Here is a 55,719-nt window from a genome sequence, read left to right on the forward strand (position 1 = left end):
GCTGCGGGAGACGTGCAGTTCGTCGGGAAATAACACCGTGCGTGGGTCTGGCGACCACCAGAGGATCGGTTGCCCCTCGGAAAACCATGGGAAGCAGCCGTGGCGATAGGCCTGGATCAGCCTGTCGGCGGATAGATCACCACCAGCGGCCAATAACCCATTGGGTTCGCGCATGGCTTTTGCCAGTGGCGGGAACTCGAAGGTGTTGCGTTGTAACCAGGTCAGCATGGGTATCCGGCTTAAGTAGAAGGGGAGGGCGGCAGGTGGCGGGCCTCGTCCATCGGCGAGCGCCCGCCTGGAAGGTTAACCGTCAAGCGGCAGGGATGTCATCGAGATACTTCTCTGCGTCGAGAGCGGCCATGCAGCCGGCACCGGCGGAGGTGATCGCCTGGCGATAGACGTGGTCGGCCACATCGCCAGCGGCGAACACGCCTGCGATATCGGTCGCGGTGGCGTTGCCTTCGCTGCCGCCGCGTACGAGCAGGTAGCCGTCACGCATCTTCAACTGGCCTTGGAACAGCTCGGTATTGGGTTTATGGCCGATAGCAATGAACACCCCGGCCAGGGACAGGGTGCTGGTTTGGCCGGTCTCGCTGTGCCGCAGGCGCGCGCCCGTCACGCCGCTGGCGTCGCCCAGGACTTCATCCAGGTTCTGGTTCCAGTGCAGCTTGATATTGCCGCTGGCGGCCTTTTCGAAGAGTTTGTCCTGCAGGATCTTCTCTGAACGCAGCTTGTCGCGACGGTGGATCAGGTGTACTTCCCGGGCGATATTCGACAGATACAGGGCTTCCTCGACCGCGGTATTGCCGCCGCCGACCACGGCCACCACCTGGTTGCGATAGAAGAATCCGTCGCAGGTCGCACACGCCGAAACCCCTTTGCCGGCGAAGCTGTCTTCCGAAGGCAGCCCCAAGTACTGGGCCGAGGCGCCGGTGGCAATGATCAGCGCATCGCAAGTGTAGGTGCCGCTGTCGCCAATCAATTCGAACGGGCGCTGTTGCAACTTGGCGGTGTGGACGTGGTCGTAGACGATCTGCGTGTCGAAGCGCTCGGCGTGCCGTTGCATGCGCTCCATCAGTACCGGGCCCGTCAGGCCTTCGACATCGCCGGGCCAGTTGTCGACTTCCACCGTGGTGGTGAGCTGGCCACCGGCCTGCAGTCCGGTAATGACAACGGGTTTGAGGTTGGCACGGGCGGCATAGACGGCAGCGCTGTACCCTGCTGGGCCGGAACCGAGAATGATCAGGCGTGAATGCTTCACTTCACTCATAAAAACACCTCATAAGCCTTTGTCACAAAAGAGAATGCATGGTCCAATTAGCGCGTGTGCACCCTGTATCCGGCTATGCTGTCAGGCAATGCCTTGGCGCGGACAAACCCGTACAATGCTTGAGTTTTGAACGCGGGATGGGCTAAAGATCAAATCTTCGGCGATCCCTACGGTTTTCTGGATGCGCCCCACAGTGGTAAAAGTAGTACCGGTTGTGCACATTCACTTTTTTACCTGCTCGTCATGAGCAGTTTTTTATAGTCATTCAACAGATGGACGCGCCGTTGGCGCAGGAAAAGAAGCGTTTTGAAGAAATCCACCGCAGCACCCAAACCAGTCGTTCCGCTCTGGCGCCAGCAATTGCACTACCGGCTCAAGGAAGGTGCGTTGATCGCCATCGGTGCCCTGTGCCTGTTCCTGATGATGGCCCTGCTGACCTACGGCAGGGACGACCCGGGCTGGAGCCATAACAGCAAAATCGACGACGTGCAGAATTTTGGCGGACCGGCCGGCTCCTACAGCGCCGACATCCTGTTCATGGTGCTGGGTTATTTCGCCTACATCTTCCCACTGTTGCTGGCGATCAAGGCCTACCAGATCTTCCGCCAGCGTCACGAGCCGTGGCAGTGGAGCGGCTGGCTGTTCTCCTGGCGCCTGATCGGTCTGGTGTTCCTGGTGTTGTCGGGGGCCGCGCTGGCCCATATCCATTTCCATGCGCCCACCGGTTTGCCGGCCGGGGCGGGCGGTGCGCTGGGCGAAAGCCTCGGCGACCTGGCCAGGAACGCCCTGAACATCCAGGGCAGCACGCTGCTGTTCATCGCCCTGTTCCTGTTCGGCCTGACAGTGTTCACCGACCTGTCCTGGTTCAAAGTCATGGACATCACCGGCAAAATCACCCTCGACCTGATCGAACTGATCCAGGGCGCCATGAATCGCTGGTGGGCGGCACGCACCGAGCGCAAGCAACTGGTGGCGCAACTGCGCGACGTCGACGACCGGGTCCATGACGTGGTAGCCCCGACGACGCCAGACAAGCGCGAGCAGGCCAAGGTCAAGGAGCGCCTGATCGAGCGTGAGCAGGCGTTGAGCAAGCACATGTCCGATCGCGAGAAGCTGGTGCCGCCGGTTATCACCATGGCCCCGGCTAAGCCACCCGAGCAAAGCAAGCGCGTACAGAAAGAGAAACAGGCGCCGCTGTTCGTCGACAGCGCGGTGGAAGGCACCTTGCCGCCAATCTCGATCCTGGACCCGGCCGAGAAGAAACAACTCAACTATTCCCCTGAATCCCTGGCGGCCGTCGGCCATTTGCTGGAGATCAAGCTCAAGGAATTCGGCGTCGAGGTCTCGGTGGACTCGATCCACCCGGGCCCGGTCATTACCCGCTACGAAATCCAGCCGGCCGCCGGCGTGAAGGTCAGCCGCATCGCCAACCTCGCGAAGGACCTGGCGCGTTCCCTGGCCGTGACCAGCGTGCGGGTGGTGGAAGTGATTCCTGGCAAGACCACCGTGGGCATCGAGATCCCCAACGAAGACCGGCAGATCGTGCGCTTCTCCGAAGTGCTTTCGACGCCTGAGTATGACAACCACAAGTCGCCGGTCACTCTGGCCCTGGGCCACGACATCGGCGGCAAGCCGGTCATTACTGACCTGGCGAAAATGCCCCACCTGCTGGTGGCCGGTACCACCGGTTCCGGTAAGTCGGTGGGCGTGAACGCGATGATCCTGTCGATCCTGTTCAAGTCCGGCCCGGAAGACGCCAAGCTGATCATGATCGACCCGAAAATGCTCGAGCTGTCGATCTACGAGGGCATTCCGCACCTGCTGTGCCCGGTGGTCACCGACATGAAGGACGCCGCCAACGCCTTGCGCTGGAGCGTCGCCGAGATGGAGCGCCGCTACAAGCTGATGGCGAAGATGGGCGTGCGCAACCTGTCGGGCTTCAATGCCAAGGTCAAGGAAGCCGAAGAAGCCGGTACGCCGTTGAGCGACCCGCTGTATCACCGCGAAAATATCCATGACGAAGCGCCGCTGCTGCACAAGCTGCCGACCATCGTGGTGGTGGTGGACGAATTCGCCGACATGATGATGATCGTTGGCAAGAAGGTCGAAGAGCTGATCGCCCGTATTGCCCAGAAGGCCCGTGCGGCTGGTATTCACCTGATCCTCGCCACACAGCGGCCGTCGGTGGATGTGATCACCGGCCTGATCAAGGCGAACATCCCGACCCGCATGGCGTTCCAGGTGTCGAGCAAGATCGATTCGCGGACCATCATCGACCAGGGTGGCGCCGAGCAGTTGCTTGGCCACGGTGACATGCTCTACATGCCGCCGGGCACGAGCCTGCCGATTCGTGTGCACGGCGCGTTCGTCTCCGACGACGAAGTGCACCGCGTGGTGGAAGCCTGGAAGCTGCGCGGCGCCCCTGAATACAACGACGACATCCTCAACGGTGTCGAAGAAGCTGGCAGCGGTTTCGAGGGTAGCAGTGGCGGCGGTGACGACGATGCTGAAACCGATGCGCTCTATGACGAAGCGGTGCAGTTCGTCCTGGAGAGCCGTCGGGCCTCGATTTCCGCCGTTCAGCGCAAGCTGAAGATTGGCTACAACCGCGCCGCCCGCATGATCGAAGCCATGGAAATGGCCGGGGTGGTGACGGCCATGAACACCAACGGCTCGCGCGAAGTACTGGCGCCGGGCCCGATGCGCGACTAACGACCCGGGCGGCCTGCTGAAGCGCCGCTCGACCCCCACGACTTCATGAGGACTCCCATGCGCCTGATTCGCATGTTGCTGTTGCCCGTACTGGCCCTGACCACCTTGTCGGCCCACGCCGATGAAAAGGACGTGGCCCGCCTGACCCAGTTGCTGGAGCGCTCCCAGACCCTGACCGCACGTTTCTCCCAACTGACCCTCGATGGCGGCGGCACCCAGTTGCAGGAAACCGCCGGCGACATGGCCCTGCAGCGTCCGGGCCTGTTCTACTGGCACACCGATGCGCCAGCCGAACAACTGATGGTCTCCGATGGCAAGAAAGTCTCCCTGTGGGACCCGGACCTGGAGCAGGTCACCATCAAGACCCTCGACCAGCGCCTGACCCAGACGCCGGCGCTGCTGCTCTCGGGCGACATCTCCAAGATTGGCCAGAGCTTCGACATCAGTGCCAAGGAAGCCGGTGGCGTGATTGACTTCACCCTCAAGCCCAAGACCAAGGACAGCCTGTTCGACAGCCTGCGCCTGTCGTTCCGTAACGGCCTGGTCAACGACATGCAACTGATCGACAGTGTCGGCCAGCGCACCAATATCCTGTTCACCGGGGTCAAGGCCAACGAGCCGATCGCCGCGTCCAAGTTCAAGTTCGAAATCCCCAAGGGGGCGGATGTGATCCAGGAGTAACCCAAGGCCCCTGTGGGAAAAGGTCTGTGGGAGCAAGGCTTGCCCGCGATTGCATCGCCTCGGTCCGCCAGATGCACCGAGGTGCCTGTATCGCGGGCAAACCTTGCCCCCACAGATCTGCTCCGGCAGAGATCATCGGCACCAGGATTCAGCGGAGGTTGCATAAGTTGTGATGGACCTGTTTCGAAGCGCCCCGATTGCCCAGCCATTGGCCGCCCGCCTGCGTGCGACCAACCTGGATGAGTACGTCGGCCAGGAACATGTGCTCGCCCGCGGCAAACCTCTGCGCGAGGCCTTGGAGCAGGGTGCGTTGCATTCGATGATCTTCTGGGGGCCGCCGGGCGTGGGCAAGACCACCCTGGCGCGACTGCTGGCGGAAGTCTCGGATGCCCACTTCGAAACGGTGTCGGCGGTGCTGGCCGGGGTCAAGGAAATCCGCCAAGCGGTGGAAGTGGCCAAGCAGCAGGCCGGGCAATACGGCAAGCGCACGATCCTGTTCGTCGACGAAGTCCACCGCTTCAACAAGTCCCAACAGGACGCATTCCTGCCCTACGTCGAAGACGGCACGCTGATTTTCATCGGTGCGACCACCGAAAACCCCTCGTTCGAACTCAACAACGCCTTGCTGTCACGGGCGCGGGTCTATGTGCTCAAGAGCCTCGACGAGGCGGCGATGCGCAAGCTGGTGCATCGCGCGCTGACTGAGGAACGTGGCCTGGGCAAGCGGCATTTGAGCCTCAGCGATGAAGGCTTCCAGATCCTGTTCTCAGCCGCCGATGGTGATGGTCGACGCTTGCTCAACCTGCTGGAAAACGCCTCGGACCTGGCCGAAGACAACAGCGAGATCGACGTCGAGCTGCTGCAAAGCCTGTTGGGCGACACCCGCCGACGCTTCGACAAGGGCGGCGAGGCCTTCTACGACCAGATTTCGGCGCTGCACAAATCCATCCGCGGCTCCAACCCTGACGCGGCCTTGTATTGGTTCGCGCGCATGATCGACGGCGGTTGTGATCCGTTGTACCTGGCGCGGCGGGTGGTGCGCATGGCCAGCGAAGACATCGGCAATGCCGACCCGCGGGCCCTGAGCCTGTGCCTGGCGGCCTGGGACGTGCAGGAGCGCCTCGGCAGCCCGGAGGGCGAGCTTGCCGTGGCCCAGGCGATCACGTATCTGGCGTGCGCGCCGAAAAGCAATGCCGTGTACATGGGCTTTAAGGCGGCGATGCGCAGCGCCGCCGAGCACGGGTCCCTCGAGGTGCCGCTGCACCTGCGCAACGCGCCGACCAAGCTCATGAAGCAGCTGGGCTACGGCGAAGAATACCGTTACGCCCATGACGAGCCGGACGCCTATGCCGCCGGTGAAGACTATTTTCCTGATGCGCTCGAACCCCAGCGCTTCTATCAGCCGGTGCCCCGTGGCCTGGAGCTGAAGATCGGCGAGAAGCTCAACCACTTGGCGCAACTGGACCGCTTGAGTCCACGGCAACGGAGAATACCTTGATCCCCTTGATTCTTGCAGTTTGCGCCGGTGGCGTTGCGGGTACGTTGGTGCGCTTCGCGACCGGCAACTGGATCAACGCAAATTGGCCGCGGCACTTCTATACCGCGACGCTGACCGTTAATATCGTGGGCTGTCTGCTGATCGGTGTTCTATACGGTCTGTTTTTGATGCGCCCGGAAGCGCCGATCGAGGTGCGTGCGGGCCTGATCGTCGGCTTTCTTGGCAGCCTGACGACCTTTTCATCCTTTTCACTGGATACGGTGCGCCTGCTGGAAAGCGGGCAAGTGCCGCTGGCCCTGGGCTATGCGGCCATCAGCGTATTCGGCGGGCTGCTCGCTACCTGGGCTGGCCTGTCCTTGACCAAACTTTGATAACGAGAGACCGACATGCTCGATTCCAAACTGTTACGTAGCAACCTTCAGGACGTAGCGGACCGCCTGGCTTCCCGTGGCTTTGCCCTGGACGTCGCGCGCATCGAAGCGCTGGAAGAACAGCGCAAGACCGTCCAGACCCGCACCGAAGCCCTGCAGGCTGAACGTAACGCGCGCTCCAAGTCCATCGGCCAGGCCAAGCAACGCGGTGAAGACATCGCGCCGCTGATGGCCGATGTCGAGCGCATGGCGGGCGAATTGAGCGCCGGCAAGGTCGAGCTGGACGCGATCCAGACCGAATTGGATTCGATCCTGCTGGGCATCCCGAACCTGCCTCACGAGTCGGTACCCGTCGGTGAAGACGAAGAGGGCAACGTCGAAGTACGCCGGTGGGGCACGCCGAAAGCCTTCGATTTCCCCGTGCAGGACCACGTGGCCCTGGGTGAGAAATTCGGCTGGCTGGACTTTGAAACCGCCGCCAAGCTGTCGGGTGCCCGTTTTGCCTTGCTGCGCGGGCCGATTGCCCGTCTGCACCGGGCCCTGGCGCAGTTCATGATCAACCTGCACGTCACCGAGCACGGCTACGAAGAGGCCTACACACCGTACCTGGTCCAGGCCCCGGCCCTGCAAGGCACTGGCCAGTTGCCGAAGTTCGAGGAAGACCTGTTCAAGATCAGCCGCGAAGGCGAGGCCGACCTGTACCTGATCCCAACTGCCGAAGTGTCGCTGACCAACATCGTGGCCGGCGAAATCATCGATGCCAAGCAACTGCCGATCAAATTCGTCGCCCACACGCCGTGCTTCCGCAGTGAAGCCGGGGCGTCGGGCCGTGACACCCGTGGCATGATCCGCCAACACCAGTTCGACAAGGTCGAGATGGTGCAGATCGTCGAGCCGTCGGTGTCCATGGAAGCATTGGAAGGCCTGACCGCCAACGCCGAGAAAGTCCTGCAAATGCTGGAGCTGCCGTATCGCACCCTGGCGCTGTGCACCGGTGACATGGGCTTTAGTGCGGTCAAGACCTACGACCTGGAAGTCTGGATCCCGAGCCAGGACAAGTACCGCGAGATTTCCTCGTGCTCCAACTGTGGCGACTTCCAGGCGCGGCGCATGCAGGCGCGTTTCCGCAACCCGGAAACCGGCAAGCCGGAACTGGTCCACACCCTCAATGGCTCCGGCCTGGCGGTGGGTCGTACCCTGGTGGCCGTGCTGGAAAACTACCAGCAGGCCGACGGTTCGATCCGTGTGCCCGAGGTGTTGAAGCCCTACATGGGCGGCATCGAGGTCATCGGCTAAATGGACTATTTGCCACTGTTCCACAACCTGCGCGGCAGCCGCGTGCTGGTGGTCGGCGGCGGGGAGATTGCCTTGCGCAAGTCCCGCCTGCTGGCCGATGCCGGCGCGTTGCTGCGGGTGGTCGCACCCGACATCGAACCGCAGTTGCGGGAACTGGTCAGTGGCAGCGGCGGTGAATGCATCCTGCGTGGTTACGTCGAAGCGGACCTGGACGGCTGCGGTTTGGTCATCGCCGCCACCGACGACGAACCGCTCAATGCCCAGGTCTCGGCCGATGCTCATAAGCGTTGCGTGCCGGTCAACGTGGTGGACGCGCCAGCCCTGTGCAGCGTGATCTTCCCAGCGATTGTCGACCGCTCACCCTTGGTGATCGCGGTGTCCAGCGGTGGCGACGCGCCGGTGCTGGCGCGGCTGATCCGGGCCAAGCTGGAAACCTGGATTCCGTCGACCTACGGGCAACTGGCCGGGCTGGCGGCGCGTTTTCGCGGCCAGGTCAAAGGTTTGTTTCCCGACGTGCAGCAACGACGGGCGTTCTGGGAGGACGTGTTCCAGGGCCCTATCGCCGATCGGCAACTGGCCGGGCAGGGGGCTGAAGCCGAGCGCCTGCTGCGGGACAAGATCGACGGCCAGGCGCCGAACGCGTCGGGTGAAGTTTATCTGGTGGGGGCCGGGCCGGGTGATCCGGACCTGCTGACCTTCCGCGCCTTGCGCTTGATGCAGCAGGCGGACGTGGTGTTGTACGACCGCCTGGTGGCACCGGCAATCCTGGAACTGTGCCGGCGCGACGCCGAACGGATCTACGTCGGCAAGCGCCGCTCCGAACACGCGGTCCCCCAGGATCAGATCAATCAGCAATTGGTCGACCTGGCCCGTCAGGGCAAGCGCGTGGTGCGGTTGAAAGGCGGCGACCCGTTCATCTTTGGTCGTGGCGGCGAAGAGATTGAGGAACTGGCAGCCCATGGCATCCCGTTCCAGGTCGTCCCAGGCATCACCGCGGCCAGTGGTTGCGCGGCCTACGCCGGGATCCCGCTGACCCATCGCGATTACGCTCAATCGGTGCGTTTCATCACCGGCCATCTCAAGGACGGCACCAGCGACTTGCCATGGGCCGACCTGGTGTCCCCGGCCCAGACGCTGGTGTTCTACATGGGCTTGGTCGGCCTGCCGATGATCTGCAGCGAGCTGATCAGGCATGGCCGTGCGGCGGATACGCCAGCGGCGTTGATCCAGCAGGGCACGACGTCCAATCAGCGGGTCTTTACCGGCACTTTGGCGGACTTGCCACGGCTGGTGGCCGAGCACGAAGTGCATGCGCCGACCCTGGTGATTGTCGGGGAAGTGGTGCAACTGCGCGAGAAACTGGCATGGTTTGAAGGGGCTCAGGGGCAGGTCTGAAGACCGCGTCGCCTCCAAACGCGAGCAGGTTCGCTCCCACAATGGACCGTGTACAACCGCAGATCCATGGTTGAACAACCATCAAATGTGGGAGCTAGCCTGCTCGCGATTAGCCTTCTGAGGCAATAAAGATCTCAGATCAGCTCTCAGCCCCACGCCAAATCCCTTTCCCACTCAACCTTCCCCGATCATGGGCGACTGTAAAGTCCTGCTTCGGCCCCTTGGGCACAATCCCATTGGGGTTGATGGTCTTGTGGCTGGCGTAGTAATGGCCCTGGATATGGGGGAAGTCCACGGTCTCGCCAATGCCCGGCCACTGGTACAACTCTGGCAGCCAGTTCGACAGGTTCGGATAATCGGCGATGCGCCGCAGGTTGCACTTGAAGTGACCGAAATACACCGCGTCGAAGCGGATGATCGTAGTGAACAGACGGATGTCGGCCTCGGTCAGGTATTCGCCAGCCAGATAACGGCGGGTTGCCAGCAATGCCTCCAGCCAATCCAGTTCGGCAAATAACCGGTCGAAGGCTTCTTCATAGGCCGCTTGGGTCGTGGCGAATCCGGCACGGTACACACCGTTGTTCACCGCCGGGTAGATCCGTTCGTTCAGGGCGTCGATATCGCGGCGCAAGTGTTCGGGATACAGGTCCAGGTCGTTGCCGGTCACGCCGTCGAAGGCGCTGTTGAACATGCGGATGATTTCCGCCGATTCATTGTTGACGATGCGCTGTTGGCGTTTGTCCCAAAGGATCGGAACCGTGACGCGGCCAGTGTAGTCCGGCGTGTCGGCCGTGTAGCGCTGATGCAGGAAGCTCAGGTTGTCGAGGTTGTCGCCAGTGGAACCGTGGGCCTTGTCGAAGGTCCAGCCGTTTTCCAGCATCAGGTAGCTGACTACCGACACATCGATCAAGTCTTGCAGGCCCTTGAGCTGGCGCAAGATCAGCGTGCGGTGCGCCCAGGGACAGGCCAGGGAGACATACAAATGGTAGCGCCCGGCCTCGGCGGCAAAACCGCTGTCGCCCGAGGGGCCGGCGCTGCCGTCGGCGGTCACCCAGTGACGGCGCTGCGCCTGTTCGCGCTGGAAGGTGCCGTCCTTGCTTTCATACCACTGGTCCTGCCAGCGGCCCTCGACCAACAAACCCATTTGGATGTCCTCGCTCAATGGTCATTGGAGGCGAGTTTATTCCTATGATTCGAAATTAAAGAGATTCGAACTAAAAGCGCAAAGGTCCGGCGATTAATGAGGTTAAATCGAACGATCCCGGGCATCCCAATACTGCCGGGCTTTGTCGAACGCTTCTTCGCGAGCCAGGCCCAGGCCACGCAAGGCCAGGGCCATGGTGGCGATCAGCGCCAGTTGTGGGTAGCTGTCTTCGACGTCACCGCGCCAGATCGCTTTCAAGTGCTCGGGATCGAGGTTTTCCGGTTTGACGTGGCGCTGCTCGGCCAGTCGCGGCCATTCTTCGTCCCAGCTGACGCCGCCGGTGGTGCCGTACAGGTGGCTGTCGGCGTCCGGGTTGATCTCGATCTCGCCGCCGTCGCCCTTGATGACGATAGCGCTATCACCGAGCAAACCGCTGGCATCGCGATGCACGGCCTGGTAGCCCGGGTGAAAGATGCTTTGCAAGCCGCAACGAGCGGCCAGCGGGTTGAGGATCCGTGCCAGGGAATGGATCGGCGAGCGCAGGCCCAGGGTGTTGCGCAGGTCGATCATCCGCTGCATTTGCGGCGCCCAATCCACCAGTGGCATGAAGGCCAGGCCGCCGTTGTCCAGCGCACTGCCGACCTGCCGCCAATCCCGGCACAGCGGGATATGCAACAAGCCCAGCAATTGTTCGGTGTAGAGCCGGCCTGCCGTGTGAGCGCCGCCGCCGTGCATGAAGATCCGCACGCCGTTCTGCCCAAGGCATTTGGCCGCCAGCAGGTACCACGGCAAATGGCGTTTCTTGCCGGCGTAGGTCGGCCAGTCGAGGTCCACCGCCAACGCCGGGACCACCAGGCGTTCACGCAGCGCTTCGGTGAAACCGGCCATCTCCTCGGCGCTTTCTTCCTTGTGTCGCAGCAGCATCAGAAAGGCGCCAAGCTGGGTGTCCTCAACCTTTTCGTCGAGCACCAGGCCCATGGCTTCGCGGGCTTCTTCGCGGGTCAGGTTGCGGGCGCCGCGCTTGCCTTTGCCAAGGATGCGCACGAACTGGGCGAACGGGTGTTCGGCCGGGGTCTCAAGGGTCAGCGATGGGAAGTCGGTCATAAGCAATTCGTCGGTTTGGGCAGGCCCGCCAGTTTGGCGGCGAGTTTGGCGGGAGTGCCTTTGAACAGTCGGTTCAGGTGCAGGCTATTGCCTTTGTCCGCGCCCAGTTTCAGCGCCGTGTACTTGATCAGCGGCCGGGTCGCGGGGGAGAGCTGGAATTCGTTGTAGAAGCCGCGTAGCAGTTCGAGGATCTCCCAGTGTTCGGGGCCCAGCTCGATGTCTTCGGCGGTTGCCAGGGCGGTGGCGACCTCGGCCGACCAATCGTCAAGGTCGGCCAGGTAGCCGTCCTTGTCCAGTGCGATGGCGCGCTCGCCCACGGTCAGCGTCTTCATAGCCAGGTGTTGACCTTGTCGTGCTCGATCGACAGCTCGACGAAACCTGAGTAGTTGATGGCTTCGGCCCAGTCTGGCGTGTCCAGGGCGCGGGCCTGGAGGTCTTCGGCGAGCACGAACAGGTTCACGCCAGCAGCCAGTAGCACTTCAAACGGTGGGCTGCCCGGTTGCAACGCGTACGTCGCGTCGCCGCACAGCAGCAGCGCATCCTGGTTGCCCAGTACCCGCATGCAGCTGGCGAGGCGGTTATCGCCGAAGGGCGAATGAGACAACACATGCAAAGTCGACATCAGAGGGTGATCACCTGGTCGTAACGATCGATGAGCGCGGCGATTTGCGGCGCGGTCAGTGCTTTCACATCGCCCAGCGCCAGGGTGTCGGTGTCGACACCACGTTCGGCGGCGCTGTCGGCGCAGAGGAACAGGTCCTCGACGCCGAACATCGGCAACGCCTGCAGGTTGGCGCTCAGGTCTTTTTGCTGGACCGCCTTGGCGTTTTGGCCGGCCGTGAGCTGGAACACCCCGTCATCGAGAAACAGCAGGCCGATGGGCAGGTCGAATGCACCGCCGGCCAGGACGATGTCCAGCGCTTCACGGGCGCCGGGGCCCGACCATGGGGCTTGGCGGCTGATGAGCAATACAGACTTGGCCATTACGCGCCTCCAAAGCAGATCAAACGGTCGGCGTCCTGGATTGCATCGTGCAACTGGCCCAGCCCGGACAAGGCCCAGGGCGCCTCGACGCTAACCGCCGAACGCTGGTAGCGCTGGGCTTCTTCCTCGTTCAACACCCCACGGCGCAACGCCGCCGCGATGCAGACCACGCCGTCGAGCTGGTTGTCGCTGACAAAGGTTCGCCACTGCTGGGGCAGGTCCTGTTCGTCCTGGGGCGTGACGACACTGGCGCAGGCGTTATAGACGCCGTCCTGATAGAAAAACAGCCGCACGATCTCATGCCCGCCCGCCAGCGCAGCCTGGGCAAACAGCAAGGCACGGCGCGAGGAGGGCGCATGGGCGGCGGAAAACAAAGCGATGGCGAACTTCATGACAGACCCGATCAGCAAAACTGCGGCCATGATAAAGCTTTATGGGCGGGGGGGCGATTGCCGGGAAAGGGTGGCGAGGCCTATCTGGACCAGCTTAGGAACTCTGAGCTGTCGAGTGCAACGAGGCTGCGATCTGACCTCTTTGATCTTTTTGATCTTTTTGATCTTTTGATCTTTCGCTTGAGCTCCAAATAGCCCAGGAAAGATCGCAGCCTCGTTGCACTCGACAGCTCCTACACAGCTCCTACGGGACCCTGCGGGACCAAGCTAGTGCTCAGTCCTGGGTGTTGAGGCCATTTAACGCGCAATACTCAGCCCATTCCATCCCCGCCATCTCCGCGACTTCCTTGTGCACCTCCAGGCGCTGGGCCTGGTACTCCGCGGGCGAGGCCGCGGTCAGTTGCAGGGTCAGTTCCCAGGCAAACAGGCCTAGGCGCTCGGCCTCGGCTTCGAAGGCTTCATGCAACCGCTCGGCGCGGTACTGCGCGGCGGTCTCGCCCTTGGCCTGGGCCAGCAGCGGGTTGAGGTGGTCCAATTCGACGCGCAGTTCGGGGCGCTCATCGAGGAATTTTTCCAGGGCTCGTTCGTGTTGCTGTTCGGTTGCCGCCATGGTCACTCCTTGGGGGATGCTGACTGCTTCTTGCTGGCCTTGGCCGCAGCCGCCAGGCATTCGAGGGCGAACTGTTCGGTGTAGGTCATCTGGATCGGCGTGGTTTCGCCCTTGACGGTGCGTTCGCCGTCGAGGATGTAGCGAACCCGCTTGTCGGTGACGCCGATGCGCTTGGCGATCCAGGACGGTGTCTGGCCGATCTGGCTGATCAGTTTGTCGGCGTATTCGGCGGTGGGTTTGTAGAATTCGGCGTTGGGGGTCATGGGGTGTTCCGCGTGGCTGGTGACAGTGGCGCGACAGGGTGCGTGAATCGCAGGCCGATGTCCCGTGTAAATTTCAGTAAAGCAGCACGAAGGCCTGGGTCGCAGTGCTACAGTCGGTTTTTTTCTTGATGAGTGAGCACCATGCGAATGTTGACCGTGGCCCTGGCCGCAACCTTGCTGGCCGGCTGCGCGGGTTCGGCGATGAACGAGGCCCGGACCCAGGCCCCTTACAAGACCCTGACTTCGGACAAACCCGAACAGGTCGTCGCCCAGTGTGTGCAGTTCTCCTGGCAGGACGAAGCGGTGTTCGGTGTCGATGCCGGCGCCTACCTGCAACCGGGCAAGCCAAGCGGCTTGACGGTCTACACCCGCTCGGCCGAATCGTTTGTCGATGTGCATGCCGGGGCGACAGGCACCGAGTTGAGTTATTACGCCAAGCATGACGACTTCGTGGCCAAGCGCCGGTTGGCGGCGTTGGCGACGTGTCTTTAAGTAGATAGACCGAGGTGCCTGCCATCGCGAGCAGGCTCGCTCCCACAGGGTCAGTATTTCAATTGGTCTGAGTCAGGCGCTTCTGGAAGAAGAAGTGCTGGTGGCCTGGCGGGTAGTCGTCGATCTGGCCGATTTGCGTGAAGCCGTGTTTGCGGTAGAACTCCGGGGCCTGGAAGTCGAAGGTGTCCAGCCAGATGCCCACGCAGTTTTTCTCCCGGGCCAGTTCTTCGGCCATCTGCATCAGGGTCGAGCCCGTGCCCTGGCGCCGGGCCTGTTCCGGCACCACCAGCAGCTCGATATACAGCCAGCGGAAAAACACTCGGCCGTAGAGCCCCCCGACAATTTCGTCTTGTTCATCGCGCACCAGCCATGCGACCAGTTCAGGCACCGTCCCGCCGGTCTTGGCCGTGTTATAGGCGCGTAGCGGGGCGATGATGGCTTGGCGTTCTGCGTCGGTGGGCGTGTCCGTGCGTTCGATTCGTAGCGTCATCGGTGATGTCCTTATTCAGTCAAGATCAACCGCAGGAGCCTATCCCAAAGGCTACCGTGGCGTCACCCGGTCGACTTGGAAGCAGGCGCATTACGCAAACCGGGCCATACTAGCTAGTTGCTTGATGCGATCCCCGACTTTTTAGAACAAGAACAGGCCGACTCATGAAGTTCGAATCCTTTGCCCGGATCCTCGTTGCGACCACCCTGACCCTCAGTTGTGTGTATGCCCAGGCCGCCTCCCAGGCGCCGGTGGCTGCCGAGAGCGGCATGGTGGTCACCGCCCAGCACCTGGCGACCCACGTGGGCGTCGATGTGCTCAAGAACGGCGGCAATGCCGTGGATGCGGCGGTGGCGGTAGGGTATGCCCTGGCGGTGGTGTACCCGGCGGCGGGTAACCTGGGCGGAGGTGGGTTCATGACCCTCCAATTGGCCGATGGCCGCAAGACGTTCCTGGATTTCCGTGAAAAAGCCCCCCTGGCTGCCACCGCCAACATGTACCTGGACAAGGACGGCAACGTCGTCCCCGACCTCAGTACCCGCGGACATCTGGCCGTGGGCGTGCCTGGCACGGTCTCCGGCCTGGAGTTGGCGTTGAAGGCGTACGGCAGCAAACCCCGGGCGGAACTGATCGCCCCGGCCATCAAGTTCGCCGAGGAAGGCTTCACCCTGGAGCAGGGTGATGTCGATCTGCTGGAAACCGCCACCGATGTGTTCAAGAAGGACATGCGCGACTCCGGTGCGATCTTCCTGCACAACGGCGAGCCCATGCAGGTCGGCCAGAAGCTGGTGCAAAAAGACCTCGCCAAGACCCTGCGGGAAATCTCCGCCAAAGGCGCCGACGGTTTCTACAAGGGCTGGGTCGCCGATGCCCTGGTCACCTCCAGCCAGGCCAACAAAGGCATCATCACCCAGGCCGACCTGGACAAGTACAAGACCCGCGAGCTGGCCCCGGTGGAGTGCGACTACCACGGCTACCACATCATCTCGGCGCCGCCGCCCAGTTCCGGCGGGGTAGTGCTGTGCCAGATCATGAACATCCTCGACGGCTATCCGATGAAGGACCTGGGGTTCCATTCGGCCCAGGGCCTGCATTATCAGATCGAAGCCATGCGCCACGCCTACGTGGACCGCAACAGCTACCTGGGTGACCCGGACTTCGTGAAGAACCCCATCGACCATCTGCTGGATAAAAACTACGCCGCCAAACTGCGGGCCGCGATCGAACCGCAAAAGGCCGGCGACTCGCAGAAGATCAAGCCCGGCGTAGCGCCCCATGAGGGCAGCAACACCACCCATTACTCTATCGTCGACCATTGGGGTAACGCCGTTTCGGTCACTTATACCCTGAACGACTGGTTCGGTGCCGGTGTCATGGCGAGCAAGACCGGGGTGATTCTCAACGATGAAATGGACGACTTCACCGCCAAGGTCGGCGTGCCCAATATGTATGGCCTGGTTCAGGGCGAAGCCAACGCCATTGCGCCGGGCAAGGCGCCGCTATCATCCATGAGCCCGACCATTGTCACCAAGGACGGCAAGACGGTCATGGTGGTGGGCACCCCGGGCGGCAGCCGGATCATCACCGCGACGTTATTGACTATCCTCAATGTGATCGACTACGGGATGAACCTCCAGGAGGCTGTCGACGCGCCGCGTTTCCACCAGCAGTGGATGCCGGAGGAAACCAACCTGGAGACCTTTGCGGCCAGCCCGGATACCCAGAAGCTGCTGGAAAGCTGGGGGCACAAGTTTGCCGGCCCGCAGGATCCCAACCACATTGCCGCGATCCTGGTCGGCGCGCCGTCATTGGGCGGCAAGCCGGTGGGCAAGAACCGCTTCTATGGCGCCAACGACCCCCGTCGCAATACCGGGTTGTCGCTGGGATATTAATCCCCTGTAGGCGCTGCCGGAGGCTGCGATCTTTCGGGCCGGGGAAGATCGCAGCCTCGCTTCGCTCCACAGGTCCTACATGACTTGGGTGTCCAATACCGTTCTGAAGAGGGAAGATCATGAACACCGCATTGCTGATCATCGATGTCCAGAACGCACTGTGCAGCGGTGAAGAAGAGTGCTTCGACAGCCAGCGCATCATCCAGACCATCAACGAACTGGCGGCCAAAACCCGGGCCCTCGGCTTGACGGTGGTGCTGATCCAGCACGAAGAATTGGAAGGCTCGCTGACGTATGGTTCTGCCGCCTGGCAACTGGTCGATGACCTGTTGACCGCTGCCGATGACCTGCGGGTGCGCAAGACCACCCCCGATGCCTTCTACCAGACCGACCTGCAACCGTTGTTGCAGGCCCGGGACATCAACCGCCTGGTGATCTGTGGGCTGCAAACCGACTATTGCGTCAACGCTACCGTGCGCCAGGCCCATGCCCTGGGGTACGACGTGGTTTTGGCGGCCGATGCCCACTCCACGGTGGACAACGGCAGCATGGCGGCCGAACAGATCATCGCCAACCACAACAACCGATTGGGGCGTCTGAGCAGCGCGGTATCGCGGATCGATGTGGTGCCGGCTGCCGACATCCGCCTCTGACCCCCCAAACCGATGACAACTGACCCTCTGATCACCGCAGCGGCGCGAGCACTGGTAGCGGGGGATCCTGTCGCTGCGCTCAATCGCGTCGCGCTGCGCAAGGATGCCCCGGCCCTCGCGCTTCGCGGCATTGCCATGGCGCAGCTGGGTGATCTGGTTCGGGCCAGTACCCTGATGCGTCGGGCGGGCGCGGCCTTCGGGCCCACGGAGGCCGTGGCACGGGCGCGCTGTGTGGTCGCCGAAGGCGAAATCGCCCTGGCGTCTCGTGACCTGACTTGGCCGATGAAGCGTCTCGCCGCCGCGCGGGCGGTGCTCGAAACCCACGGCGATCGGGCGAACGTTGCTCATGCCCACACGATCGAAATCCGCCGGCTGCTGTTGATCGGTCGGCTCGACGAGGCCGAACGCAGGCTCGTTGACCTGGATCTTGCCTGGCTGCCCTCGGCATCACGGGCGGCTTGCGAGTTAGTGGCTGCGGGAATCGCCATGCGGCGGTTGCAAACACAGACCGCCCGCGCGGCCCTCGAACGGGCCGGGCAAGCCGCACAGCAAGCGGGAATCGGCGCACTGAGCGCCGAAATTGAAAGCGCCTGGCGGCTACTGCGCACACCCGCCGCGCGTCTGATTGCCCGAGGCGAAGAGCGCTTGCTCGTGCTGGAGGAGGTGCAAGCGCTGTTGGCCGGGTCGGCGTTGGTGGTGGACGCGTGCCGCTATGGGATCAGCGGCGCCGGCATTCAAGTCAGCCTTGCCCGACGACCGGTATTGTTCGCCCTGGCGCGAGGGCTGGCTCAAGCCTGGCCTGGCGATGTACCGAGGGAAACGCTCATGATCCAGGCCTTCGGCTTGAAGCTGACGGATGAATCCCATCGCGCTCGGCTGCGGGTGGAGATGGGGCGGTTGCGGGTAACGCTTCGTCCGTTGGCTGAAGTGAAGGCAACCCAGCGCGGTTTTACCCTGATTCCGCGACAGGCCGACGAGGTCGTGGTGCTGGCGCGAGTCGTCGAGGAGCCCTACGGGGCGGTGCTGGCATTGCTGGCCGACGGTGAAGCCTGGTCCAGTTCAGCCCTGGCGCTGGCCCTGGACATCAGTCAGCGTAGCGTGCAGCGGGCCTTGGAAACGCTGGCCGTCGCCGGTAAGGCGCAGTCGTTCGGGCGCGCCAGGGCCCGTCGCTGGATGGCGCCACCGATGCCCGGATTCGCGACGGTATTGTTACTCACCGCACTGCCATCCCAGGCTTAGGCTGCAGTCACACCCCATTCATGAGGCGAGAGAGATGAAACATTCAGAGGCACAGATCCTGCGTGAATACGGTCCTTTTCCGGGCGTCGATTGCGTGCACGGCGTGAGCCATGACGGCGAGTGTGTCTGGTTCGCTTCGGGCGACAAGTTGCATGCCCTTGATCCCGCCAGTGGCCAGCCCATGCATTCGCTCGATGTCCCGGCGAATGCGGGCACGGCGTTCGACGGTGAGCATTTATTCCAGATCGCCGGCGACAGCATCCGCAAGATCGATCCACGCACCGGTCAAGTATTGGCGACGATTCCGGCCCCCAACAGCGGTGATGATTCCGGCCTGGCGTGGGCCGAAGGATCGCTCTGGGTCGGTCAGTACAAGGCGCGCAAGATACTGCAGATCGACCCCGCCGACGGCAGGGTCCTGCGCACCATCGAATCCAACCGCTTTGTCACGGGCGTGACCTGGGTCGATGGAGAGCTTTGGCACGGCACCTGGGAAAACGACGAGAGTGACCTGCGGCGTATCGATCCGCAAACGGCGCAAGTGCTGGAAAGCGTGACGATGCCGCCAGGGGTTGGAGTGTCGGGGTTGGAGTCCGACGGGGCCGACCGGTTTTTCTGTGGCGGCGGTGGCAGTGGCAAGGTGAGGGCGGTGCGTCGGCCGGCGTGAGGCGGGGCTTGCGCAATGGGTTGGGAGAACACCCTGTAGGAGCTGTCGAGTGCAACGAGGCTGCGATCTTTCCCCTGCCCATTGAGTCAAGAGTGAAAGATCAAAATCAAAAGATCGTCCGAACGCGGCCCGAGCCTTCGCCAGCTCCTACAGAATCCAGGGGCCCCTTGCCACAAAGGTGTCCGTCACATCACGGCGCGCCGAGCACCATCGTCCAGTACACCCCCGCATCACTGCGCGAATCGCTGGCCGAAGCTGCGCCCATCTGGGTGAACATCGGGTTCATGAGGTTGGCGCAGTGCCCCGGGCTGGCCAGCCAGTCTTGCATGGCCTGGCTCGGTGAGCGTTGTCCGGCGGCGATGTTCTCGCCCAGTTTACGTCCGCGAAAGCCGGCGCGCTTGGCCCGATCGGAAGAAGAGCGACCGTCCGGGTCGCGATGGGCGAAATAATTCTCGCGGGCCATCGACCGGCTGTGGCCTTGGGCGGCGGTTCCCAGCGCGGCGTTCCAGCTCAGCGGCCGGGCCGCCGCGAAGCGCTGGCGCCCGCACATTCGTGGCTTGGCCCTGGCGGCGTTGACCTGGGCCAGCAGCGACTTGTCCGCCGCACCCGCGTCGCTCATCCGTGTGCCACCCATGGGTTGCGCCAGCACCACACGCCATTGATCACCGACCCGATTGACGCCGATGTCGGCGTACTGGTTGTTCAGCAGCGCGGTGCAATGTTCGTCTGCCAGCCTGTCGAACGCTTCTTCGGCGTCCCACGCATCGGTCAAGCGAATGCTGCGCACGGCCCGAGCTTGATAGCCGGCGTTTTTCAAGGTTTCCCGCAGGCCACCGCGAAGGCCAATCGGCAAACCCAGGCTTGAACGCAGCACCAGCGGCGGCGTGGCACGTACTGTGCGCCATTCACAGCGGCGCGACTGGCTACGGAAATCGTTGATGGCCTCCACCAGCTGCCTTTCGCCGCGGGCATGGGCGGGGCTGGCGAATAGAGGAAACAGGGCAAGCAAGCACAGCGAAACGAAACGGCAAGAGCGAACAGGGTGGCGCATGGGGCGAACGGCTCAAGAGGGGGAGTTGCCATAGCGCCAGGCTTGGCGCCGATCAGCTGGAAAACCCGCCGCTGCAGATCGGCGGGGGTTTCACGGCTGGGGTAGGACTGTCGGTTTTGGAACAAGTTTCAGGAAGGCGAAGACTATCTGTGGGCTGGCACAACGGTGTTCAGTCAGTTCAAGTGTGCTCAGCCACAGGCACCTTGACCCGCTCAACCTTGCGATAGGTCAGCAACACGATGCCCGTCACCACAATCGCGCCACCCATCACCTGGCCCGGGTTGAGCATCTGGTCCAGCACCAGCCAGCCGATCAGCAGCGTGGCCAGCGGTTCGATGTTCATCACCGGGGCGTTGCGCGGCATGTCCAGGCGGGGCACGGAAATGAACAGCACGGTAAACCCGGTGCCATAGAGCACCACCAGGGTCGCCAGGGCGAACCAGCCGGTGTTGCTGGCTGGCAGGTCGAAACCGCCGGGCAGGGCGCCTGTCAGGCCAGCGAGGTTGACGCTGCTGAAGACGATGAAGATCGTCAGCAGGCTGCGGACCGAGCCGCGCACCTGGGACAACTTGTGATCGGTGATCCACAATGCGCAGGCAAAGGCGCAAGCGGCGCCAAAGGCCAGGCCCACCCCGAGCAGCCATTGCGGGCCGACGCCGTGCCCGGACGATAACCTCGCCGGCACTTCCAACACGAACACCAGGCCCACCAGGATCATGCCCATCAACGCAGCCGTGCGCGCCGTCGGGCGTGGTCCGCCCAGGGCCCAGGTCAGCAAGGCCAGCAGTATCGGAAACACGTTGCCCACCAGCAGCGCCAACGCCACTGGCACCCGGGCCACGGCGGAGTACAGGCACAGGCTCTGGGCGCCGATCAACAGCCCCAGCGCCAATTGCCAACGCCACGTACCGGGCGGCAGGCGCAGGCTCTGTCGTTGCCAGAGCACCATCGCAGCCAGCACCAGCAGCGTCCCGCCCGAGCGCAGCAGGATCGCCAGCAGCACACCGGCACCGTCATCGAACGCGGCCCGCGCGGCGACGTGGTTGCCGGCGAAGGCACAGCCCATGCACAGCAGGACGAGCACCGCGAGGTGGCGGGGTAACGGTGTGGGGGTGTCAGGTACGGCGATGGAGTGGGTCATGGCAGGTGTCTCGAAGGCGACCGCCAAGGCAAAAGGCCCCGGATCGGTTGTTTTTAGTTATAGGTTGTCGTACGACTGTAAGGTTTTTACCTCGTGGGGTGCAAGGGACAAGATCTGCGGGCCTGTGCGCTCGGTTGCATTAGTGCGTGTCGCCTCGCAATATCTGCTTTTTTTAGAATTGGAATGCGTTGTTTTTGAGAAGGATCGGTATTTCCTTTGTTTTGGTGTGTATATCCGTTTCTGCGGTAATGGCCACTTAGGGTTCCGCCCTGACGGCGGCTCACTTTTGAGAAGCGCAAAAGTAAGCAAAACGCTCCTGCCCCACCACTCGGTGCCTCGCCTAGGCTCGGCATGCCCTCACTCCGGCATTGCTCCGTGGGCCGCCGCGAAGGGCCATCCATGGCCCAGCGCGGCTACCTCGGCATCCATGCCGAGGTGCCCACTCCACAATGCCTGCGTTCGACCAGCGTGGTTAACGGGGCGCCGAGATCAACGGCCACCGCGAGGCGGCCTAACGGCCGGCCTGGTTCTTGGTGGAGACCGCGTTTCTCCTGTGGGAGCGGGCTTGCTCGCGAAGGCGGTGGGTCGGTTTGTGGTGATGTTGGATGTGCCGGCCTCATCGCGAGCAGGCTCGCTCCCACAGGTGATTCTGGGTGTCCATGAGTCTTGTGTTCACCGCAGGCCATTGTGGGAGCGAGCTTGCTCGCGAAGGCGGTGCCATAGTCGATGAAGATGTTGGATGTGCCGGCCTCATCGCGAGCAGGCTCGCTCCCACAGGTGATTCTGGGTGTCCATGAGTCTTGTGTTCACCGCAGGTCATTGTGGGAGCGAGCTTGCTCGCGAAGGCGGTGCCATAGTCGATGAAGAGGTTGGATGTGCCGGCCTCATCGCGAGCAGGCTCGCTCCCACAGGTGATTCTGGGTGTCCATGAGTCTTGTGTTCACCGCAGGCCAATGTGGGAGCGAGCTTGCTCGCGATGGCGGTGGTTCAGCTACATAGATGTTGGACGTGTCGCGCTCTTGCTTTGCTTTGCTTTGGATTTTGATCTCGACGCCCCGTCAAACCACGCTGGCCGAACGCAGGCATTGCGCAGTGGGCATCCCGGCATGGATGCCGAGGTAGCCGCGCTGGGCCATGGATGGCCCTTCGCGGCGGGCCCACGGAGCAATGCCGGAGTGAGGGCACACCGAGCCTAGGCGAGGTGCCGAGTGGTGGGGCAAAGCGCTTTTGGTTACTTTTGGCGCTTCTCCAAAAGTGACCCGCCGTAAGGGCGGAACCGCCAGCCGCCGTTACCGAAATAACGGATATACACACCAAATAAAAATGAACAGCATTACGCACATTGCCCGGCACTTTGCTGTACAACAATCAGGCCGCTGTGTCGTTTACAGCATTGCCCTTCTGGCGGAAACTCATGCGCCTGGCCGATTTCATTCTCGACAATATCGAGCCGATTCTTCAGGCGTGGAAAGACTTCGCCAAAACCATCACCCCCGCGTCCATTGGCATGGATGCCGTGGCCCTGCGCGACCATGCCGAGCAGATGTTGCGCACCATCGCTGCTGACCTGCGCACCTCACAAACACGCAACGAGGCAATTGCCAAGTCCCATGGCGAGGCTCCGCCGGCTGACGCCGAAACCGCCGCCGAAACCCATGCGGTCATCCGTCAGTTCTCGGGTTTTACCGTGGAGCAAATGGTTTCCGAGTACCGGGCCCTGCGTACTGGCGTGCTTATGCTCTGGATGCCGCACACGCAGTTGGATCACAAGCAGGTCATGGACGATCTGATTCGATTCAACGAGGCCGTGGACCAGGCCTTGTCCGAGTCCGTTGTCAGTTACTCGGGGGGGGGATGCATCGCGCAATATCTTTCTCGGGATTCTGGGGCATGACCTGCGCAGCCCCTTGGGCGCGATCCTGCTGAGTTCCGAGGTGCTGCTGCGGGCGGGGGACCTGCCCGCCAAAGCCACCAAGATCACTTCGCGCATCTACACCAGCGTCAAGCGGGCCAACAAAATCGTCGGCGATCTATTGGATTTCACCCGCACCCAACTCGGCACGGGTATTCCGGTGCAGCGCGTCAACGGCGATCTGGTGGCGGCCTGCGAAGGCATGGTGGAGGAGGCACGGGCCTATCACCCGGAAAGCGAAATCCGCTTTGAAACGACCGGTGCCCTGGTGGGGGTGTTTGATCCGGCCTGCATGGAGCAGGTATTCGCCAACCTGATTGGCAATGCCGTCCAGCATGGTGCCGAAGGCACACCGGTGACTGTTTCGTTGAGCGTTGAAAAGGGTATGGCTGTGATCGCGATCAACAACCAGGGCAAGCCTATCGAGAAAAAGGCCATCGCCAGCCTCTTCAACCCGTTGATCCGGCATCTGCGCAGCGGTGAAGCGCAGTACGGTGCCACGGCCGGGCTCGGACTGGGCCTACACATCGCCTCGGCGATCGTATCGGCCCATCAGGGCACCATCGAGATTCACTCGAAGGCGCGAGTCGGCACGACCGTTACGGTTCGTGTACCGCTGAACCCGGGCTGATCGATTGTCCGAAAGAGCAGGCTTGCATACTTGTACGATGTCTTATCACGTAGTAAAACTGTCGTCCCGTCCAATAGTAATTAACGGAGACGCACCGATGGATGCTTCGCAATCTGCAACCGCCGCCGATCAGGGGCGCCGGGTATTCCTGAAACGGTCCCTGGTGGTCTCGGCCGCTGCGGCCGCCCTTGGCAACCTGCCAGGGCTCGCCCAGGCCGAACCCTTGAGCCAGCGTTACCCGGACCCGCTGATCAATATCCTTGACCCCAGCTTCATGGACTTGCGCATCTTCAACGCCAGCGTGGAGAAACTCGCCACCGGCCTGCGTTGGGCAGAAGGGCCGGTGTGGGTCGGTGACGGTCGTTACCTGCTGGTCAGCGACATTCCCAACAACCGCATTGTGCGCTGGGATGAAATTACCGGTGGCCTGTCGGTCTACCGCGAGAACTCCAACTTCTCCAACGGCATGTGCCGCGATCGCCAGGGCCGGCTGCTGGTGTGCGAAGGCTCCACCACCGCCAGCGAAGGCCGGCGCATCACCCGCACTGAGCACAACGGCACTCTCACCGTGCTGGCGGACAGTTTCGAGGGCAAGCCTTTCAACTCGCCCAACGACATCGTCTGCAAGCGGGACGGTTCGGTCTGGTTCACCGACCCGCCGTTCCAGACCGGTAACAACTATGAGGGGCACAAAGTCACCCCCGCCCAGCCTCACGCGGTGTATCGCATCGACGGCGAAACCAGCAAAGTCACCCGGGTCATCGATGACCTGGCGGGGCCGAACGGCTTGTGTTTTTCCCCGGACGAGAAAATCCTCTACGTGGTCGAAGGCCGGGCCAAGCCCAACCGCTTGATCTGGGCGATCACGGTCAAGGACGACGGCACGTTGGGCGAGCGGCGCAAGCACATCGAAGGCCTGGATTACGCGGCGATCGATGGGATCAAATGCGACGAGAGTGGCAACCTCTGGTGCGGCTGGGGCGGTAATGGCGACCCCAAGGCCGACCTGGAAAAACTCGACGGCGTGCGGGTGTTCAACCCGAAAGGTAAGGCTATCGGGCACATCTCCCTGCCGGAGCGCTGCCCCAACGTCTGCTTCGGTGGCCGGGAAGGCAATCGGTTGTTCATGGCCGGCAGCCACTCGTTGTATTCGCTGTTCGTGAATACCCGGGGGGCGACGTTTGCCTGATTGAACGGTTCTCCATTGTGGCCTGGGCTCTGTAGGAGCTGGCGAAGCCTGCGATCTTTTGATCTTGATCTTGATCTTTCACTTGCGACTCAATTGTCTGGGACAAGATCGCAGCCTCATTGCACTCGACAGCTCCTACGCAGCTCCTACGCAGCTCCAGGGCGGGTACCGGCGGGAGCAGTCGCTGGCCACGGATGTCCTGTGTTTTCTGATAGGTTCAGGGTTGTCCGCAACTCCACAGCTCTACGGTCGGCGGGTCCTCTGTCGGCGGTCCCAACCAGAAGCTCATCGGCCGACAACGGCCATCGAAACACAATTGATAGTCGCCGGCCTGCGGCGTGCGGCCCAGTTTCAGTGGTTGCAGGGGCGGCATCTGGCGTTGGTAGTGCCAACTGCCATTTTCCAGTCGGGCGTTTTCGGGAATCTCCATGCCCGCGCCATTGCCTTTGACCCTGGCCTCGCCCAGGACCAGGCCCTGTTCGCTGAGACGATAGTCTTCCTCCCAGCGGATTTTCTCGATGGTGTGGTCCCACGCCAGGGTGAAGCTGCTGACCTCAAGTTGTGCCCAGGCCACCCCGGCCAGGCCCAGGCACAAGCCGATCACGCCAGGGCCCGCCCGCTGCGCCGCGAGCGCCAGATGTGCTGCAAGATCATTAGCCCGGCCAACACGAAGCCGATCTCATCGGTCAGCGGCAAGGCCACCACCAGCAACGCGCCAGCCGCAAAGCACAGTAGGCGTTCCCAGGCCGGCATCTTCTGTTGCAGATAGCCGGTGGACGCCATGCCCCAAAGCCCGACGGCCAGCATCGTCTTGATCAGCATGTACGCCGTCATCCACAGGTTGTCGCCCTGGAGCATCAGGGCCGGGTTATAGACCGCCATGAAGGGAACGACGAAGCCGGCGAGGGCGATGCGCACCGCCCAGAAGCTGATCTTCAGGCCGCTTTCCCGGGCAATGGGCGCAGCGGCGAAGCAGGCCAGCGCCACCGGCGGTGTCAGGTCGGCCAGGATGCCGAAATAGAACACGAACATATGCGACACGATCAGCGGCACGCCCAGTTCCAGGAGGGCGGGTGCGGCGATCGAACTGGTGATGATGTAGTTGGGAATGGTCGGGATGCCCATGCCCAGCACCAGGCAAGTGAGCATGGTGAGGATCAGCGACAGCATCAGGTTGTCGCGACCGATGGCGAGGATGTAGCCGGCAAAGGTGGAGGCCACGCCAGTCAGCGAGACCACCGCGATGATGCTGCCCACCAGTGCGCAGGCGATCCCCACCGGAACGGCATGACGCGCGCCGTCCACCAGGGCATGCAGGCAGATGATGAGGGTTTCCCGCGTACCTTTCATGAACCAGCAGGCCACCACCAGCACGCCAATCACCGCAAACACGACGCCGATACCCAGCCGGAAAAAACCGACGCAAAGCACGCCCAACGCGATCCAGAAGGCACAGCGCAAAGCGTAGTTCGAGACCTTGAGAATGATCGCCGAGCCGAGAATCACGATGGCTGTCAACGCCAGGCCGACCATGCCGGAAAACAGCGGTGTGCGTCCGGAAAACAACAGGTAGACCAACACTGCGAGCGGGATCAGCAGGTACCAGCGTTCCTTGACCGCGCCCCAGGCGCTGGGGCACTGGTCCTTGGGCAGGCCCTTGAGGTCGGAGCGTTTGGCTTCCAGGTGAACCATCCAGAACACCGAGCCGAAGTATAGGCTGGCGGGTATCAGCGCAGCCTTGGCGATTTCAACGAACGGCACATTGATGGTTTCGGCCATGATGAAGGCCACCGCGCCCATCACCGGAGGCATGAGCTGGCTGCCCATGCTGGACGTCGCTTCCACACCGCCGGCAAACGCAGCCCTGTAGCCGAAGCGCTTCATCAGTGGGATGGTGAATTGCCCGGTGGTGACGACGTTGGCGATGCCCGATCCGGTGATGGTGCCCATCAGCGCCGAAGACACCACTGACACTTTCGCCGGACCGCCCAGCTTGTGGCCGAACAGGCCCATGGCGAAATCGGTGAACAGCTTGATCATGCCGGCCTTTTCCAGGAAGGCGCCGAACAGGATGAACAGGAAGATGTACGTGGCCGACACATACGTTGGCGTGCCGTACAAGCCTTCGGTGCCGAAAGACAGTTGGTTGATGATTTGATCGACACCATAGCCGCGATGGGCCAAATCGCCCGGCAGATATTCGCCAAACAGGCCATAGGCCAGGAACAGGCCGCAAATGATCGGCAGCGCGATGCCCATCACCCGTCGAGCGGCTTCGAACACCAGCACGACCAGGACCACGCCGATGATCATGTCGGCAGTGGTCAGGTCGCCGGAGCGCTGGATCAGGTCGGCCTCGAACACCCATTGATAGAGGGCCGTCGCCACGCCCGCCAGGCTCAAGACCCAGGCCAGGGGTTGCCAGGGACGCTGCTTGCCATAGGCCGGGTAGCTGAGGAATACCACCCACAGCAGAAAGCCGACATGCACCGCCCGCAGCACGATGCTGGAGACTGGAGAAAACGCGGCGGTGATGATCTGAAACACTGAAAACAACAAGGCCACGTAGAACAGTGTCTTGGGCCAGTCCCGTGGGTCCGTGGCGATACCGTGCTGGTCTTCACTCATGGGGTGCCTGCCTTCTGTTCACATTCAAGGGGCGAAAACACGACGCATCAACGGCGCCGGGTGCCGTTGATGCGTAGGGGGGGGCTACAGCGCGCCCACTTCTTTGTAGTAGCGCTCGGCACCGGGGTGTAGGGCGATTGGCAGGTTTTTCGCGGCGTTTTTCAGGGTGATGTCCTTGGCCGCCGAATGGGAGGTGCCCAGGCGAGTGAGGTTCTCAAAGAGCAGTTTGGTCATCTGATACGCCACCTCATCCGGGACATCCTCATGGGTGACCAGAATGTTGGTGATGGCCACGGTCGGTACGGCGTCGGTCTGGCCATCGTAGGTGTTGGCCGGAATCATCGCGCTTTGGTAGGCCGGGTTACCGATTTTCTCCACCACATCGGTGGGCACCGATATATAGCTCAGCGCCATGGTCGAGGCCAGGTCACGAATGGCCGCCATCCCCAGGCCTGAGGACTGGAGCGTGGCATCCAGTTGCCGGTTCTTGATCAAGTCCACCGACTCGGCGAACGGCAAGTACTGGACCTTCATGTCCTGGTAGGTCAGCCCCGCAGCCTTGAAGATCGCCCGGGCATTGAGTTCGGTGCCGGATTTCGCCGCGCCGACGGAGACGGTCTTGCCCTTGAGGTCTGCCAGGGTCTTGATGCCGGACTCCTTGCTGGCAACGATCTGGATGTAATTGGGGTAGGTGCCGGCGATGGCGCGCAGCTTGGTCAGCGGTGCCTTGAAACCGGCGTCTTCCACGCCGTTCTTGGCATCCGCCACCGAGTCGCCCAGGGCCAGGGCCAGTTCCCCGCGCCCAGCTTGCAGCAGGTTGAGGTTTTCCACCGAGGCCTTGGTGGCCTGAACCGATGTCTTGGCGTCCTGGATGCCACTGCTGTAGATCTGCGACAGCCCGACCCCGATCGGGTAATAAACCCCGCTGGTGCCCCCCGTCAGGATGTTGATATACACCGGGGCTGCCTGGGCCGCAGTCGTTATCGCCAAGGCTGCCGCGGCGGCCAGGAGGGTGAAGCGCTTGTTGACTCGCATGGGAACTCTCCGTCTTGTTATGGCTGTATGCAGAGTCTTTCCACTGTAGTCGAAAGGTGAGTCGAGGCGCCATAGACGCGTCTGTGACGAGGAAGATTGCTCCCGCTGAGCTCTGTAGGAACTATAGGAACTGTGTAGGAGCTGTCGAGTGCAACGAGGCTGCGATCTTTCCCAATACACTTGAATCTCAAGCGAAAGATCAAAAGATCAAAGATCAAAAGATCGCAGGCTTCGCCAGCGCCTACTGCGCTAGGGAAAACCAGCCGCTGGCGCCGTACTGCCACGCACCGTCAACTCAAACGGCAACACCACATGCCGTTCGGCAATCGGTTTTTTCTCGATCAGGGCAATCAGCATCTCCACCGCTTGTTGCCCAAACGCTTCGGCAGGTTGCGCAATGGTGGTCAGGGGCGGGTCGCAATAGGCGGCGAACGGGATGTCGTCAAACCCCACCAGGGAAATATCCTCGGGCACCCGCAGGCCCATCTGCTTGATGCGCCTGAGCGCGCCGATGGCCATCTCGTCGTTTTCACAGAACAGCGCGCTGGGGCGGTCGGCCCGTTCGAGCATCGCGCCAGCGCCGTCGTCACCGGCCTTCAAGGTGAAGTCGCCATGGCAGATCAGGCTTGGGTCGACGGCGATCCCGGCCTGGCGCAGGGCATCCTGGTAGCCTGCCACGCGGTCCAGGGTCAGGGGGCTGCTGCGTGGCCCCTTGATGATGCCGATACGGCGATGGCCGAGTTCGATCAGGTGCTCGGTCATGGCCTGGGCGGCGGCGCGGTTGTCGAGGCTGATGGTCGGGTAAGGGGCGTTCTTGACCACTTCGCAGGCGTTGACCAGCGGCAGGCTTTCGGCGCCTGCGGGCATTGATTCGAAAGGATCGCTGGCGCGCAACTGGATCACCCCGTCGGCCTGGTGGGCGTAGACCAGGGCGGCGAATTCCCGCTCGATTTGTGCCCGGCCCTGGGTGTCGCACAGCAGCAAACGATAGCCCGCCGCCTGAGCGGCCTGCTGCGCGCCGCTGATGACCCGGGCGAAAAACGTGTTGGCGATGGTCGGCACCAGAATCACCAGGTTGCCGGTGCGGCGGGAGCGAAATTGCACCGCCATCAGGTTGGGGCGATAGCCGGCCAGTTCCACCGCCGCGTTGACCTTGTCCCGCGTCTCGGGAAGCACCCGCTCGGGCGATTTCAGCGTTCTGGACACCGTGGCCACCGAAACACCGGCCAGCCGGGCCACTTCACGAATGTTGGACAAAATCACCTCAGGGGCAGGGGCTACGGTTGGGGAGCTTACCGCAGGTTGAGCGCCCCACAAATGTTCATGCATGGCCTCATGGGGTTTGACACGCAGGAAAACTGAGCCTAGATTTTCGCCATGATGTAACCGGTTACATCATCATCCTGACAGGAAGAGAATCGCGATGAATCCTGTAGCACCGAAAATAAGAATGGGCTTCGTCGGCGGTGGAGAGGGTGCGTTCATCGGCCAGGCCCATCGTCAGGCCGCGGGTCTGGACGGCGGTTTCGAACTGGTCTGTGGCGCCTTCAGCCGCGACCCGCACAACACTCGGCAGACCGGCGCGGCCCTGGGCCTGGCCGGGTCCCGTTGCTACCACGACTGGCAGCAGATGCTCGACACCGAAGCGCTGCTGCCGCTGGATCAGCGCATGGAGCTGCTGGTGATCGTCACGCCCAATCATCTTCATGCACCCATTGCCAGCCAGGCCTTGAAAGCCGGTTTCCATGTGTTCAGCGAGAAACCCGCCGCGCTGGACCTCAATGAGTTGCTGGCCCTCAGGGAAGTGCTGCAAGGCAGCCGTTGCCTCTACGGCCTGGCCCACACCTACCTGGGTTATCCCATGGTGTGGCAGGCCCGGGACATGGTGCGCTCGGGCGTGATCGGCCAGGTGCGCAAAGTGCTGGTCGAGTACCCCCAAGGCTGGCTCAGCCAGGATGTCGCCGCCCAGGGTAATAAGCAGGCCGAGTGGCGCGATGACCCTGGGCAGTCCGGCCTGGGCGGTTGCATCGGCGACATTGGCACCCACGCGTTTTCCTTGGCCGAGTTCGTCGCGGACCAGCCTATCCAACAGCTATGCGCCACCTTGGGTACGCACATCCCGGGCCGGCAATTGGATGACGACGCCGCGATGCTGTTCAAGATGGCGGGCGGTGCCAGCGGCGCGTTGATCGCAAGCCAGGTCTGCACCGGCGAAGAGAACCCGCTGAAGATTCGCGTCTACGGCGACAGAGGCGCCTTGGAGTGGCGCCAGGAAGAGCCGGCGAGCCTGATCCATCGGGCCTTTGACCAACCCCTGCGGATCCTGCGCAGTGGTGTCGGCCAGCCGTGGCTGTGCGCGGCGGCCACGCGGCGCATGCGCCTGCCGGCCGGGCATCCCGAAGGCTACCTGGAAGCCATGGCCAACCTCTACGGCGATTTCGCCCAGGCCATTCGCAACCACGTCGAAGGCCCTGACGCCCCCGGCGTGCCCGGCATCGAGACTGGTTTACGTGGCATGGCATTCATTGAGGCCGCCATCCTCAACCACCGTGGCGACGCGAAGTGGACCACCGTGCAAACCGGAGCATCCCTGCTGTGAATACCCTCGACACGCCACCGAGCGGCCTGCGCGGCCCAGGCATTTTCCTGGCGCAGTTCATGTCCGCCGAAGCACCGTTCGACACCCTGGCCAACATCGCCCAGTGGGCGGCTTCGCAAGGCTACAAAGCCATTCAAGTGCCGACGTCGGGCACGCAATACATCGACCTGGCTCGGGCCGCCGAGAGCCAGGATTATTGCGATGAGCTCAAGGCCACCTGTGCCCAGGCCGGTGTCGAGATCAGCGAGTTATCGACGCACCTGCAAGGCCAGTTGGTGGCGGTGCACCCGGCATTCGACACGCTGTTCGACGACTTCGCCCCGGCCCATTTGCGCGGCCAGCCCCAGGCGCGGACCGAGTGGGCGATCGAGCAACTCAAGCTGGCCGCCCGCGCCAGTCAACGGTTGGGCCTCAAGGCCCATGCGACGTTTTCCGGCGCGTTGCTGTGGCCGTACCTCTACCCATGGCCGCAGCGCCCGACGGGCCTGGTGGAGCAAGGTTTCGCCGAACTGGCCCGGCGCTGGTTGCCGATTCTCGACTGCTTCGACGCGGCGGGTGTGGACCTTTGCTACGAAATCCACCCCGGCGAAGACCTCCACGACGGCGCCTCGTTCGAGCGCTTCCTGGAGGCCGTCGATCACCACCCACGGGCGGCGATCCTCTACGATCCCAGCCACCTGCTGCTGCAACAGATGGACTACTTGGGTTTCATCGACCGCTACCATGCGCGCATTCGCATGTTCCACGTCAAGGACGCCGAATTCCGTCCCGATGCCCGCTCCGGGGTGTACGGTGGCTACCAGGGCTGGGTCGATCGCCCCGGGCGGTTCCGTTCGTTGGGCGATGGCCAGATCGATTTCAAATCGATCTTCAGCAAGCTGACCCAATACGATTTCAACGGTTGGGCGGTTTTGGAATGGGAGTGCTGCCTGAAGGATTCGCAGCAGGGCGCCGCAGAAGGGGCGGCGTTCATCCAGCGACACATGATCAGCAAGACCGGCAAGGCGTTCGACGATTTTGCTGGTGTCACCACGGATGAAGATTCCAACCGGCGGTTGTTGGGCCTGTTGAGGTAGCCGGCCCAACCCAAAAACCTGTGGCGAGGAAACCCATTGTGGGAGCAAGGCTTGCCCGCGATGAACGAAAACGCGGTTCCAACTGTTGGAGCGCGGCGCGGCCATCGCGGGCAAGCCTTGCTCCCACAGTTGAGGTCCCTTTGTAACAAATGCGGTGCAGCTTTTTCTTCACAAGAACAACAATAAAACGGTGACTGTCATGACCCCGATGAACGCACGCCTCAGCGTGATGATGTTCCTGCAGTTCTTTATCTGGGGTGGCTGGTTCGTCACCCTGGGGACGTTTCTCTCCAGCACGCTGGGCGCCGACGGCGGGCAGATCGGCATGGCGTTTTCCACTCAGTCATGGGGGGCGATCATTGCGCCGTTTGTCATCGGCCTGATCGCCGATCGCTACTTCAATGCCGAACGGATCCTGGCGGTGTTGCACCTGCTGGGCGCGGTGTTGCTGTATCAGCTGTATTCGGCGGCGGACTTCAGCGTGTTCCATCCGTACGTGCTGGCGTACATGGTGGTCTACATGCCGACGTTGGCCCTGGTCAATTCCGTGGCGTTCCGGCAAATGCGCGACCCGGCGCTGGAGTTCTCGCGCATTCGTGTGTGGGGCACCATTGGCTGGATTGTCGCGGGCGTGGTGATCAGTTTCGTGTTCGCCTGGGATTCGCGTGAGGCGATCTCGGCAGGCGGTTTGCGCAATACGTTCCTGATGGCGGCCGTTGCTTCCCTGGTATTGGGGCTCTACAGCTTCACGCTACCGGTCACGGCGCCGCTCAAAGAGCAGGCCAGCGGTGGCGGCATCAAGCAGCTGTTGGGCTTGGATGCATTGGGTCTGTTGAAGGACCGCAGCTACCTGGTGTTCTTCATCGCCTCGATCCTGATCTGCATTCCCCTGGCCTTTTATTATCAGAATGCCAACCCGTTCCTGGCCGAAACCGGCATGACCAACCCGACGGCAAAGATGGCCATCGGGCAGGTATCGGAAGTGTTGTTCATGCTGCTGTTGCCGCTGTTTATCCAACGCTTCGGCATCAAGCTGGCGCTGCTGGTGGGCATGTTGGCGTGGGCGTTGCGCTACCTGTTGTTCGCCTACGGCAATAACGGCGACCTGGCGTTCATGCTGTTCACCGGCATTGCCCTGCACGGTATCTGTTACGACTTCTTTTTTGTCTCGGGGCAGATCTACACCGATGCCAAGGCGCCGAAGCATTTGCGCAGTTCGGCCCAGGGCCTGATTACCCTGGCGACCTACGGTGTGGGCATGCTGATCGGCTTCTGGGTGGCGGGGCAGGTGACCGATCACTTTGTCCTGGAGGGCGGCCACGATTGGAAAAGCATCTGGCTGTTCCCGGCCGGTTTCGCGTTGGTGGTGTTCGCCTGTTTCCTGTTTTCCTTCAGCGGTCGGCAGGTGGTTAGCGCGCCATCAAAGGCCTGAAGCACAAGAGAGGCTGGGCGTCAGTCATTGATGGCTGACGTCCAGCTTGGTGTCCGCCTTCGTTGGAATCGCCGACGTTGTCCAGGGTGTTGACGCCGCTGTTGTAACGCCAGTTGCGCCACTTGCCGTCTTTCGAGGTTTCCCGCAGCTCGGAGCGTGGGTACTCGCGTTTGCCGGTATGAGAACCGGTCACCGGCACCCAGAACACGATCTTGTCACCGGTGTTGGTGAAGTACTGGTTGCGCAGCGTTGGAACGGCCTTGGTTGCAACGGTCAAGGCGGGTGTCTGTATAGGAAGCGTGATGTTCCAGACGGTCAGGTCGATCATGGTTACAAGCTCTGGCAGGCTGGCGCTCGGACGCACTCAGCCGGGGGCGCGCGCGAGCCGTCCATGGCGCTGTTTTCAGCTTATCGACAGGGAATTGTTCCGCTGGAGAGACATCTGACGGATGGCTCTGGGGTGGGCCTGACAGGCGTTTTGCGGATTGCGCGGGGATCATGTCAATTTGCTGATGATCGGTTAGAGTACGCGCCGCCCGAGAGACGGATCTCGGGCATTTTCTTATGGAGTATTCAATGAACTACATCAGCAAAGTTGTCGCCTGCGCAGTGTTCGGCCTGGCCCTGGCGGGTTGCACCGGCACCCCGATGAAAACCCAGCAATACGACAGCAGCCAATACACCGTTGTCGGCCACAGTGAAGCCAAGGCCACCGGCCTGCTGTTGTTCGGCGTGATCCCGATTCGTCAGAACAACCGTTTCGTGCGTGCCCAGGACGCGGCGATCAAGGCCAAGGGCGGCGACGCCATGATCAACACCCAAGTCCAGGAAAACTGGTTCTGGGCCTGGGTCCTGACCGGCTACACCACCTCGGTATCCGGTGATGTGGTCAAGCTGAAGAACGTTCAGTAAAAACCCAGCTCGCCCCTGCTTGATGGGGACATGGTAGGGGCTGCCGAGCGAAGCGAGGCTGCGATCTTTGCGAGTTCAATCGAGTCTCAAGCGAAAGATCAAATCAAAAGATTGCCGCCTTCGGTAGCGCCTACAGGACGCATTCGATCTACGTCCTCCCGCCACCCAGTGACTTAACGGCGCCACATATGCTGCAACGTCACCCGCCCACCGGAACCGCCAGCACCACCAATGACCCCGCCGGAACTGTTGGCCGCAGCCATCAACACCGGGCTCAGGCCCACCGGCTCGGACGTGATCCGCTGAGGCTGGGATAAACACAGGCCTGTTTGGGGTGGGCCCGTTCAGCCCTTCGCCGCCATCGCCGTCACTTCCACCCGCATCCCCTCGACCGCCAGCGCCGCCACGCCCACGGCGGCGCGAACCGGCCAGGGTGTGGCGAAGAAGCGTTTGTAGACTTCGTTGAAGGCGGCGCGGTCAGCCATGTCGGTCAGGTAGATGGTCAGGTGCAGGACCCGGTCCATGGAGCTGCCGGCGCCCTCCAGGGCGATCTTGAGTGCTTGCAGTGTGCATTCGCTCTGCAGGGTGATGTCACCCAGTTCCAGGCTGCCGTCGGCATGGGTGGGGATTTGCGTGGAAACCAGCAAGCCACCGAAACCGGCGACGTCGGAGGAAATGGAGTCCGCATCCGGATCTGGAATAAACGTAATGTCTGGGTTGCTCATGCAAAGCCTCATGCTGGAAAAGAAAAAGGACCGCCGCAGTTTACCGTCCATTGCTGCGGCGTTCCTGCATTCCTTTATCCGTGCGCTCCCAGCCCGTTGTTTTGCACCCGCGCCTGGATGTAGGCCTCAAGCGTCGTGGTGCCATGCAGGGCAGCGTCGGCCCTTGCCTGCCAGCATCGGGTCGACGAGCGCGCGATGCGGGCGTTAAGGATCTGCTGGATGTTCATGAGGCGTTCCTGTTTCCCGGCTGCATGCCCGCCGGCCTGTTCGCCTTCGCCGATCTGCTGCATGCCGCCAAGCGCAGAAGAGGGCGGGCACTGTTCGAGGCCCGCTATATCGCGTTGCAGGCTGGGCCGACCGCGTACCGGCGCAAATTTGGGCGTGGATGACGCCGCTCAACCGGCCGTCTTTTCCGTTTCGTTGCGATGGTGTTCCTGCCAGTTCTCGACGGGGCGGGCACGGTCTTCGTTGAACATGTCCGTGAGCAGCGCATTGGCACGGCGGTAGGCATCGTGGCGGAACTTGAGGTCATCTTCCGGCTGGGCGACGATTTCCTCCAGCATCTTGAGATTCAGCCGGCGGAACTGGTCTGCTCGCTCGCGCGCTTGGTAAGCCCCCACGCCCATGTGCTCCAGCGCACTGCGACCCAATGACAGCGCACTCTCGAAGGTTTCCCGCTCAGCCGCCTCCACGCCCATCTGCCGAAGGGTGATGAGGTGCCCCATGTCCCGCGCGCGCACGATCAACTGCAATGCGGGGAAGTGCTCTTGGGCCAGCCGGGTCAGTGCCAGGTTGTCTTCCCGATCGTCGATCGCATTGATCAGCACCACCGCTTGGGCCGCGCCGGCTGCGTGCAGCAGATCGAGGCGCGTGGCATCGCCATAAAAGACTTTCACGCCGAACTTGCGCAGCGTCTCGATGTTGTCAGGGTCGTGATCCAATACCACCACCTCGACGCCGCAAGACATCAACAGACGTCCGGCGATCTGCCCGAAACGCCCGAACCCGGCGATGATCACCCGTGGATTCTGCTGGTCGACCAGGTCGGATTCGCGTTTGTTTTTCTTGGCGACGGACTCGAACCGATCCAGCAACACGATCAGCAAGGGCGTCAGGCACATGGACAGGGCGACTGCGAGGGTCAGGCTCTTGCCCCATGGGTCGGTCAAGATGCCGGCCACCGTCGCCGCGCCAAACACCACGAAGGCGAATTCGCTGCCCTGGCCCAGCAACACCGCTTGCCAGGAACGTTGGCTGGCGGGGACGTTGAGAAACCGGCCCGCCACCTTGATCACCAGCAGCTTGATCAGGATAAAACCCAGGGTCAGGGTGATGACTTTCAGCGGTGCGTTGATCAGCGTGCCGAAATCGATCGACATGCCGACACCGATGAAGAACAGGCCCAACAGCAGGCCTTTGAACGGTTCAATGTCGCTTTCCAGCGCATGGCGGTATTCGGAGCTGGCCAGCAGCACCCCGGCGAGGAACGCGCCCATGGCCATCGACAAACCGGCTTCTTCCAGCACAAAGCCGAAGCCGAACACCAAGAAAAGCGCCACGGCACTGAAAATCTCCCGCAAGCCTGAGCGTGCCGCGAAGCGCAGCAGCGGTCGCGTCACGTAGCGCCCCAACAGCACGACGATGGCGATGGCGGCGACAATTTTGCCAGTCGATAGCAACAACGCCGTGCCCGAAGGTGTGTCGCCGTGGGCCGACAACAAGGGAATCATCGCCACCAGCGGAATGGCGGCGATGTCCTGGAACAGCAGCACCGCAAAACTGCTGCGGCCGACGGCGGTGGCGGTCAGGTTGCGTTCGCTCATGGCCTGCATGGCGATGGCCGTGGAGGACAGGCTCAGGGTCAGGCCGACCAGCAGCGCTGCCGTCCAGTTCAGGCCAAGGGCGGTGCAGAACAATGCAATGGCGGCACCACAGGCGAGCATCTGCAAGGCGCCGCCACCAAACACCATTTTGCGCAGGGCCCAGAGCCGCTTGGGGTCGAGCTCGAGACCGATAATGAACAGCATCAGCACCACGCCGATTTCAGCGAACTCCAGAATGGCCTTTACATCGGTAATCAGCTTCAGCCCCCACGGGCCGATGATGCACCCAGCCAGCAGATAGCCCAGCACCGGGCCTAGGCCAAACCGAACGGCAATCGGTACGATCAGTGTCGCCGAGGCCAGGTAGATCAGCATTTCAATCAGGCTGTGCGTCTCCATCTCAATCTTCCTTCCAGGCGGCCAGGCGAGCGCCATAGTGTTCGATGTGTGCGTGTTGGGCGTCAGGGTCGGCGGCGTAGGCGCCATGCACGACCACCGGCTCGAGCCAGCGCATGCCGCAGTAAATGGCCGTGGCGTGGAGAGGTTGGGCCAGCGCCGAAAAATCGGGGTAGTCGCCGATCGCAAAATGCGCGTGATCGCCACCGGTGGTGACGGCCCACAGCAAGCGCTTGCCTTTGAGGGCGGCGTCTTTACCGTAGGCCCAGCCGTGGGTGAACACCTTATCGATCCACAGTTTCAGCAGGGGCGGGGTGCTGTACCAGTACATCGGGTGCTGGAGAACGACAAGCTCTGCTTGTTCCACCGCCCGCTGTTCCGCCTCGACGTCGATATCGAAGTTGGGGTAAAGCTCATAGAGCGAACGTACGACCACGTCCGGGTTGTTCGACACTCGCTTGAGCATCTGCTGGTTGACCTGCGACTGGTCGGGGTAGGGGTGCGCGTAAATGATAAGAATCATCGGTGAATTCCTTGGTTTGGCTCCGTCGATTCTTGTCTGTCGAGCAAGCTTGCTCCCGCTAGGGGGCGCTGTAGGAGCTGCCGAGCGATATAAACAAGAGCGCCTTGCGCAGGACAGGGTCGAGGCCGGAAAAGCCGGACATCCTACCGAGGAAGGCACTGATTGTTTAGCGCGGATCGATACATCGGTCACTTCAGTCAAGCGGTAGCGAGACCTTGGCCTCCAACCCGCCACTGTGTCGATTCCTCAGGGTCAGCGTGCCGCCATGCTCCAGCACCGTCGCCCGGGCCGCAGACAGGCCCAGCCCGACACCGCCGGTGTGTTTGTTGCGCGAGCCTTCGATGCGAAAGAACGGCGTGAAGACCTGCTCAAGGTATTGCGCGGCGATGCCCGGTCCGCGATCCAGAATGCGAATGTCCACACGATTGGCGTTGGCTTCAAGGCGAACAGTTGGCGCGCCGCCATATTTGATCGCGTTGTCGATCAGGTTGACCAAGGCACGTTTGATACCGATGGGACGACCGACATAAACCAAGTGCTGGGTACCTTCGAGCGCGACCTCGGTGCCGGCGTCCTTGAGGTCATCGACGATGGTGTGCAGCAGCTCGGCCAGGTCGAACGCTGTGGCATGTTCCAGCCGGGCATCGTCGCGGAAGAACTCCAGGGCGGAGTTGACCATCGCCTGCATTTCGTCCACGTCCCTGAACAAGCGCGACTGCTGCTCGGCATCCTCGATGAACTCCCCGCGCAGGCGCATGCGGGTCAACGGCGCGCGCAAGTCATGGGAGATGGCGGCGAGCATCTGCGTGCGATCCTGCAAAAAGTGCTTGAGCTGGGCCTGCATGGCATTGAAGGCGAGGATCGCCTGGCGGATTTCATGGGGGCCGATGACCGGAATCGGTGGCGCCTGGTGGTCGACGCCAAAGCGCCGGGCGCCTTCGGCAAAACGCTCCAGCGGGGCGGCCAGGTGCCGGGTGGCGATCAGTGCGACGATAATCGTCGACACTAGGATCAGCGCCAGCATGATCAGGCTGCGCTCCCATTCCTCCAGTCCCCAACTGCGCGCAGGCAGGGAAAACACGACCCACGAGTGGTCGGTCAACTCGATCATCGCGGCGTAGCGTGCGCCGGGCTGGCCGGCGTGCCAATCGCTTGGCTCATAGCCCTCGATCCTCGCATCGGGCCGGCCCAACTGTTGGCGCAACCGCAGTGCGCCATCGTTGTATTCGGGGTCGTCGATCACCGGCAGCTTGGCATCTTCATGGTGTTGGAGCCATTGCGTGTTGAAGGTCTGGTCACTGGCCGTCCTGGCAATGGTGGGCCGCTGTTCGGGTGCTGCCGAGTCGATGATGCGTGTGATGGCGGCTACCTTTTCAATCAGGCCGATTTCCATCAGGGGCGGGCGGGCCCAGGCATCAGCCAGTTGGCTGAACAGCGCGTTCAGGGCCAGCAACGTGAGCATGGCGATCAGGGTGGTCAGGGCGATCCAGCGCGCCACCGTGTCCCGTGGGTGATGGGTGCCCGGGCGCTTCATCGCTTCACCACGTGGGGGCTGAAGAGGTAGCCGCTGTTGCGCACGGTGCGGATCATCGATGCGCCGGTGACGTCGGTCTCCAACTTGCGCCGCAGGCGGCTGACCTGGACATCGATGCTGCGGTCGAACGCCTCGAAGGTTTCGCCGCGTGCCAGGTCCAGCAACTGCTGGCGGGTCAGCACCCGGCGCGGGTGTTCGGCAAACACCAGTAGCAGTTCGAACTCTCCGGCCGACAGCGGGATCATGACCTTGTCTGGTGAGCGCAGTTCGCGCCGGGTGACGTCCAGTTGCCAGTTTTCGAACTCCAGGATCGGTCGCGATGAGTCGCTCAATGTGCCTCGGGCTTCGCCAGTGCGCCGCAGCACGGCACGCACCCGGGCCAACAGCTCGCGGGCGTCGAAGGGCTTGGTCAGGTAATCGTCCGCGCCCAGCTCCAGGCCGACGACGCGGTCACTCAATTCGCCCATGGCGGTGAGCATGATGATGCCGACGGTGTGCTCGGCCCGCAGTCGTTGGCAGAGCACCAGGCCGTTGTCGCCCGGCAGCATGACGTCGAGGATGATGAGGTCCGGCACCCGACGCTCCACCGCCTGCCACAAGGCGTTGCCATCGGCGGCCACGTCCACGCTGTAGCCATGTTGTTCGAGGAACTTGCGCAAGAGGGCGAGGACTTCGAGGTCATCGTCCACCAGTAATAAATGGCTCACGGTGGGCACGCAGGGTAATGAATACAGGAGGCGATACTAGGGTCAATCCAGGGGCTGCGTCATATATTTCAATCCGGCAATAAAGTTGCCAGCGGGCAATGTTCTGGAAATCTGCGGGCAAAAAAACGGCGGCAGGATGGCCTTGATGTCGGTCAGTTCAACCACACGCCAACGCTGCTTCTGTGGCAAAGGGATGTGCTGGGCTCTGTAGGCGCTGGCGAAGCCTGCGATCTTTTGATCTTTCGCTCCAGACTCAATTGGCAGTGGAAAGATCGCAGCCTCGCTTCGCTCGTCAGCGCCTACAGACCCAGCGCGAGCTTGCTCCCTCGCCCCAGGAATTGGGTGTTTGGCTTGTGATCGGCATAGGCAGCAAGCCTCCCATTCCTCGCCGAGATAACCCTGTATGCCGATCACCAAGCCCGCTCCGCTGTTCGTTCGCTCCACCGTCGTGGTTGTATTGGCGGCACTCGCCAGCGGTTGCTCCAGCACACCGGCAGCAACGCCGGGGGCGTGTGAAAGCGCGACCTATACCGTTCATGATCCCGCAGAGCCCGTCAACCGCGGCATCTTCGCCTTCAACCGAACCGTGGATGACTACGCGCTGGCCCCCGTTGCCCGTGGTTACCTCAAACTGCCGGAGATGTTCCAGGCCGGCGTCCACAACTTCGTGGCGAACTTCGGCGAGCCCAAGGTGTTCATCAACGACCTGCTGCAAGGCAATGCACAACGCTCGGTCAACACACTGGGGCGTTTCGTCATCAACACCACGGCAGGCATCGTCGGGCTGATCGACGTGTCGGGCAAGCTGGGCATCGAGCGTCACGAGGCCGATTTCGGCCAGACCTTCGGCGTCTGGAATGTTGCCCCCGGCCCCATCGTGGAACTGCCGCTACTGGGCAGCGCCAACCTACGGGACGCGACGGGCAAAGTGCTGAGTTTTGCCGTCGATCCGTTCGGCGACAACAGCAGCACCGTCGACACCCTGGGTACGATCAACACCGTCGGCGGCGTTGTCGATGGCCGTGCCGAGGCATTGCCACTGACAGACGAGTTGCGGGCCCAAGCGGATTACTACGCGGCGCTACGCGATGCAACGGCGCAGCGGCGTGCCGATTTTGTCGCGCAAGGTAAGTCGGGGGCGGTAGTGCAGGAAGACCCGCAATGCCAGGATGGAGCCGCTGCTGATGAATAACCAGACGCTGGTCTTGCAACGGCGAATAAAACAGCTCGGCCAGGATGAGTTGCATTGCCGTGAACTTGAACTGCGGTTGACCGAGGACGGCCGTCATGCGCTGCTCAGTCGCTATATCGAGTTGTACTGCCACGAGAAGGCCAGCGAGTGTTCGGTGCGGCATTACCGGGTGCCGCTGGCGAGCATGATTCGCTGGATGGTCGATAACGCAGAGCAGGGGAGTGCCTAGCCGGATTCAGTAGTGCAGGTCGTAGAGCACCGGGTAATGATCGCTGCGCAACACCTGTCCCCGAAAAATACGCAGCACTTCATCGTGCCCCTGCACTTTGAGTCCATCGGCATTGCGAATCAGCTGGCGATCATGCACCAAGGACTTCTTGATTTGCACCGCGGCTTCGCAGTATCCACGCGCCACGACGCCTTCATGGACGTAGGCGTAGTCCAACTGTGAGGGGATGGCGAAATTACCGTAGCCCAGGTCACTGCCTAGCAGGCTCGAGACGTATTGGTCGATAGGTGTATAGGAGCGACTCACCTCGTCCAGCTTCTTGTATTCCTTTCTGGCCTGGGTTTCGGTGGAACGGATGGTGACGTGCGTGAAGCCGCTGCCTTCGGGGAACACCGCGTTCATCCTGGTTGCGCCACGGTAAGCGGAGATTGTCTTGGGGGCCGAGCTATAGGGGGTGTTGAGGTCGCCGCCGAAAAATACCAGGCGTTGAAAGTCGCCTTCATGGATAGAACCGAGTTCCTGCATGTCCCCCAGTATCTGCGGCCAGGCGTTTCTTGAGGCATTGGCATGGCAGAAGGCGAATGTGTTGCCTACATCGTCGGTCAGTAGCAACGTGGCGCGCCTGGCTTCCGGGCCCAGCGGCCAACTGTAGCGTTCCCTGAACTCGTTGACCCTGTCGGTGCGCACAAACACCATGGAACCCAGCGTGGTGCTTTTGCGCGCGCCACCGTCCTGGTCGAGGGATGACTTGAGGATGTATTGCTGGCTCAAGTCATTGACCAGTCGATCGTTGGGATTGCCGGTGCTGCCCACTTCAAACAGGGCGACGATGTCCGGGTTGTCCTGTTGCAGGACCTGTTTGAGCGTGGCCAGTTTTTCCTGGTAGGCATCGCTCATCTTGCCGCCTGCTTGGTTGTTCAGGTGCTGGGTATTCCAGATCAGGATTTTGCACTTGGCCACGGCGTCCGCTCCATGAATGCTGCGCCGCAGCAGTATAGATCAAGGTAGTGCGGTGGCGGGCAAGGCCCTGGAAAAGCGCTTCGGCTCGACCGGTTGGCAGGTTTTTCCAGTTTTGGGGCTGGCTGCTAGACTTTATCGTCCAGTCCTTTTTGGAGAACCGGCATGAACAATAAAAACAGGATATGCCTCTGGTACGACGGCACCGCCCAGGAAGCGGCAGAATTCTACGCAAAAACCTTTCCCGACAGTGCGGTGAACGCCATCCATCATGCCCCGGGTGATTATCCTTCCGGCAAGCAGGGCGATGTGATCACCGTGGAGTTCACGGTGATCGGCATCCCTTGCGTCGGCCTCAACGGCGGGCCGGTGTTCAAGCACAACGAGGCTTTTTCATTTCAGATTGCAACCGATGATCAGGCCGAAACGGACCGCTTGTGGAACGCGATCATCGACAACGACGGCCAGGCGAGCGCCTGCGGCTGGTGCAAGGACAAGTGGGGATTGTCGTGGCAGATCAGCCCTCGTGTGTTGCTTGAAGCGATCGCCAGTCCCGACAAAGCCGCCGCCAAGCGTGCCTTCGAGGCCATGATGACGATGACCAAGATCGACATCGCCGCGATTGAAGCAGCGGTGAAAGGCTAGCCGGTTAATCGCTCCCACATTGGTTGGTGGTGACTTCGAATTCTCGATCTGCACAGTCTCTGTGGGAGCGAGCTTGCTCGCGATGGCGCCGGCACAGCCAACATTGATGCAAGCTGACCTATAAGGTGGTTTCAGGCAACCGGGCAATCACCTTGATCTCGAACTGAAACCCATACAGCCATGTCACGCCCACCGCCGTCAGCGTCGGATGCGGTGCGTTGCCCCAGAACTCGGGCACGACGCTCCAGACCCGCTCGAAGATCGATTCGGGATCGACCAGGAACACCGTTACGTCCACCACATCATCAAAGCTGCAATCGGCCGCGGCGAGTATGGCCTTCAGGTTGTTGAACGCCAGCCGAACCTGAGCCTCCAGGTCCGGCTCCGGCGAACCTGCTTCAGTGCTGCCAACCTGTCCCGAGACGAACAGAAAACCGTTGGAACGAATCGCCGGCGAATAACGATTACGCTCATAAAGTGCCTGGCGTCCGGGCGGGAAAACCACATCGCGCTGTGTCATCAATACCTCCATCAAAGAGTGGGTTCCAAACGATGAACTCACTCTAGGGGCTTGTGTCCGGGCGATAAACGAGCAACCTTGGCGATCACTGTTTGTAAAATCCAAACAATCGGATCGATACCCGAGGCACAAATGGATCGTTTTGATGCGATGCAAGCGTTCGTTCGAGTCGTGGAGGCGGGCAGCTTCACCAAGGCGGCGCAAACCCTGCACATGAGCAAGACCACCGTGACCCAACTGGTGCAGCAGCTCGAGGCACGGTTGCGGGTCAAGTTGCTCAACCGCACCACGCGCAAGGTCAACGTCACCGCCGACGGCGCGGTTTATTACGAGCGGGTGATCCGGCTGCTGGCCGACATGGACGATGCCGAGACCAGCGTGTCCGGCGCCCAAGCGTTACCTCGCGGGCGCCTGCGGGTGGACGTGCCGAGTCCGCTGGCCGCGATGATCCTGATACCGGCCTTGCCGGCGTTCTACGCGCGATACCCAGACATCCAGATCGACATGGGCGTCAGCGATCGCATCGTCGACATGCTCGATGAAAACGTCGATTGCGTGGTGCGCGGCGGTGAGTTGAGGGATCAGTCGCTGATCGCCCGACGCGTCGGTGACCTGGCCCTTGGCGTCTTTGCCGCGCCGAGTTACCTGGCACGGTTTGGCCTGCCCGCGCATCCGCGAGAACTGGAAGATTCGCATCACCGCACCGTGGGTTTCCTGTGGGCACGCACCGGTAAATCCTTGCCCTACGCCATGCGCCGTGACGGTGAGCTGCTTCACGTCAAAGGACGCTACGCACTGGCCATTGACGACGGCAACGCCTACCTCGCGGCAGGTTTGGCAGGGTTGGGCGTGCTCTGGCTGCCCAGGTACATGTCCAGGCCTCATGAAGCGAAGGGCGCGTTGGTGCCGCTGTTCGAAGACTGGCACCTCGAGCCGATGCCGCTGTATGTGGCCTATCCCCCGAACCGGCACATCAGCGCCAAGTTGCGGGTGTTCATCGATTGGGTCGTGGAACTGATGGCACAGCATGCGCCGGTTGACGCCAAGGGAAGAGCGCAATGATCGCCGAAGGACTCGTTGTACTGCTGGACTACACCCTGTATCTGCTGCCGGGCCTGGCGCTCTTCGGCCTCTGGTTCGCGTTGACGCCCAAGACCCAGACAGCGTTGCGTATCGTGATTGTGCTATTGGCATTCGTGTTGATGCGCGACGCCATGACGCCCTTGCACATGTGGTCCTTGAACGGCGATCTGCAGATTGGTTTTCTGGCCAACCCGTTCGTGCTGGTGATGTTGGGTGTTTCGTCGCTGTTGTTGGTCGCGTTGAGCGCGCGCCAGTTGCCAGACTTGTGGCAACTGGTGGTGCTATTCAAAGGCAATCGACTGGCTGGCCTGGTCCTGGGCATCGCCGTGGGCTGCCTGATCGGTTTGCCGTTGCGGCTTTATCAAGGGGCTGAAACGGTGATTCCAGGTTATTGGCCCTGGCTACTCGGCATGGCGGTGCTGGCCTATGGCGCTAACGCGCTGGAAGAAGTGCTGTTTCGTGGCTTCTTGCAGGGTTACCTCGAACTGCATGTCAGCGCCCTGCGAGCAGCACTGATCAGTGCCGTGGCGTTTTCTGCGTTGCATGCTTTTCTCGCCTTGAGCGTTACCCAACTCGGTTGGCCCGTGTTGCTGTTTACGCTGATAGAGGGCCTGGCCTGCGGGCTCATTTGTATGCGTTACGGCGTCGTGGCATCGACCGCTACCCATGGGACGGCGATATTGCTGATTGCGGTGCCGATGGTGGGTTGAATGAGTTAAACCAGAAACAGGTAGAAGCGGTCGAAGGTTGTATCTCGACCGCTCAACGACAGAGGAGCCCCACCATGGACCGATTCACCGGCGGTTGCCTGTGCGGCAACGTTCGTATCCAAGCCTCAGGCCGTCCGTATCGCGTAGGCCTCTGCCACTGCCTCGACTGTCGCAAGCATCACGGCGCGCTCTTCTACGCTGCGGCCGTGTTTCCCCAGGATGCCGTGACGATTGAAGGTGAAACCCGGGACTACGCCGGACGCTTTTTCTGCCCTCGCTGTGGCTCGTCGGTGTTCGCCCGTACCGGCGATGAAATCGAAGTGAACCTCGGCACGCTGGACGCCCCCGATCAACTGATGCCCACCTACGAAAGCTGGACCGTGCGCCGTGAGGCCTGGCTGCCGGCGTTTCCGTTCACTCGACATTACGCGCACGATCGCGAGGGCACCGGGCGGACCGAGGAGTAGGGCGGTCATTCAAACCCGACAATCACCTTGATCTCCAGATACTCCTCAAACCCGTGAACCCCATACTCACGGCCATTGCCTGAGCGCTTGTAGCCACCGAAGGGTGCCATCGGGTTCCACGCCGGGTAGTTCAACAGCACTTGCCCTGCGCGGATACGCGACGCGACGGCGCGCGCAAGATCAAGGTCCTGCCCCTGGACATGCGCGCCCAGCCCATAGACGGTGTCGTTGGCGATGGCGACGGCTTCATCCACCGTGTCATAGGCAATGATGCACAGCACCGGGCCGAAGATTTCTTCCTGGGCGATGCGCATGGCGCTGTCGACCTGCGAGAAAACCGTCGGGCGGGTGTAGAAGCCTTGTTCGAGACCCGCCGGGCGTCCTGGGCCACCGCAGACAAGCTTGGCACCCTCATGCAAGCCGACTTCGATCATGGCCTGCACGCGATTGAACTGGGCTTCGTTGGCGATGGGGCCGAGTACGGTTGCTTCCAATTGCGGATCGCCCACGATGATCGCGTTGGCGGTGGCGGCAGCCAATGCCTCGACTTCCGCCAGGCGGTTCCTTGGCACGATCATTCGGGTCGGTGCGCTGCACGATTGGCCGACGTTGCGAAATGCCGACATCACGCCCGGCGGCACGGCCTTGGCGAAGTCGGCGTCGGGCAACAGCACGTTCGGCGACTTGCCGCCCAACTCTTGCGTCACGCGCTTGACCGTCGGGGCGGCGGCCTGGGCCACCAGTGCGCCGGCGCGGTTCGAGCCGGTGATGGAGATCAGGTCGATGTCGGGATGCGCCGCCATGGCCGCGCCGACCTCGGCACCGCTGCCGTTCACCAGGTTGAAGACGCCGGCAGGCAGGCCAGCGTCATGCACCAATTGTGCGAAGAGAAGGGCGCTCAGGGGCGACAGTTCGCTGGGTTTCAACACCACCGTGCAACCGGCGGCAATCGCCGGGGCGACTTTGGCGGTGATTTGATACAGCGGCCAGTTCCACGGCGTGATGAGGCCGCAGACGCCAATGGGTTCGCGCTGAATGGCCGTGCCATGCTCGATCTTCTGGAAGCTGTAAGTGGACAGCACATCGCGGGCCACCCGAACGTGTTCGGCGGCCAGCGGCACTTGCATGGCCCGTGCGAAGCCGATGGCCGCGCCCATTTCCAGCGAGAGCGCCTGGGCCAGTTCTTCTTTGCGTTCAAGGATCAGTGCATGGATCTTTCCCAGGATCGCCACGCGGGTATCCACCGGAGTCGAAGACCAGCCAGGAAATGCTGCGCGAGCCGCCGCGACGGCGCGGTCAACGTCTTCGCCGGACCCTCGGGCGACCTCGGCAATGACTTGCTCGGTAGCGGGGTTGATCACCGCCAGCGTGGCCGGGTATGCCGCAGACTGCCAGTCACCATTGATATAGAACTGCTGGGACGTGGGCGGGGTGTTCAAAAAGGGGGTGGTCATCCAACGGGCTCCCATAGAGCGGTGATAGCGTTGCCGGCAACAGATCCTGAGGCCGTTTTCTTCTCGATAAACTAACAAAGCGGCCCGGATGGGATATGCCGTTCTCAAGCCTGGCAAAGAACAATCTGCTGTATCTGCCGGGTTAACTTGGCGAAAAAAGTGGCAGCATCCGTCCGGGGCAAAAAGGGCGCCCAGTCGCTTGCGTCAAATGAGCCTGCCGGTGCCAGGCGTGCTCATCTGAGGCATGGTCAGGGCGGTCGGTTCGGTAAACCTGCGAATATCAAAAGGGCTGATCAGGGTGCGGGTGCTGCCGGTACTGATCAGCTCGGCCATGACGTCGCCGACGCCCGGGCCGAGCTGGAAGCCATGCCCGCAGAACCCAAAGGCATAGAACAATCCCTTGACCTTGCCGCTTGGGCCCATGATCGGCAGCGAGTCTGGCGTATAGCTTTCGATGCCGCTCCACACCCGGATGATGTTGAGGTTCGCCACCCCGGGCAGCAGGCGGCTCATCTGCTGCATCTGGTTGAGCAGGCTTTCGGGCTTGAAATAGGCGCGGCGGTTGATCATGTCCGGTTTGCAGCGGTTGCCGCCGCCGATGATGAGGTTGCCTCGGGGGATTTGCCGGAAATAAATCACCTCTTCCTTTATCTTGGTGAACACGCCGATTACGGTCGGCAAGGCATAGGGCACCGGCTCGGTGACCGACATCTGCGGGCCATTGGCTTCCAACGGCACCGCTTCGTCGAATTGCTCGGACAGCTTCGCCCCCCACGCGCCCGCCGTGATCAGCAGTTGCTCTGCAATGAATAGCTGGCCGTCGGTGGTGGTCACGTGGAATTGGTCATTCACCTTTTGCACGTCGGCGACTTCCGTACGCTCGCGGATGCTGGCCCCGGCCCGTGTCGCCGCGCGGGCAAATGCCGGGGCTGCCAGGCGCGGGTTGGCGTGGCCGTCGTGAGGGGCGTACGAGCCGCCCTTGACCTGCGCGCCGAGGAACGGGAAACGTGCGTGCAACGCCTTGCCGGTGATGATCTGCAAGTCCAGCTCACGGGCTTCGGGGGCGGCGGCGTAGGCTTCAAGCTCGGCGATTTCGTCCTCGCGATAACAGACGCGCATATGGCCGCTGGGGATGAACTCCAGGTCATCGCCGATCAACTCGGGGAGCCGTTTCCACAATCCGTACGAGCGATTGGACAGTTCCAGTTGGCCGAGGAATCGCCCTTGGCGGCGCACGTTGCCGAAATTCACCCCACTGGCGTATTGGCCGATCAGGTCGCGTTCCAGCAGGGTCACCGAGTGCCCACGCTGGCGCAGGAAAAACGCCGACGCCGACCCCATGATGCCGCCGCCGATAATCAGGACGTCGCTTTTTTGTGCCTTCATGATGTTCTCTCACTTCCTGCCAGCGCTTCGATTTCGATCAGGTACCCATGGTGCAGCGCCGGGACGGGCACCACCGCGCGCGCAGGCCGGTGTGGGCCCACGTAGCGGGCGTAGATCCGGTCGAAAGCCGGCCAGTGTTCGATGCCGGTGACATAGACCGTCACTTTCAACAGGTCGCTGGGGCTGCGGCCTGCCGCGCCGAGAATCGCCATCAGGTTGTCCAGGGCGATGGCGGCTTGCACTTCGAACGGTTGGTCGAGGCTGTGGCTGCCATCGGCGCGTACCGGCAGTTGCCCGGACACGTACAAGACGCCCTGGTGCAACACCGCCTGGGCGTAATGTCCGCCCGCAGCGGCTGCCTGGGTCGTGTGAATCAACTCGATTTCACCAGCCATGCAGACGGCTCCAGGTGTGCACCGCGCCCGAGGCATCGCAGGCGCGGTAATCAGGGAATTGCGCACCGGTGGCGCAGGCGTGGTTGGGCAGGATGCGCAGGCGACCGCCGATGGGAAAACGCTCGGTGATATCGACGGCACCGGGACTGGAAAGGGTGACGATGCCGTGCTCCTGGTTGGCGCCGGTGAGCAGGGCGCCCTCGATCCAGTCGCCGGCTTCGCTGCACACTTGCCCATAGCCGAAATCCCGCTGCTGGCGCTGCGTACCCCGATCACGACTCATGGCCATCCAGCCGGCATCGGTGATGATCCAGCCTTTGTCCGGCTGATGGCCGATCACGGTGGTCAGTACGCTCAGGGCCAGCTCATCCGCCTGGCAAACACCAATGTTGTGCATCACCAGGTCAAAGAACACATAGACGCCGGCGCGCACTTCAGTGACGCCTTCCAGGCTTTGTGCCGAAAGTGCCGTGGGGGTGGAGCCGATGCTGACCTCGGGGCAGGCCAGCCCGGCTGCTCGGATGCGTTGGGCGGCGCTGACGCAGAGGTGGCGTTCTTGTTCGGCCAAGACTTGCAGCGCTTGGGGTGTGTCGAGTTCGTAGCTGGACCCGGCGTGGGTCATGACGCCGCAAAGCTGCATGTCGCCTTCGCTGAGTTGCCGGGCGATATCGACAAGTGCATCGTCTTCAACGCGTACGCCGGACCGATGGCCATCGCAATCGATTTCGATCCAGACTTCGAAGCGTTCGTCGTGCTGCCTGCCGAAATCGACGATGGCCTGCGTCGCCGCCAGGCTGTCGGTCAAGAGGCTCAAGCGGCAGCCCTTGCGCCGCAGCGTCAGGGCCTGGGCCAGTTTGCCGGGCGCCATGGACACGGCATAAAAGATGTCGTGGATGCCGGCGGCGAAGCAATGCTCGGCTTCCTTGAGGGTCGACACGGTGATGGCGCTGGCGCCTGCTGCAAGCTGCGCCTGAACCACCGGCAGGCATTTGCTGGTCTTGATGTGCGGGCGCAAACGCACGCCCAAGGCGTCCATGCGGTGTTGCATGCGCTGGATATTGCGCTGCATTCGCGGCACATCGATGAGCGCAACCGGGGTATCGAGGGAGGCAATTGAGACTGGCATGAACGAGGCTCGTGGGTGAAAGACAGGCTCGACTCTACTCAGTCATCGTAAAGTCGTGGTTCAATGCGCTGTCATCAATCATTAAGTTGAACTGAATGATCAGCCTCGAAGACCTGCGCATGGCCGTGACGCTGGCACGCTGCGAATCGTTGAGCGCCGCGGCACGGGCCCTTAATGTCTCGCCACCGGCGCTGTCCATGCGCCTGCGCAAACTGGAGACGCGCCTGGGCCTGACCTTGGCCAATCGCGACGCCCGGCGGCTGAGCCTGACCGCTGACGGCGAGCGTTTCTCGCGCCAGAGTGCGCTGTTGCTGGAACAGCTGGAGGCGCTGCCCGAATCGTTCAAGCAGCAAGACGATCAACTGGCCGGCACCCTCAGGCTGGCGGCACCGTTCGGCTATGGACGCCAACGCCTCGCGCCGCTGCTGGCCCGTTTTGCCAGGTTGCATCCGCAGCTGTGCCTGCATCTGGATCTCCGGGAAACGCCCTGGCCTGACCGTCATGACAGCGATGCGGTGATACACATCGGTCACCTGAGCGACAGCCAGTGGGTCGCCCGGCCCCTCACGCAAAATGACCGATGGCTGTGCGCGAGCCCCGCTTACCTGGCACAGAACGGCACACCGCTCGCGCCGGAGCAACTCGCCGAGCATCGCTGCATCTGTATTCGTGAAAACGATGAAGATGTCACCCTGTGGCACCTGCGCAATGCACACGGGCGCAAGACCCTGCGAATCAAGCCTGCCTTGTTGAGCAACGATGGCAGCGTGGCCCGACGCTGGGCCGAACAGGGCCTGGGGCTGGTGCTGCGTTCGCAATGGGACGTCAGCAAAGCCATCGCCGACGGCCGCCTGGTACGGGTGCTCGCCGATTGGCAATTCGACAGCGCCCCCATCAACCTGCTGGTGCCCTCGCGCAAACTGCGCAGCGTGCGGGTGCAGGCGTTGGTGAGCTTCCTGGAGGCCGAACTGAAGGTCTGAATAGGGCACTGTTCCTACTGAACCACCGCCATCGCGAGCAGGCTCGCTCCCACAGTGGATCGGCGGCGTTCCTTGAACCTGTGTCCACCACCATCCCTCCTGTGGGAGCGAGCCTGCTCGCGAAGACGCCAGCCCATTCACCACACTTGCAAGCAGACCCACCGCTTTCGCGAGCAAGCTCCCACAATGGATCGGCGGCGTTCCTTGAACCTGTGTCCAGCACTAACCCCCTGTGGGAGCGAGCCTGCTCGCGATGACGCCAGCCCATTCACCACACCTGCAAGCAGACCCACCGCTTTCGCGAGCAGGCTCCCACAATGGATCGGCGGCGTTCCTTGAACCTGTGTCCAGCACTAACCCCCTGTGGGAGCGAGCCTGCTCGCGATGACGCCAGCCCATTCACCAGGGATGCTGAAGCTGTTGCGCCAAGCGTAGATTCTGCCGAAAACAACGCTTTGCAGAGTCGTTTGGCGCACCATAACTGCCCGCAAACCCAAAGAAACACGGCACGACGCCCACGCCTGGAGCATCCCGCAAAGTCTGCTGAGCGAGCCCCGCAAAACGGTGGTTTGTACCAAGCGGCCGGTATTTTTAACGATTTATCCACGGTCTCATGGTGTTGTAATGAAAACGTGATGCAGCGTTGCACCGATGCCTCACGAAAGGCGCCATCGTTCGCCTCGTCGAGCCTTCAACAACAATCCAGGACCGCACTCATGAGCTTTCTTCGACCCAAGTACATCACCTTCGACTGCTACGGCACGTTGACCAATTTCCAGATGGGCACCATGACCCGCGAGCTGTTCGCCGACCGTGTCGATGCCGGGCAGATGGACCAGTTCGTCAAGGATTTCTCCGCTTATCGCCTGGACCAGGTGATGGGGGACTGGCGGCCCTATGATGAAATCATCAAGACCTCCCTGATGCGGGTCTGCAAGCGTTGGGGCGTTGAATATCGTGGCGAAGGCCAGCTCTATTACAACGCCGTGCCAACCTGGGGCCCCCACGCCGACGTACCGGCGGGCCTGTCGAAAATCGCCGACAAGATCCCCCTGGTGATTTTTTCCAACGCGATGGACGAGCAGATCATGTCCAACGTCGACAAGCTCGGCGCACCGTTCCATAAAGTCTTCACGGCCCAGCAGGCCCAGGCCTACAAGCCGCGCCTGGCCGCGTTCGAATTCATGCTCGATAACCTTGGCTGCGGACCGGAAGACGTCCTGCATGTGTCGTCGAGCTTCCGTTACGACCTGATGTCGGCCCACGACATGAAGATCAAGCACAAAGCCTTCGTCGCCCGCGGTCATGAACATCCGGCCAACGCTGCCTTTGGTTACCACCAGATCTCGGACATCGGCGGGTTGCCCGCGCTGGTCGGGCTCTGAGTCTCGACGCACGCTTGAAGGCGAAAGGGGTTAGACATGGGCAGTGAGTCCTATTGGCTCGACACCGCACCGGCGTTCACCGGTGCTCAGCTCGGCGGGTTGCCCGGGCAGGTGGATGTCGCCATCGTCGGTGGCGGCTTCACCGGTTTGGCGGCGGCGCGGGCCCTGGCCTTGAAGGGGGCCAGCGTGGCGGTGCTGGAAGCGGGCAGGGTGATTGGCGAGGCGTCAGGGCGCAACGGCGGGCATTGCAGTACCGGCGTGGCCCAGGATTACGCGGCACTCACCGCCAGCCTCGGCGCCGACAAGGCTCGGGCGTATTACCAAGCCTATGAAAGCGCCGTGCAGAGCGTCGTGACGCTGGTGGAGCAAGAGCAGATCGCTTGCGACCTCAAGCGCAACGGCAAGCTCAAGCTGGCCGCCAAGCCGATGCACTACGAAGGGTTGGCGCGCACCTGTGAATTGATCCGCAAGCAAGTCGATGCCGAGGTCGAGCTGCTGTCGGCCCAGGAGACGCGGGCGGAAGTCAATTCGGCGCAGTTTCACGGTGGCCTGTTGCAGCGCAATGGCGTGCAGATGCATGTCGGGCGTTTCGGCGTCGGCCTGGCCGAAGCGGCCGCCCGTCACGGTGCGTTGATCTTCCAGGGCGTGGCGGTGCAGGACTGGAAGGCCAGTGCCGGCGGCTATCGAGTCAACACCAGCAAAGGGGCGCTGCAAGCCTCGCAGATCCTGCTGGCGACCGGTACCTGTCAGCAGGGTGGCCTGGGCTGGTATCGGCGGCGGATTGTCCCGGTGGGCAGTTTCGTGGTCGCCACCGAGGTCTTGCCCCAGGCGCTGATCGACAGCTTGCTGCCGGCTCGGCGCTCCTATGTCACCAGCCGCATGATCGGTAACTACTTTCGCCTGACCCCGGACAACCGTTTGCTGTTTGGCGGCCGCGCGCGGTTTGCCATGTCCGACAGCGTGTCCGATGCCAAGAGCGGCAAGGTGTTGCAAGCCGCCATGGTGCAGATGTTCCCGCAGTTGGCGAACACCCGGATCGACTATTGCTGGGGCGGCCTGGTGGACATGACCTCCGATCGCCTGCCCCGGGCCGGCCAGCATGGCGGGGTTTATCACTCCATGGGCTACAGCGGCCACGGCGTGCAGATGTCGGTGCACATGGGGCAGGTCATGGCCGAGGTCATGGCCGGCAAGGTCGAGGCCAACCCTTGGCGCGAACTGGACTGGCCGGCCATCCCCGGGCACTTCGGCAAACCTTGGTTTTTGCCGCTGGTCGGCGCGTATTACCGCTTGCAGGACTACCTGCACTGAGTTTCACCGGGTTGTTTGGCGTTTCAACCACGTTGCGTTAACGCACGTAATCGAGCCCTATCATTTTCCGAAAGGTAGAACTGACATGAGTGACACTAAAAACGGCATCAAAGACCAGTTGATCACCGGTACAGAAAGTCTGCGTGTTTTCGAAGGGCTCAACCGCGGCATGTCACGTCGTCATGCATTGCAGATGCTCGGACTGGCCGGTGTGGCCGCAGCGGGTGCCGGCAGCCTGTTCGGCGCCGCCGGCAAGCTGCTTGCCGATGAGCAGGCAAGCCCCGGCAAAGGCAAGCCCGGCGGGCGTATCCGGGTCGCCGGTATCTCCAGTTCCACCGCCGATACCCTGGACCCGGCCAAAGGCTCATCGTCCACGGACTACGTTCGTCATTACATGTTCTACAACGGCCTGACGCGTTTCGACAGCCACATGGTGCCGCAACTGGAACTGGCCGAACGCATCGACACCACCGACGCCACGCTTTGGGTGATTACCCTGCGCAAGGAAGTGAGCTTCCACAATGGCAAGGGCCTCACCGCCGCCGACGTGGTGTTTTCCCTGATGCGCCACAAGGACCCGATCACCGGTTCCAAGGTCTTGCCGCTGGCCGAGCAGTTTGCCGAGGTCAAGGCCACCGGCACCCATGAAGTGCAGATACGCCTGAGCGGTCCGAATGCCGAGCTGCCGTCGATCCTTGCCATTTCCCACCTGTTGATCGTCCCCGAGGGCACCAGCGACTTCAACCAAGGCATCGGCACCGGTCCGTTCAAGGTCAAGGAGTTCAAGCCTGGGGTGCGCTCCATCGGTGCGCGCAACACCAACTACTGGAAGCCTGGCCTGCCGTACCTGGACGAGATCGAATTCATCGGCATTGCCGACGAGCCGTCACGGGTCAATGCATTGCTGTCGGGCGACGTGCAGATCATCAACGAGGTCAACCCGCGCTCGACCACGCGCATCAAGGACAGCACCACCCATCGCGTGGTGGATTCGCCGTCGGGTAACTACACCGACCTGATCATTCGCCAGGACCAGATGCCCGGCCAGAGCCCGGAGTTCACCGAGGCGATGAAACTGCTGCTGGACCGCGAGCAGGTCAAGTCGGCGATCTTCCGTGGCTTCGCCAGGGTCGGCAACGACCACCCGATTGCCCCCGGCGCGCGTTTCTACAATGCCGATCTGCCGCAACGGACCTACGATCCGGAGAAGGCCCGTTTCCTGCTGAAGAAGGCCGGCATGGAAAGCATCAGCATGCCGGTGATGTGCTCGCCGGCCGCCACCGGTTCGGTCGACGTTGCCGTGCTGTTGCAGCAATCGGCCAAGGAGGCTGGGCTCAAGCTCAACGTCAATCGGCTGCCGAGCGACGGCTACTGGTCCAACCACTGGGCCAAGCACCCGCTGAGCTTCGGCA

The 55,719-nt window shown here is 62.2% G+C and carries 57 protein-coding genes and 2 pseudogenes (2 of these 59 running past the window's edge); 27 read left to right on the plus strand and 32 right to left on the minus strand.

The window, feature by feature from the left end; genetic code table 11:
* Both aat and trxB read right to left on the minus strand, forming a co-directional pair.
* Positions 1-228, minus strand: partial view of a leucyl/phenylalanyl-tRNA--protein transferase gene (gene aat, locus AACY31_RS05625; protein ID WP_339504083.1) — the start only. 453 nt of this gene lie to the left of the window's left edge; 228 of the gene's 681 nt are visible here — the first part of the coding sequence; the start codon lies at positions 226-228; its stop codon lies beyond the left edge, outside the window.
* Positions 229-310: 82 nt separating this feature from the next.
* Positions 311-1,270: a thioredoxin-disulfide reductase gene (trxB, locus tag AACY31_RS05630; RefSeq protein WP_339493051.1), complete on the minus strand. Its 960-nt coding sequence runs from the start codon at positions 1,268-1,270 to the stop codon at positions 311-313.
* Positions 1,271-1,576: 306 nt separating this feature from the next.
* On the opposite strand from trxB, the gene AACY31_RS05635 reads away from it, so the two are divergent.
* The 6 genes from AACY31_RS05635 to cysG all read left to right on the plus strand — a co-directional run bounded on the left by AACY31_RS05635 (position 1,577) and on the right by cysG (position 9,223).
* Positions 1,577-3,982, plus strand: coding sequence for a DNA translocase FtsK (locus AACY31_RS05635; RefSeq protein ID WP_339481765.1), 2,406 nt, complete (start codon positions 1,577-1,579; stop codon positions 3,980-3,982).
* Positions 3,983-4,039: 57 nt separating this feature from the next.
* A complete protein-coding gene (gene lolA, locus AACY31_RS05640; protein ID WP_339481764.1) occupies positions 4,040-4,663 on the plus strand; it encodes an outer membrane lipoprotein chaperone LolA in 624 nt (207 codons plus the stop codon).
* A gap of 172 nt (positions 4,664-4,835) precedes the next feature.
* Positions 4,836-6,161, plus strand: coding sequence for a replication-associated recombination protein A (locus AACY31_RS05645; protein WP_339481763.1), 1,326 nt, complete (start codon positions 4,836-4,838; stop codon positions 6,159-6,161).
* The gene (gene crcB, locus AACY31_RS05650) at positions 6,158-6,532 is read left to right on the plus strand and encodes a fluoride efflux transporter CrcB (RefSeq protein WP_339481762.1); all 375 of its coding nucleotides are present in this window, start codon (positions 6,158-6,160) and stop codon (positions 6,530-6,532) included. The genes AACY31_RS05645 and crcB overlap by 4 nt, the downstream gene beginning before the upstream one ends.
* Positions 6,533-6,547: 15 nt before the next feature.
* Positions 6,548-7,828, plus strand: coding sequence for a serine--tRNA ligase (gene serS / locus AACY31_RS05655; protein ID WP_339481761.1), 1,281 nt, complete (start codon positions 6,548-6,550; stop codon positions 7,826-7,828).
* Positions 7,829-9,223, plus strand: coding sequence for a siroheme synthase CysG (gene cysG / locus AACY31_RS05660; protein WP_339481760.1), 1,395 nt, complete (start codon positions 7,829-7,831; stop codon positions 9,221-9,223).
* 139 nt (positions 9,224-9,362) lie between these two features.
* Here cysG and AACY31_RS05665 read toward each other — a convergent pair whose 3' ends face one another.
* The 8 genes from AACY31_RS05665 to AACY31_RS05700 all read right to left on the minus strand — a co-directional run bounded on the left by AACY31_RS05665 (position 9,363) and on the right by AACY31_RS05700 (position 13,720).
* A complete protein-coding gene (locus AACY31_RS05665; RefSeq protein ID WP_339481759.1) occupies positions 9,363-10,367 on the minus strand; it encodes a glutathione S-transferase family protein in 1,005 nt (334 codons plus the stop codon).
* A 102-nt stretch (positions 10,368-10,469) separates the two neighbouring features.
* Positions 10,470-11,471 carry a glycosyl transferase family protein gene (locus AACY31_RS05670; RefSeq protein ID WP_339481758.1) on the minus strand — a complete coding sequence of 334 codons (1,002 nt, stop codon included), beginning with the start codon at positions 11,469-11,471 and terminating at the stop codon, positions 10,470-10,472.
* Positions 11,468-11,803, minus strand: a complete 336-nt coding sequence (locus AACY31_RS05675) for a TusE/DsrC/DsvC family sulfur relay protein (RefSeq protein WP_339481756.1) — start codon at positions 11,801-11,803, stop codon at positions 11,468-11,470. Before AACY31_RS05675 ends, AACY31_RS05670 begins: the two co-directional genes overlap by 4 nt.
* Positions 11,800-12,093, minus strand: a complete 294-nt coding sequence (gene tusB, locus AACY31_RS05680; protein ID WP_339481754.1) for a sulfurtransferase complex subunit TusB — start codon at positions 12,091-12,093, stop codon at positions 11,800-11,802. Before tusB ends, AACY31_RS05675 begins: the two co-directional genes overlap by 4 nt.
* The gene (gene tusC / locus AACY31_RS05685) at positions 12,093-12,455 is read right to left on the minus strand and encodes a sulfurtransferase complex subunit TusC (protein WP_339481752.1); all 363 of its coding nucleotides are present in this window, start codon (positions 12,453-12,455) and stop codon (positions 12,093-12,095) included. Before tusC ends, tusB begins: the two co-directional genes overlap by 1 nt.
* Entirely contained in the window at positions 12,455-12,847 is a 393-nt protein-coding gene (gene tusD / locus AACY31_RS05690) for a sulfurtransferase complex subunit TusD (RefSeq protein ID WP_063325040.1), read from the minus strand. The genes tusC and tusD overlap by 1 nt, the downstream gene beginning before the upstream one ends.
* A gap of 274 nt (positions 12,848-13,121) precedes the next feature.
* A complete protein-coding gene (locus AACY31_RS05695) occupies positions 13,122-13,457 on the minus strand; it encodes a DUF6388 family protein (RefSeq protein ID WP_339481751.1) in 336 nt (111 codons plus the stop codon).
* 2 nt (positions 13,458-13,459) lie between these two features.
* Positions 13,460-13,720, minus strand: a complete 261-nt coding sequence (locus tag AACY31_RS05700) for a hypothetical protein (RefSeq protein WP_092222705.1) — start codon at positions 13,718-13,720, stop codon at positions 13,460-13,462.
* 141 nt (positions 13,721-13,861) lie between these two features.
* Between AACY31_RS05700 and AACY31_RS05705 the strand changes: the two genes are divergently transcribed.
* The gene (locus AACY31_RS05705) at positions 13,862-14,212 is read left to right on the plus strand and encodes a hypothetical protein (RefSeq protein WP_339481746.1); all 351 of its coding nucleotides are present in this window, start codon (positions 13,862-13,864) and stop codon (positions 14,210-14,212) included.
* Positions 14,213-14,270: 58 nt separating this feature from the next.
* On the opposite strand, the gene AACY31_RS05710 is transcribed toward AACY31_RS05705, so the two are convergent.
* Entirely contained in the window at positions 14,271-14,702 is a 432-nt protein-coding gene (locus AACY31_RS05710) for a GNAT family N-acetyltransferase (protein ID WP_339481744.1), read from the minus strand.
* 164 nt (positions 14,703-14,866) lie between these two features.
* Between AACY31_RS05710 and ggt the strand changes: the two genes are divergently transcribed.
* The 4 genes from ggt (at position 14,867) to AACY31_RS05730 (ending at position 19,153) form a co-directional block, all read left to right on the plus strand.
* Positions 14,867-16,594, plus strand: coding sequence for a gamma-glutamyltransferase (gene ggt / locus AACY31_RS05715; RefSeq protein WP_339504087.1), 1,728 nt, complete (start codon positions 14,867-14,869; stop codon positions 16,592-16,594).
* Positions 16,595-16,713: 119 nt separating this feature from the next.
* Positions 16,714-17,247, plus strand: a complete 534-nt coding sequence (locus AACY31_RS05720; RefSeq protein ID WP_339481740.1) for a cysteine hydrolase family protein — start codon at positions 16,714-16,716, stop codon at positions 17,245-17,247.
* Positions 17,248-17,259: 12 nt separating this feature from the next.
* Entirely contained in the window at positions 17,260-18,486 is a 1,227-nt protein-coding gene (locus AACY31_RS05725) for a helix-turn-helix domain-containing protein (protein ID WP_339481738.1), read from the plus strand.
* A 34-nt stretch (positions 18,487-18,520) separates the two neighbouring features.
* Positions 18,521-19,153, plus strand: coding sequence for a Vgb family protein (locus AACY31_RS05730; RefSeq protein WP_339493057.1), 633 nt, complete (start codon positions 18,521-18,523; stop codon positions 19,151-19,153).
* A gap of 190 nt (positions 19,154-19,343) precedes the next feature.
* Here the strand turns inward: AACY31_RS05730 and AACY31_RS05735 are convergent, their stop codons facing one another.
* The gene (locus AACY31_RS05735) at positions 19,344-20,204 is read right to left on the minus strand and encodes a CAP domain-containing protein (protein ID WP_339481734.1); all 861 of its coding nucleotides are present in this window, start codon (positions 20,202-20,204) and stop codon (positions 19,344-19,346) included.
* A gap of 178 nt (positions 20,205-20,382) precedes the next feature.
* Positions 20,383-21,345 carry an EamA family transporter gene (locus tag AACY31_RS05740; RefSeq protein WP_339504089.1) on the minus strand — a complete coding sequence of 321 codons (963 nt, stop codon included), beginning with the start codon at positions 21,343-21,345 and terminating at the stop codon, positions 20,383-20,385.
* Between the two features lie 1,414 nt (positions 21,346-22,759).
* On the opposite strand from AACY31_RS05740, the pseudogene AACY31_RS05745 reads away from it, so the two are divergent.
* A pseudogene (locus AACY31_RS05745) lies at positions 22,760-23,888 on the plus strand (ATP-binding protein).
* A 97-nt stretch (positions 23,889-23,985) separates the two neighbouring features.
* The gene (locus AACY31_RS05750; RefSeq protein WP_339482650.1) at positions 23,986-25,077 is read left to right on the plus strand and encodes an SMP-30/gluconolactonase/LRE family protein; all 1,092 of its coding nucleotides are present in this window, start codon (positions 23,986-23,988) and stop codon (positions 25,075-25,077) included.
* A 217-nt stretch (positions 25,078-25,294) separates the two neighbouring features.
* Here the strand turns inward: AACY31_RS05750 and AACY31_RS05755 are convergent, their stop codons facing one another.
* From AACY31_RS05755 to AACY31_RS05770, 4 genes are all read right to left on the minus strand, one after another.
* Positions 25,295-25,681: a DUF1850 domain-containing protein gene (locus AACY31_RS05755; protein ID WP_339482649.1), complete on the minus strand. Its 387-nt coding sequence runs from the start codon at positions 25,679-25,681 to the stop codon at positions 25,295-25,297.
* The gene (locus AACY31_RS05760; protein WP_339482648.1) at positions 25,678-27,705 is read right to left on the minus strand and encodes a TRAP transporter permease; all 2,028 of its coding nucleotides are present in this window, start codon (positions 27,703-27,705) and stop codon (positions 25,678-25,680) included. The genes AACY31_RS05755 and AACY31_RS05760 overlap by 4 nt, the downstream gene beginning before the upstream one ends.
* Before the next feature lie 84 nt (positions 27,706-27,789).
* A complete protein-coding gene (locus AACY31_RS05765) occupies positions 27,790-28,740 on the minus strand; it encodes a TAXI family TRAP transporter solute-binding subunit (RefSeq protein ID WP_339482647.1) in 951 nt (316 codons plus the stop codon).
* Positions 28,741-28,989: 249 nt separating this feature from the next.
* Positions 28,990-29,997 (minus strand): LacI family DNA-binding transcriptional regulator, encoded by a 1,008-nt coding sequence (locus AACY31_RS05770; RefSeq protein ID WP_339482646.1) that lies wholly within the window; start codon positions 29,995-29,997, stop codon positions 28,990-28,992.
* Positions 29,998-30,163: 166 nt separating this feature from the next.
* Between AACY31_RS05770 and AACY31_RS05775 the strand changes: the two genes are divergently transcribed.
* The 3 genes from AACY31_RS05775 to AACY31_RS05785 all read left to right on the plus strand — a co-directional run bounded on the left by AACY31_RS05775 (position 30,164) and on the right by AACY31_RS05785 (position 33,847).
* A complete protein-coding gene (locus AACY31_RS05775) occupies positions 30,164-31,339 on the plus strand; it encodes a Gfo/Idh/MocA family protein (RefSeq protein ID WP_339504091.1) in 1,176 nt (391 codons plus the stop codon).
* Positions 31,336-32,415, plus strand: coding sequence for a sugar phosphate isomerase/epimerase family protein (locus tag AACY31_RS05780; protein WP_339482643.1), 1,080 nt, complete (start codon positions 31,336-31,338; stop codon positions 32,413-32,415). The genes AACY31_RS05775 and AACY31_RS05780 overlap by 4 nt, the downstream gene beginning before the upstream one ends.
* A 199-nt stretch (positions 32,416-32,614) precedes the next feature.
* A complete protein-coding gene (locus AACY31_RS05785) occupies positions 32,615-33,847 on the plus strand; it encodes a nucleoside permease (protein ID WP_339482642.1) in 1,233 nt (410 codons plus the stop codon).
* On the opposite strand, the gene AACY31_RS05790 is transcribed toward AACY31_RS05785, so the two are convergent.
* The gene (locus AACY31_RS05790; RefSeq protein WP_339482640.1) at positions 33,825-34,175 is read right to left on the minus strand and encodes a polysaccharide lyase family 7 protein; all 351 of its coding nucleotides are present in this window, start codon (positions 34,173-34,175) and stop codon (positions 33,825-33,827) included. The two genes, AACY31_RS05785 and AACY31_RS05790, sit on opposite strands and share 23 nt — an antisense overlap.
* Before the next feature lie 248 nt (positions 34,176-34,423).
* Here AACY31_RS05790 and AACY31_RS05795 point away from each other — a divergent pair, with 248 nt between their 5' ends.
* The gene (locus tag AACY31_RS05795) at positions 34,424-34,759 is read left to right on the plus strand and encodes a hypothetical protein (protein ID WP_339482639.1); all 336 of its coding nucleotides are present in this window, start codon (positions 34,424-34,426) and stop codon (positions 34,757-34,759) included.
* Positions 34,760-34,834: 75 nt separating this feature from the next.
* Here AACY31_RS05795 and AACY31_RS28860 read toward each other — a convergent pair.
* From AACY31_RS28860 to AACY31_RS05830, 8 genes and pseudogenes are all read right to left on the minus strand, one after another.
* A pseudogene (locus AACY31_RS28860) lies at positions 34,835-35,064 on the minus strand (hypothetical protein); the annotation flags it as partial.
* A 39-nt stretch (positions 35,065-35,103) separates the two neighbouring features.
* Positions 35,104-35,484, minus strand: a complete 381-nt coding sequence (locus AACY31_RS05800; protein ID WP_339482638.1) for a RidA family protein — start codon at positions 35,482-35,484, stop codon at positions 35,104-35,106.
* A 74-nt stretch (positions 35,485-35,558) separates the two neighbouring features.
* Positions 35,559-35,774 (minus strand): hypothetical protein, encoded by a 216-nt coding sequence (locus tag AACY31_RS05805; RefSeq protein WP_339482637.1) that lies wholly within the window; start codon positions 35,772-35,774, stop codon positions 35,559-35,561.
* A 105-nt stretch (positions 35,775-35,879) separates the two neighbouring features.
* Positions 35,880-37,706 (minus strand): glutathione-regulated potassium-efflux system protein KefC, encoded by a 1,827-nt coding sequence (gene kefC, locus AACY31_RS05810; RefSeq protein ID WP_339482636.1) that lies wholly within the window; start codon positions 37,704-37,706, stop codon positions 35,880-35,882.
* A 1-nt stretch (position 37,707) separates the two neighbouring features.
* Entirely contained in the window at positions 37,708-38,226 is a 519-nt protein-coding gene (gene kefF, locus AACY31_RS05815) for a glutathione-regulated potassium-efflux system oxidoreductase KefF (RefSeq protein ID WP_339492724.1), read from the minus strand.
* 193 nt (positions 38,227-38,419) lie between these two features.
* A complete protein-coding gene (locus AACY31_RS05820; RefSeq protein WP_339482634.1) occupies positions 38,420-39,760 on the minus strand; it encodes an ATP-binding protein in 1,341 nt (446 codons plus the stop codon).
* Positions 39,757-40,467, minus strand: a complete 711-nt coding sequence (locus tag AACY31_RS05825) for a response regulator (protein WP_339504093.1) — start codon at positions 40,465-40,467, stop codon at positions 39,757-39,759. The genes AACY31_RS05820 and AACY31_RS05825 overlap by 4 nt, the downstream gene beginning before the upstream one ends.
* A gap of 42 nt (positions 40,468-40,509) precedes the next feature.
* Positions 40,510-40,881 carry a hypothetical protein gene (locus AACY31_RS05830; protein ID WP_339492727.1) on the minus strand — a complete coding sequence of 124 codons (372 nt, stop codon included), beginning with the start codon at positions 40,879-40,881 and terminating at the stop codon, positions 40,510-40,512.
* On the opposite strand from AACY31_RS05830, the gene AACY31_RS05835 reads away from it, so the two are divergent.
* Together AACY31_RS05835 and AACY31_RS05840 are read left to right on the plus strand one after the other, a co-directional pair.
* Entirely contained in the window at positions 40,871-41,659 is a 789-nt protein-coding gene (locus tag AACY31_RS05835; protein WP_339482631.1) for an MlaA family lipoprotein, read from the plus strand. The two genes, AACY31_RS05830 and AACY31_RS05835, sit on opposite strands and share 11 nt — an antisense overlap.
* The gene (locus tag AACY31_RS05840; RefSeq protein ID WP_339492728.1) at positions 41,652-41,888 is read left to right on the plus strand and encodes a hypothetical protein; all 237 of its coding nucleotides are present in this window, start codon (positions 41,652-41,654) and stop codon (positions 41,886-41,888) included. The genes AACY31_RS05835 and AACY31_RS05840 overlap by 8 nt, the downstream gene beginning before the upstream one ends.
* 6 nt (positions 41,889-41,894) lie before the next feature.
* Here AACY31_RS05840 and AACY31_RS05845 read toward each other — a convergent pair whose 3' ends face one another.
* On the minus strand, positions 41,895-42,848 hold the full coding sequence (locus AACY31_RS05845; RefSeq protein ID WP_339482629.1) for an endonuclease/exonuclease/phosphatase family protein: 954 nt from the start codon (positions 42,846-42,848) through the stop codon (positions 41,895-41,897).
* A gap of 162 nt (positions 42,849-43,010) precedes the next feature.
* Between AACY31_RS05845 and AACY31_RS05850 the strand changes: the two genes are divergently transcribed.
* Entirely contained in the window at positions 43,011-43,490 is a 480-nt protein-coding gene (locus AACY31_RS05850; RefSeq protein ID WP_339482627.1) for a VOC family protein, read from the plus strand.
* Positions 43,491-43,608: 118 nt separating this feature from the next.
* Here the strand turns inward: AACY31_RS05850 and AACY31_RS05855 are convergent, their stop codons facing one another.
* The gene (locus tag AACY31_RS05855) at positions 43,609-44,010 is read right to left on the minus strand and encodes a RidA family protein (RefSeq protein ID WP_339504095.1); all 402 of its coding nucleotides are present in this window, start codon (positions 44,008-44,010) and stop codon (positions 43,609-43,611) included.
* Positions 44,011-44,142: 132 nt separating this feature from the next.
* On the opposite strand from AACY31_RS05855, the gene AACY31_RS05860 reads away from it, so the two are divergent.
* The 3 genes from AACY31_RS05860 (at position 44,143) to AACY31_RS05870 (ending at position 46,270) form a co-directional block, all read left to right on the plus strand.
* Complete coding sequence (locus AACY31_RS05860; protein WP_339504097.1) at positions 44,143-45,072, plus strand: LysR family transcriptional regulator; 930 nt, start codon at positions 44,143-44,145, stop codon at positions 45,070-45,072.
* Entirely contained in the window at positions 45,069-45,803 is a 735-nt protein-coding gene (locus tag AACY31_RS05865) for a CPBP family intramembrane glutamic endopeptidase (RefSeq protein WP_339482623.1), read from the plus strand. The genes AACY31_RS05860 and AACY31_RS05865 overlap by 4 nt, the downstream gene beginning before the upstream one ends.
* A 74-nt stretch (positions 45,804-45,877) precedes the next feature.
* Positions 45,878-46,270 carry a GFA family protein gene (locus AACY31_RS05870; RefSeq protein WP_339492735.1) on the plus strand — a complete coding sequence of 131 codons (393 nt, stop codon included), beginning with the start codon at positions 45,878-45,880 and terminating at the stop codon, positions 46,268-46,270.
* Between the two features lie 5 nt (positions 46,271-46,275).
* Here AACY31_RS05870 and AACY31_RS05875 read toward each other — a convergent pair whose 3' ends face one another.
* The 4 genes from AACY31_RS05875 to AACY31_RS05890 form a co-directional block, all read right to left on the minus strand.
* Positions 46,276-47,724, minus strand: a complete 1,449-nt coding sequence (locus tag AACY31_RS05875; RefSeq protein WP_339504099.1) for an aldehyde dehydrogenase family protein — start codon at positions 47,722-47,724, stop codon at positions 46,276-46,278.
* A gap of 204 nt (positions 47,725-47,928) precedes the next feature.
* Positions 47,929-49,110, minus strand: a complete 1,182-nt coding sequence (locus AACY31_RS05880; protein WP_339482620.1) for an NAD(P)/FAD-dependent oxidoreductase — start codon at positions 49,108-49,110, stop codon at positions 47,929-47,931.
* The gene (locus tag AACY31_RS05885; RefSeq protein WP_339492738.1) at positions 49,107-49,505 is read right to left on the minus strand and encodes a RidA family protein; all 399 of its coding nucleotides are present in this window, start codon (positions 49,503-49,505) and stop codon (positions 49,107-49,109) included. Before AACY31_RS05885 ends, AACY31_RS05880 begins: the two co-directional genes overlap by 4 nt.
* On the minus strand, positions 49,495-50,631 hold the full coding sequence (locus tag AACY31_RS05890) for a DSD1 family PLP-dependent enzyme (RefSeq protein WP_339504102.1): 1,137 nt from the start codon (positions 50,629-50,631) through the stop codon (positions 49,495-49,497). Before AACY31_RS05890 ends, AACY31_RS05885 begins: the two co-directional genes overlap by 11 nt.
* 95 nt (positions 50,632-50,726) lie before the next feature.
* On the opposite strand from AACY31_RS05890, the gene AACY31_RS05895 reads away from it, so the two are divergent.
* From AACY31_RS05895 to AACY31_RS05910, 4 genes are all read left to right on the plus strand, one after another.
* Positions 50,727-51,611 (plus strand): LysR family transcriptional regulator, encoded by an 885-nt coding sequence (locus AACY31_RS05895; protein WP_339492739.1) that lies wholly within the window; start codon positions 50,727-50,729, stop codon positions 51,609-51,611.
* A 716-nt stretch (positions 51,612-52,327) separates the two neighbouring features.
* Positions 52,328-52,996 (plus strand): haloacid dehalogenase type II, encoded by a 669-nt coding sequence (locus AACY31_RS05900; RefSeq protein WP_339482614.1) that lies wholly within the window; start codon positions 52,328-52,330, stop codon positions 52,994-52,996.
* A 36-nt stretch (positions 52,997-53,032) separates the two neighbouring features.
* Positions 53,033-54,307 carry an NAD(P)/FAD-dependent oxidoreductase gene (locus tag AACY31_RS05905; protein WP_339482612.1) on the plus strand — a complete coding sequence of 425 codons (1,275 nt, stop codon included), beginning with the start codon at positions 53,033-53,035 and terminating at the stop codon, positions 54,305-54,307.
* A gap of 85 nt (positions 54,308-54,392) precedes the next feature.
* Positions 54,393-55,719, plus strand: partial view of an ABC transporter substrate-binding protein gene (locus AACY31_RS05910; protein WP_339482611.1) — the 5' portion only. Its footprint extends 317 nt past the window's final position; 1,327 of the gene's 1,644 nt are visible here — the first part of the coding sequence; it begins with the start codon at positions 54,393-54,395; the stop codon falls past the right edge of the window.

The organism is Pseudomonas sp. RL_105y_Pfl2_101, from assembly GCF_963970585.1.
Taxonomy (GTDB): Bacteria; Pseudomonadota; Gammaproteobacteria; order Pseudomonadales; family Pseudomonadaceae; genus Aquipseudomonas.

Bases quoted from the DNA above. Each gene is read 5' to 3' on its own strand.
- trxB (WP_339493051.1), bottom strand. From the start codon at position 1,270: ATGAGTGAAGTGAAGCATTCACGCCTGATCATTCTCGGTTCCGGCCCA.
- lolA (WP_339481764.1), top strand. From the start codon at position 4,040: ATGCGCCTGATTCGCATGTTGCTGTTGCCCGTACTGGCCCTGACCACC.
- AACY31_RS05645 (WP_339481763.1), top strand. From the start codon at position 4,836: ATGGACCTGTTTCGAAGCGCCCCGATTGCCCAGCCATTGGCCGCCCGC.
- serS (WP_339481761.1), top strand. From the start codon at position 6,548: ATGCTCGATTCCAAACTGTTACGTAGCAACCTTCAGGACGTAGCGGAC.
- cysG (WP_339481760.1), top strand. From the start codon at position 7,829: ATGGACTATTTGCCACTGTTCCACAACCTGCGCGGCAGCCGCGTGCTG.
- AACY31_RS05665 (WP_339481759.1), bottom strand. From the start codon at position 10,367: ATGGGTTTGTTGGTCGAGGGCCGCTGGCAGGACCAGTGGTATGAAAGC.
- AACY31_RS05670 (WP_339481758.1), bottom strand. From the start codon at position 11,471: ATGACCGACTTCCCATCGCTGACCCTTGAGACCCCGGCCGAACACCCG.
- AACY31_RS05675 (WP_339481756.1), bottom strand. From the start codon at position 11,803: ATGAAGACGCTGACCGTGGGCGAGCGCGCCATCGCACTGGACAAGGAC.
- tusB (WP_339481754.1), bottom strand. From the start codon at position 12,093: ATGTCGACTTTGCATGTGTTGTCTCATTCGCCCTTCGGCGATAACCGC.
- tusC (WP_339481752.1), bottom strand. From the start codon at position 12,455: ATGGCCAAGTCTGTATTGCTCATCAGCCGCCAAGCCCCATGGTCGGGC.
- tusD (WP_063325040.1), bottom strand. From the start codon at position 12,847: ATGAAGTTCGCCATCGCTTTGTTTTCCGCCGCCCATGCGCCCTCCTCG.
- AACY31_RS05695 (WP_339481751.1), bottom strand. From the start codon at position 13,457: ATGGCGGCAACCGAACAGCAACACGAACGAGCCCTGGAAAAATTCCTC.
- AACY31_RS05700 (WP_092222705.1), bottom strand. From the start codon at position 13,720: ATGACCCCCAACGCCGAATTCTACAAACCCACCGCCGAATACGCCGAC.
- AACY31_RS05705 (WP_339481746.1), top strand. From the start codon at position 13,862: ATGCGAATGTTGACCGTGGCCCTGGCCGCAACCTTGCTGGCCGGCTGC.
- AACY31_RS05710 (WP_339481744.1), bottom strand. From the start codon at position 14,702: ATGACGCTACGAATCGAACGCACGGACACGCCCACCGACGCAGAACGC.
- ggt (WP_339504087.1), top strand. From the start codon at position 14,867: ATGAAGTTCGAATCCTTTGCCCGGATCCTCGTTGCGACCACCCTGACC.
- AACY31_RS05720 (WP_339481740.1), top strand. From the start codon at position 16,714: ATGAACACCGCATTGCTGATCATCGATGTCCAGAACGCACTGTGCAGC.
- AACY31_RS05725 (WP_339481738.1), top strand. From the start codon at position 17,260: ATGACAACTGACCCTCTGATCACCGCAGCGGCGCGAGCACTGGTAGCG.
- AACY31_RS05730 (WP_339493057.1), top strand. From the start codon at position 18,521: ATGAAACATTCAGAGGCACAGATCCTGCGTGAATACGGTCCTTTTCCG.
- AACY31_RS05735 (WP_339481734.1), bottom strand. From the start codon at position 20,204: ATGCGCCACCCTGTTCGCTCTTGCCGTTTCGTTTCGCTGTGCTTGCTT.
- AACY31_RS05740 (WP_339504089.1), bottom strand. From the start codon at position 21,345: ATGACCCACTCCATCGCCGTACCTGACACCCCCACACCGTTACCCCGC.
- AACY31_RS05750 (WP_339482650.1), top strand. From the start codon at position 23,986: ATGGATGCTTCGCAATCTGCAACCGCCGCCGATCAGGGGCGCCGGGTA.
- AACY31_RS05760 (WP_339482648.1), bottom strand. From the start codon at position 27,705: ATGAGTGAAGACCAGCACGGTATCGCCACGGACCCACGGGACTGGCCC.
- AACY31_RS05765 (WP_339482647.1), bottom strand. From the start codon at position 28,740: ATGCGAGTCAACAAGCGCTTCACCCTCCTGGCCGCCGCGGCAGCCTTG.
- AACY31_RS05775 (WP_339504091.1), top strand. From the start codon at position 30,164: ATGAATCCTGTAGCACCGAAAATAAGAATGGGCTTCGTCGGCGGTGGA.
- AACY31_RS05785 (WP_339482642.1), top strand. From the start codon at position 32,615: ATGACCCCGATGAACGCACGCCTCAGCGTGATGATGTTCCTGCAGTTC.
- AACY31_RS05790 (WP_339482640.1), bottom strand. From the start codon at position 34,175: ATGATCGACCTGACCGTCTGGAACATCACGCTTCCTATACAGACACCC.
- AACY31_RS05795 (WP_339482639.1), top strand. From the start codon at position 34,424: ATGAACTACATCAGCAAAGTTGTCGCCTGCGCAGTGTTCGGCCTGGCC.
- AACY31_RS05800 (WP_339482638.1), bottom strand. From the start codon at position 35,484: ATGAGCAACCCAGACATTACGTTTATTCCAGATCCGGATGCGGACTCC.
- AACY31_RS05805 (WP_339482637.1), bottom strand. From the start codon at position 35,774: ATGCAGCAGATCGGCGAAGGCGAACAGGCCGGCGGGCATGCAGCCGGG.
- kefC (WP_339482636.1), bottom strand. From the start codon at position 37,706: ATGGAGACGCACAGCCTGATTGAAATGCTGATCTACCTGGCCTCGGCG.
- kefF (WP_339492724.1), bottom strand. From the start codon at position 38,226: ATGATTCTTATCATTTACGCGCACCCCTACCCCGACCAGTCGCAGGTC.
- AACY31_RS05820 (WP_339482634.1), bottom strand. From the start codon at position 39,760: ATGAAGCGCCCGGGCACCCATCACCCACGGGACACGGTGGCGCGCTGG.
- AACY31_RS05835 (WP_339482631.1), top strand. From the start codon at position 40,871: ATGCCGATCACCAAGCCCGCTCCGCTGTTCGTTCGCTCCACCGTCGTG.
- AACY31_RS05840 (WP_339492728.1), top strand. From the start codon at position 41,652: ATGAATAACCAGACGCTGGTCTTGCAACGGCGAATAAAACAGCTCGGC.
- AACY31_RS05850 (WP_339482627.1), top strand. From the start codon at position 43,011: ATGAACAATAAAAACAGGATATGCCTCTGGTACGACGGCACCGCCCAG.
- AACY31_RS05855 (WP_339504095.1), bottom strand. From the start codon at position 44,010: ATGACACAGCGCGATGTGGTTTTCCCGCCCGGACGCCAGGCACTTTAT.
- AACY31_RS05860 (WP_339504097.1), top strand. From the start codon at position 44,143: ATGGATCGTTTTGATGCGATGCAAGCGTTCGTTCGAGTCGTGGAGGCG.
- AACY31_RS05865 (WP_339482623.1), top strand. From the start codon at position 45,069: ATGATCGCCGAAGGACTCGTTGTACTGCTGGACTACACCCTGTATCTG.
- AACY31_RS05870 (WP_339492735.1), top strand. From the start codon at position 45,878: ATGGACCGATTCACCGGCGGTTGCCTGTGCGGCAACGTTCGTATCCAA.
- AACY31_RS05875 (WP_339504099.1), bottom strand. From the start codon at position 47,724: ATGACCACCCCCTTTTTGAACACCCCGCCCACGTCCCAGCAGTTCTAT.
- AACY31_RS05880 (WP_339482620.1), bottom strand. From the start codon at position 49,110: ATGAAGGCACAAAAAAGCGACGTCCTGATTATCGGCGGCGGCATCATG.
- AACY31_RS05885 (WP_339492738.1), bottom strand. From the start codon at position 49,505: ATGGCTGGTGAAATCGAGTTGATTCACACGACCCAGGCAGCCGCTGCG.
- AACY31_RS05890 (WP_339504102.1), bottom strand. From the start codon at position 50,631: ATGCCAGTCTCAATTGCCTCCCTCGATACCCCGGTTGCGCTCATCGAT.
- AACY31_RS05895 (WP_339492739.1), top strand. From the start codon at position 50,727: ATGATCAGCCTCGAAGACCTGCGCATGGCCGTGACGCTGGCACGCTGC.
- AACY31_RS05900 (WP_339482614.1), top strand. From the start codon at position 52,328: ATGAGCTTTCTTCGACCCAAGTACATCACCTTCGACTGCTACGGCACG.
- AACY31_RS05905 (WP_339482612.1), top strand. From the start codon at position 53,033: ATGGGCAGTGAGTCCTATTGGCTCGACACCGCACCGGCGTTCACCGGT.